Genomic DNA, 55,945 nt, shown 5'->3' on the forward strand with positions numbered 1-55,945 from the left:
AGAAATTCGAATGTTCCGGCACCCACATAGCCGATCTCCCGGCAGGATGCGGCACAACGGGCACCGATTTCCGCGATCAGCCCACGATCGATCCCGGGAGCCGGCGCCTCTTCGACAACCTTCTGGTGCCGCCGTTGCATGGAGCAATCCCGGTCGCCGAGCCAGATGGCGTTGCCATGGCTATCAGCCAGGATCTGGATCTCGACATGCCGCGGCCTGGCAAGATACTTTTCCATGTAGATATCGGACTGACCGAAGAACCTGCCCGCTTCCTGACGGGTGAGCATGGCAGCTTCGATCAGTTCCGATGGGTTCGTGACGACGCGCATGCCGCGTCCGCCGCCGCCGCCGGCAGCCTTCATGATCACCGGGTAACCGATATCCTCAGCGATGGCCGCTATGACCGCCGGATCTTCCGGGAGGGTTGCGTCCGGTCCCGGCACACAGGGTACGCCGTGGGCGACCATGGCACGTTTCGCCGAAACCTTGTCGCCCATCATTCTCATGACGTCGGCGCTCGGTCCGATAAAAGTGAGCCCCGCCGCGGCGACCGCCTCTGCAAATTCGGCGCTTTCGGACAGGAAGCCATAACCCGGATGGATCATGTCGGCGCCGAGCGTCCTGGCGGCGGCCAGAAGGGCCGGGATGTTCAGATAGCTCTTCGCGGCAGCGGCAGGGCCGATGCAGATGGTCTCGTCAGCTGCCTTCAGATATGGCGCATCGCGGTCTGCTTCGGAATGTGCGCAGACGACACGCAGCCCCAGGTACCGGCAGGCGCGGATGATCCTGAGGGCAATTTCGCCGCGGTTCGCGACGAGGACGGTTTGAGGCGCGGCCGTCATGCCGACATCCTGAAAAGCGGTGTGCCCGGCTGGACCTGATCGCCATTGCCGATCAGGATCTCCTCCACCGTGCCGGCCGCCTTCGCGCCGACTGAAGTCATCACCTTCATGGCTTCAATCACATAGAGCGTCTGGCCAGGGGACACCGGATCGCTAACCTGTACGAAGGGGGCTGACCCGGGATCGGGCGTGAGATGGCACAGGCCCGACATTTCCGCCATGATCGTCAACGCGTCCTGCTCAGGCCCGGAAGCCGCCAGGGAGGACGAGGGCCGAGTTGCCGGGATTGCACCGACTGCCGACGGGACATTCTCATGCCGGACAATCTGGATCCTGACGCCGTTTTCGGTCAGGTCCAGCTCCTTCACACTCTGTGCTGACATCCATTCCATGATCGAGGTCAGATGTGCGGCATCGACGGTCATTGCGCGGCCTAATTCCTTGTTTTCTGTGCGTTGAGTGCAGCGCTGCTCCTGCCCGATTTTTAGCATGAGCAGAAATTGATGATGTCAGACTGGATTGGAATGACCGGCTTCCGATGCGTTGCATCGGGAACTGAAATCACGTCAGAGCGAACGGCTCTTATCGCGGTTTCCGGTGGTTCTTTATGATCGACGATCACGGCAGTGGGACACTTGCCGGAGATCAGGACATCATTGGGAGTATGCCGATGCCACATATCATCACCAAAATCGAACGTGCAAAACCGGAAGACTGCGCGGCGCTGGGAAAATTCGGCAGCGCGACCATTCATGAAGCACAGGGGCGTCTGGGGGCGCTCAACTCCCGGATCAAGCCGATCGACCGGTCCATGTCGGTCTGCGGTCCTGCTTTCACCGTCGTCAGCGCACCGCGCGACAACATCATGCTTCAACTGGCCATCCATTACGCTCAGCCCGGCGATGTGATCGTCGTTTCGGCCGGCGAATACGAAGAAGCCGGAAGTTTCGGTGATGTGCTCGGCAATGCCTGCGTTGCCAAGGGGATTGCGGGTGTGGTCACCGATACTGGTGTTCGTGATACGGCGGAACTCATCAAGCTGGGTCTGCCGGTTTTCTCGTTGAGCGTCAGCATCAAGGGGACCGTCAAGGAAACCCTCGGGCAGATCAACGGCAACATCATTATTGGCGGCGTAGAGGTTCGTCCGGGAGATGTGATCCGGGGCGATGCGGACGGTCTTGTCACCGTGTTGCGCGAGGATGCTGCCGAAGTGGCAAACAAATCGCAGGCCCGGGAAGATGCGGAGGCCGGCTTTATCGCGGCTTACAAGGCAGGGCGCACAATCATCGACGTCTGCAATCTGGAAAAGGTTCTTGCCGAAAAGGGTCTGACAACGGATCTTTGATCCGGCAAGCCTCTTGTTGACCGGAAAAGCCCCTGCTCCTCACGGAACAGGGGCTTTTCCTTGTCATGCGTTATCCCAGAAGCAAGTCGGGCAGGAAGGTGACGATCCCGGGAAACAGTGCCAGTAGGATGACAAATCCGATCATGATCAACAGGAAGGGAAACGTAACACGTGCGATGAATGCCGTACTGCGTCCCGTGATGTTCTGGATGATCGCGAAGTTGAAGGCAACCGGCGGCGTGATCTGAGCCATCTCGACAACGAGCACGATGAAGATGCCGAACCATACCTTGTCGAAACCGGCCGCTTCGACCAGCGGCAGCACGACCGGCAGGGTTGTTGCGATCATCGAGAAGCCTTCAAGGGCCGTTCCCAGTATCAGGTAAAGCACGATCAGGGCCAGGATCAGGACAATCGGCGACAGGTTCCACTCGGTGACCGTGCTGGCCACGGCTGCCGGAATTCCGAGAATCGAGGTTATGTTTCCGAGAACGGAAGCCCCCAGGATGATGACGCCCATCACGGAACAGGTCTGAACGGCCCCGAGCAGGATATCGCGCAGGCCACGCAAGGTCAGGGCCCCTTGCGACAGGGAGACGGCGAAAGCGCCGAGAACGCCAAGCGCGGCGGCCTCCGACGGCGTTGCCAGGCCGCCATACATGGAGCCCAGAACGCAGACAATCAGAAACAGCGCAGGCGCGAGGTCCTTGAGGGCGGCAATCCGATCCCGCAACGGCATGTGGCGCATCGCCCGTTCGCTCTCGGGCACCAGTTCCGGTTTCAGCGTTGTCCGGAGCATGATCCAGGCCCCGAAGACGGCGGACAGAAGCAGGCCGGGAATGAAACCGGCTGTAAACAGCCTGAGAACGGATTCATTCGCCAGCACCCCATACATGATCATGACCGTGGACGGCGGGATGAGAAAGCCTAGCGTGCCTGCGCCGGCCAGACTGCCAATGGCAATCTCCGGCGAATAGCCGCGCGCCAGCAGTTCTTTCAGCGTCATGCGTCCGACCACCTGCGTCGTTGCCGCAGACGACCCGGAAATCGCCGCGAAGATCGAGCAGCCGACCACATTCACATGAAGCAGACGCCCCGGAAGCAGTCCGGCCCACGGCGCGAGACCGGTGAACAGCGCTTCCGACAGTTTCGTCCTGAACAGGAATTCGCCCATCAGGATAAACAGGGGCAGGGCTACCAGATCCGGGGTTGTGAGGATGTTGAAGATATATTGCGGAAACAGCTTGTCGATCGGGATTCCGGTGAAGAACCACCCCAGGCCTATGGCGGTTGTCAGAAGGGCGATGCCTATCCATGCGCCAAGGGCCAGCGTACCAAACAAGAATGCAAACAGACTGGCGACAATGGCACCCATTCTGGTTCCTTCCTATAGAGGGAAAAGATGAATTCGAAGCGGCAAACGCGGCTACTCGATCGCGCTTGCGGCGCCCAGACTGCTCCGATTGACGGGGTGTCCGGCAAGGCATGTGACCAAACGGGCAACCATCTGAAAAGCCAGGACAGCCGCACCGATAGCCAGCACCAGCTGTGGAATCCAGAGAGGCGTGTAGCTGTCCTGAGACACTTCCCCATAGCTGTAGGTGCGGTAGCAAAACCGCGCGAGCCAAAGCGCGAGCGGCACCGTGACCGCAACGCCCAGCGCCGCCGACAAGCCTTCGAAAAAGCGTGTCATGCGACCACCCAGCGATGACATCAGCACTTCGACCCTCAGCTGCAACCCGGCACGAAGCGTCATGCCGGAGCCAAGCAGGAAAGAGGATCCCATCAGGTAAGCACTGTATTCCCAGCCTATCCCCGTGCTGGTTGGCACCGAAGGCATAAAGCCTGAAAAGAAGGCCAGGAAGATATCGAGCAGAACCAACAGTGTCAGCAACAAGATACAGATGCCTGCCGCCCACGCCGCCCCGAGCGACACCATGTCTGCGGCCCCTTGCAGGGCCGCAGCAGGTCCGCGCGGTTCCGAAAATTCGGTCGAGCGAGACGGTTCATTCATGTCAGTTTTTCCCGAGAGACGCGCGATAGGCCTCAACGATCGGGAGGGCTGCAGGAACGCGCTCGAAGAAGACATCCTGAACGGTTTTGGCGCGCTCAGCGATCTCTGCCTTCAGGTCGTCGGAGAGCGGAACGACAACCATTCCGTTTTCAGTCATGGTCTGGATGCTCGCCAGATCGCCCTCACGTGAAATGTCCCAGAAGCCCGGCTCCAGATCGGCAGCGACTTTCTCGATCGCGGCCCGGTCTTCGGCCGAAAGGCTGTTCCACGTGTCGAGATTGATCGTCACGGCGTTGGAACCCCAGGTGTGGTTGGTCGGGTAGATGTATTCCAGGAACTCCCAGAACTTGCCGTCAACGCCGGACGTTGCAGATGTGGCAACGCCTTTGACGCGCCCGGACGCCAGGGCGGGCAACAGTTCACCCCACGGAACGACCACACCGGCCATGCCGATCGACGTGATGATGTCGACTGTATTCTTGTCCGCACCCCGAACGATAATGCCACGGAAGCCTTCGATGTCATCCACCTTTTCGTTGAGATAGACATACTGCGCGGGCGAGGGAACCATATAAAGGATTTTCTGGTTGTTCTGCTCAGCGAGTTTTTCGAATTCCGGACGCAGGAAAGCATGGTAGTCGCGCAGCTCGTCCATGGAACTGACCAGGAACGGCACCCCTTCCGCGCCAAACAGCGGATTGATCCCAACCTGCTGACTGATGTTGATGTCAGCCATGTCGACCAGGCCGTCCCGGACTGCGCCGAGCTGGTCCGGGCCTTTGAAACCGAGCGAGCCGGATGCGCCGACGGTGATGACAACTTCTCCGTCGGTGGCTTCTTTGACAGCTTCTGCGAAGGTAATGGCGTTTTTCACCATGAAGTTGCTGTCGGGCAGAACGTCTGAAAGACGCAGCTGTGTCTCGGCAGCGGCAGGTTGGGCAATGCCTCCGGCCAGAATCGCCAAGGAAGCGGCGCCAAGGATCCAATTCGTGAATTTTTTCATGTGTTCAGTTCCCCTCTTTACGCCCCGGCTTATTGTCGCTACTCAGAATTATAATAAGCTGCGCAAGTCTGTTCCGATTGGACGTAACATCTGTTGCGCCCAGCAGCCTAGCCAGTCGCCCGGTGACGGCAAAAGAACACTTCGCTCTGATATGATAGCGTTTGCTTATGTATCTTCCCTTCCGGCGCTGATTGTTCGTAAGTTCAGCAAGAATAGTGTTTTGAATGCAGAAACTTCGCGGAGCATCGCTGCATCGTTAAAACCGGTTGGAAAGGACCGATTTCGTGGACATTAGACGGCTTCATGCCTTTGTGAAAATCGTTGATATCGGCAGCATCACCCGCGCATCGTCCATCTTGCATATCGCGCAACCGGCGTTGAGCCAGCAAATTGCAGCGCTGGAAGCCCAATTCGGCAAACCCTTGTTGTTGCGCTCCAAACGCGGCGTGACCCCGACAGAGGCGGGCAAGCTCCTGTATCGCCACAGCCAGCAGATCCTGAAGCAAATGGATCAGGCGCAGATCGATATCGGTAACAGCTCGGCAGACATTTCAGGGTTCGTGTCTGTTGCTCTTGCGCCCCTGAGCCTCGGGTCGCTCCTTGCGTCGCGCGTATTGCAGACCGTCCGGGCCCAGCATCCCGGCATTATCTTGCACATCAATGAAAACGTCGGGGCCGTGATCAGCGAGATGGTCATGATGGGCAAGGTCGATATCGCCCTGATCTATGATCCCGGTGAAACACCGGGCCTGGCTTTTGAACCCGTGCTGAGCGAAGAACTCTATTATATCGGAAAAAGAATGGAGGGAGAGGACAGCACCGAAATCGCCTTTTCCGATGCTGTCGCACAGCCACTGATCCTGCCAAGCCGTATGCATACGGTTCGCAAAGTCATCGACACAGCGCTCACGCGCGTGGGACTTTCGGCGTCCGTTGTTGCGGAAACCGAGTCCATCTCGTTGATGGTTGATGCCATTCAGAACGGAATCGCGAACTCGATTTTGCCGTTTTCCGCAGCAACCGCCATCAGGTCACAGGTTCAAGCCGCACACCTTTACAGGATAACCCAGCCAAACCTGAAAACACATATGTCGATGTGTATTTCCGGCCAGTTGCCAATGTCCGAGCCCGCTGACGCAGTGAACCGCATTCTGTCTGAGTTGGCTCATGAATTTGCACGGGAAATCGAGGGGCAGCACTGAGCTGTTGCTCCAGTGGCGGTCTGTTTCCTTGTCCCACAGATCGGCGAATACTGGTCTTCACCCAAAGACTTGCCCGAGTTACAAGCAAACGCCTCCCGGGCAATGAGGCGGAGTTCCCCCGCCAATCGAAGCAATGACTTCCTTCATCGTTTCCGCACTTTCCCAGCCAGGAAAACCGTCGCGGACAATTCTACCCCTTCCAAAGGGCATGTGGGGTGGCACTGCAGCCCCGGATCATATCCTGGCGACCTTTTGAAAACCAAGAATGGCGCTTCCAATCAGGCCAGGTTCTATCCTGCAGGCCGCTGGTACAACCAGTGGAGCCTTGAAACGGCGCAAGGTCTTTTTGCGCGTTTCGCGGTCGATCAGGTCAATCAGGGGCACCGCATTTGAGAGCCCTCCCCCAACCGGAACAACGGAAGCCCCCGTCGTATTGATCAGAAGCGCCAGGGGTCCTGACAAGATATCGACATAAACGTCAATTGTTTCCTGCGCCTTGGAGGCTCCGGCCTCAAACTCGGCGATGATTTGCTCACTTGTGAGATCTCGTCCATGCAGATGCTTGTCAATTCGCTCGAGCCCGCGCGCGCTGCAGGCAGCGTCAAGACAGCCCGTCTGACCACATCCGCAGGCAAATCTTGGAACGTCGCGGGACAGCGGCCCGGCGCGAGTTGCCGAAACAGGCCCATGCCCCCATTCCCCGGCATAGCCGCCGTCCTCGTTGATCAAATGTCCGCGCACCACCAGCCCGCCGCCAACCCCAGATCCCAGGATGATGCCGAAGACAACGTCATGGCCCCGGCCTATCCCGAAACCGGCTTCCGCCATGGCGAAACAGTCCGCATCATTGGCGATAACAACCGGCAGCGATAGTCTTGCGGCCAGTTCTGTTGCCAGATCGATGCCGTGAAGGCAGGGAATGTTAGCTACAATCATGCACCGGGTGTCAGGATCGACCACCCCGGCGATTGAGAGCGCCACCACTTTGGTCGGTTCCGGCGCTTCAGAAACGATCCTCGCCAAAACAGCGACAAAAGCCTCGAAGTCCGCGGTCGGGGTAGGCACCCTGGGCACCTGCGCAATGTCTCCGGGCGCACGTGCATACGCACCCTTGATTGCCGTGCCGCCGATATCGAAACAGACAATCATCCAGCGCCCCCCTGATGATCCAGCCACTGCCCACCAATGACGCTGGCAAGAATCTCCAGACCTGGCCCAAGAACCAGGAAGTTCGCCTGCGCATCCGGCAGGAGCAACCCAGCCCCTTCAAGCCCGGCCGCTTCGGCGGGATAGAGGCTTGCCATCCGCAGTGCCTCGTCAACCTGAAGGCCGATTTCAGTCATCATGAACCGCACACAGGTCAACATGTCGATGTCAGCGCCTGCCAGTGTTCCGTCTTCAAGGGTCAAACGCCCATTCTGGCGAAAGACTTCACGGCCATTGAGCCGGAAACTCTGTCCGTGCCAACCGATGGAAGACATTGCGTCGGTTACAAGAAATACCCTGCCCGGCCCCTGTTTGGCCTTCAGAGCAATTCGGATTGCAATCGGGTCAACATGATGCCCGTCCGCAATAAGACCACAGCTCAACTCACCAAACCCCAGAGCAGCGCCCACCAGCCCTGGCTCCCGGTGCCGCAAAGGGCTCATCGCGTTGAAGAGATGCGTGACCATTGAAGCCCCCGCCTCGACAAAAAGCCGGATCGTCTCAATGCCTGCATCGCTATGCCCCAGGCTGACAACAGCGCCAGCATCAACCAGCTGACGAACCTGCACCGGCGTCACGCTCTCAGGTGCGAGCGTAACAAGCAATTTCGGCAAGTCACGCGCGGCTTGCAAAAGCAAAGCCAGATCCTGATTGGTCATCGGCCGGATAAGCTCAGCGGCGTGAGTGCCCTTGCGCGCGATGGATAAGTGAGGTCCCTCAAGGTGCAGGCCCGCAAAGCCGGAGACGCCCTGTCTGGCCGCTTCAATTCCGGCCTTGATGCCACGTTCGGTGTTTTCCGGCGTATCTGTGATCAAAGTGACAAGCAGCGACGTGGTGCCAAAAGCGCGATGTGCCTCGCAAATGGTTTCAATTCCCGACACCGTCAGATCATTATTGAACAGCACCCCTCCACCGCCATTGACTTGGAGATCAACGAAACCCGGTACAATCCGGCTTCCCTCGGGCACGCGGCGCAGCATCGTCGCAGTATCTGGTTTGCTCTCGGAAAGAGCGCCGATCTTGCCCCGCGTGACCGTCAGGGTCTTGCCAGAATGCCAACGCTGGCCGTCAAATATCTGAGCGCCGGCAATCAGAAAATCGCTGGCAGGGTCATCGCTCAACTTCATAGCGTCTCAGTTACCTTCTGAAGCGCCGGCGGTGCATCCGGATCGAGGTTGCGCCGGAACGACAGGCTCTCAATCATTTTGTAGTACGGCACAATCTGTATAAGCGCATCAGTGAGCGGATGGCCTGTCGAAACACGCGGCAATTTCCGCGCCGTTCGCGCGTGCGGCGAGGTCACAAAGACATTGCCACCTTTTCCGGCCAGTTGGTCAGCAACATCGACCACTGACTGCTCGGCAGCATCGGCGGCTGCGAACACCAGAACCGGGAACCCACCGAAAACCAGCGAGACTGGTCCGTGCAGGACTTCAGCGGATGAGTAGGCCTCACCGTGGAGTTCACACGTTTCCTTGCACTTCAGTGCTGCTTCTCCTGCAATTGCAAGCGAAGGACCACGGCCCAGGAAATAGAGGGATTGCGCCGTTTCGAGCTGGTCCGTCAGGTCGCTCCAGTCCAATTCGAACGCCTTTCTGAATTGACCCGGCAGTCCTAGCAGCGCGCTCTTGAGCGCATCATCCTCGGTCCATTCGGCGACAATGGCCAGACCGGCCACGATCGCATTCACATACGACTTTGTTGCAGCTACAGCCAGTTCCGGACCGGCGGCCAGCGAGATGGCTGTTGCTGAAGCCTCAGCCAAAGGCGACGGGACTGTGTTCACCAGAGCGACCGAACTTGCGCCAGCATCTGTGACGGAGCGTGCCAAAGCGACGATATCCGGGCTTTTGCCGGATTGCGAAATGCTGATGGCTGCCGCCTTGCTCACTTTCAGTTGCCGCTGGTAGATGGACGCAAGCGATGGCCCCAGCGAGGCGACAGGAACGCCTGTCTGCAATTCAATGGCATATTTTAAAAAGCTGGCCGCGTGATCGGACGTGCCGCGTGCAATTGTGACGACAACCGAAGGATCGAGTTTCCGGAAGTTTGATCCGCAGGCAGTCAGTGCGGCAGAAGAGTGAGAGAATAACCGGTCGACCGCATCGGGGATCTCCCGGATCTCTTTGAACATGTTTGAACTTGTCATGACTTTCCCAGCGTTTGAATCATCAGGCAGGACCAATGATTTGCTCGGCGACAAGATCATAAAGGTCATTTCGATAAAGGGTTTTCGTCGATTCGATAGCCCGGCCGGACGCAAGATAGGCGATCCGATGAACAGCAAGGCCGGCAGAGCCTTCAGTCACACCCAGCAGCAGAGCCTCGTCAGGCGTCAGCAGTCTCGCCGAGATTCGCTGAACAGCGCGCACCGGACGGGCATTCAACTGCGCAAGGCGCGCATAAAGAGACACTCCCACGCTCTCGGGGTCCGGCAGAATATCCGATGGCAGAGTTGCATTTTCCAACGCCACCGGCGCACCGTCGGCAAGACGAAGGCGCTGCAACCGGGCCACTTTTTTGGTCCCTGTCAGGCCAAGGAGCATCATCTCATCCGAACTGGGCAAATAAAGGGAGCGGTCAAGCCATCTGGATGACGCCACCATACCGCGGCGGGCCATATCCTCGGAAAAGGACGTTGCACAGGACAGCGGCTGCTCCATGCGCTCCACCGGAGCCGCAACAAAAGTCCCGGAGCCATGACGGCGGACCAGTGCCCCTTCCTCGACAAGTGCATCGATGGCGCGGCGCACGGTCACACGGGAAACTCCGCAAACCTCTGAAATATCTCTCTCGGACGGCAGAGCATCGCCCTGCTTTAAGCGCCGGGTCTGAATGAAGGCTTCGAAAGCCAACTTCAGCCGCTTGTACAACGGGCCATCGAAACGGTCTTGAAATCCGCGAAGCCCAACAATGCCGCTCATACGCAACGCCCCTTTGCCAGAATGACTTGCCGCCCCGATCTCGGGATTTATCTCTGAGGCTCAATAAGATACCAAATAAATACCAAATCACGATTTGTCTAATTTTTTTTCAAAAAAACGAGGGCCGAATTTTTGAGCCCGATTAAGCCACTGTACTTATTATATTTTTTACAAAAGTCCATAATCGCAGCGTCAAATGCACTATTTATGGTATTGCATTGGTATCAAAAATTAGCTCTCATTCAACAAGAGCAAAGGCTCGCACAATCGGATGTGACACCATCTCTTGTTAAAGCTCAAATCCCGGTCTTTAAGTGAGAATATGAAATTTTTTTTCAAAATTAGCGTGATTTGACGGATATAGATTGACCATTTGTCTGATATCGCGCAGTTTGAGAAAATAGATTACGTAAATAAATTACATAATCAGAAGGCAGCTGGAATGAAGGTTGGCATAATCGGTCTGGGTTTCCGTCTTGGCTATCTTGGGTTCGTGTTCAATCAGATGGACCCGGATTTCGAAATTGTTGGCTACGTGGATCCTGCGCCGGCCGGCAAGCCGATGCTTGAGGAAAAAGGCATTTCGGCTGGAAATGCCTATGACACGCCTCAGGAGCTGATCGAGAACGAGGAGATGGATCTCCTGATGATCGGTTCTCCGAACCATATGCATCTCGATCACATCCGCATTGGCATTGAAGCCGGACTGAAGGTCTTCAGCGAAAAGCCAATCGTCATGACCGTCGAGCAGAGCCTTGAACTCGCCGCCCTTCTTCACCTTCATGGAAATGAACGTCTGCTGGTTGGCCTGGTTCTCCGGTATTCACCCCTGTACCAGGATTTGCGCAAGGCGCAGCAGGACGGCCTTCTGGGGGACGTGGTCTCCATTGAGGCATCCGAACACATTCAACCCTACCACGGTGCTTTCTTCATGCGCGACTGGCGTCGTTATGAAAGCTATGCCGGAAGCTTCATGCTTGAAAAATGCTGTCACGACCTGGACCTTTACAATGGCGTGGTGGGTGCTCGCCCCCGCTATGTCGCCAGCTTTGGCGGACGTAAGAGCTTCACTCCGCAAAACGCCCCAGGAAATGATGGGGTCAACGACCTCGAGGTCTACCACAGCAAGCCCAGTGGCTGGCTCGGCGCCGACAACGTCTTCGACAGCGATGGCGACATTGTCGATTATCAGACCGCAATCGTTGAGTATGACAACGGTGTTTCAGTGGCCTTCCATACAAACCTTAATGTGCCCGACGAGTTCCGCCGGTTTTGCGTCATCGGCGCCAAGGGCATGGCTGAAGGCGATTTTGTTCGCGGTTTCTTCAATGTTCACAGCGCCCGGAACAACGAGAAGGTCATCGCAAAGACATATCAAGCCCCCAGCGAGACCTCACATCACTACGGCGCGGATGAACAAATGGCCGAAGATGTGATCAAGCATGTCCGGCACGGAGCTCCTCTCCCGGTTTCAGCTCTGGACGCTCTTGAGGCCGGCATTCTGGCTCTGTCCATGGACGAGGCGCGCAGGACACGCACAGTCGTCGATTTGTCCCCCGTCTGGCGGCGCTATGACGACGCCCTGAACGGGATGACGTCCGGGCACATCCCGCTGAAGTCCGCATGAGGCTACGATGATGAACGCCAAGCGAAGTGCCGTCTTTTTTGCCTGGATGCTCCTGTTACCAGCAGCGCTCTATATTGCGTTCATCGTGATCTATCCTCTCATAGATACCGTCAATCTTTCTTTCACCAACGCGTCCTTGCGCAAGACCTATTCTTATGTCGGCTGGGCCAATTACGACAAGATCTTCAACGAGACCTTCGCGGCGGTCATCGTCCGAACCTTCATCTGGACGTTCTTCTCTGTCCTGCTCAAGATGATCATCGGCACCTGTGGCGCAATGTTGCTGAACGCAGCGGTTCCCGGGCGCTCCCTTTTCCGTCTGCTCACCATGCCGCCCTGGATTGTTCCCATGGCAATCGGCATCTTTATGTGGGGCTGGATGTACAATGGCCAGTTCGGCATGATCTCCGGACTGCTTCAGAACTTTGGCATCACCGACGGTCCAATCGCGTTCCTTGCCTACGGAAACACGGCCTTCTGGGCGACCATCATCACGGATGTGTGGATTGGCGTTCCCCTGGTCACGCTCTACATGCTGGCGGCAATCCAGGCCGTGCCGCAGGACCTCTATGAAGCCGCCTGGACAGATGGCGCGGGCCGCTTCTACCGGTTCCGGCGGATAACCTTTCCGCTTCTGATCCCCGCCATGATCACCATGTCGATGATCTCGCTGATTGCGACCTTCAACTCATTCGACATCATCTGGATCCTGACCCAGGGCGGACCGAGCGGCTCGACCACGACGATGATCATCGACACCTACAAGACAGGAATCGGGTCCTACAAATACGGCGCTGGTGCCGCGCGCGCGGTTCTGATCTGTCTCTTCCTGTCGCTGTTCTGCTTCTTCTACTTCAAGGCAATCAACCGGCTATCCACGGAGGCTGTGTGATGAGTAAACAGACCGCCATGATCAATCGCTACAAGTGGTACGAGGTCATCTCGATTTACGCGGCGATTGCGGTTTTCCTGTTCTTTGTTCTGGCGCCTTTCGTCGAAGGCTTCCTGGTCTCGTTGAAACCCTTGAGCCGCCTGTTCTCCTCGCCTTATCGCTTCTGGCCAGAGCACGGGTCCTTTGACGCCTATTTCACCATGTGGGACAGCGTTCCCAATTTCGGCCTCTACGTTTTCAACTCGATCTTCATCTCCACAGTCGTGACCGTGGTGGTACTGATACTGGTGGTTCCAGCCGCCTATGCCTTTGCGCGCTTCGAGTTTTCAGGGCGCGGCCCTCTGCTCGCCGCGTTTCTCGCGGTCAACATGTTCTCGGGCGCTGTTCTGCTCATCCCTCTGTTCCGGCTGATGCGCTCCTTGGGGATCCTCAACACCTACGCCGCAATGATCGTGCCTGGCGCAGCCTTCCTCATTCCCACCGCCATCTGGCTCTTGCGCACCTATATGATGCGGATCCCAAAAGAACTGGAGGAAGCTGCCTATGTGGATGGCGCCACGCGCCTTTACACCCTGCGGCGGATCATTCTCCCACTGGCCATGCCCGGCATCACGGTTGTCGCCATCACCACATTCATCGGCGCATATGCACAGCAGTTCATTTACGCGCTGACCTTCAATTCCAAGACGGAATTCATGCCTTTGCCGATCGGGCTTTTCGCCTATTTCGGCCGCCAGGAAGTGATCTGGAACGAACTCATGGCCGCCAGCTTTGTCGGTATTGCGCCTGCCTTGATCGTGATCTTCTTCCTGCAACGTTATCTCGTCAGCGGTCTTACCGCTGGCGCGGTGAAATAACAAAAAAATCAAAATCCACACCAGAGTATGGGGATACAAACTATGAAAATTGAAACTTTGAAATTCGGGGTTTGCGCTCTCGCTCTTGCTGGCGCGACCATTGCCGGTGCTCCGGGCGCACAGGCCGCGGATCAAGAAATCACCTGGATCTACTGCGGCGACAAGATCGACCCCATCCACGAAAAGTACATCGAGCAATGGGAAGCGGCCAACGAGGGCTGGACCATCGCACCGGAAGTCGTCGGCTGGGCGCAGTGCCAGGACAAGGCAACCACGCTGGCGGCGGCCGGCTCCCCGGTCGGCATGGCCTATGTCGGCTCGCGCACACTGAAACAGTTTGCTGAAAATGATCTCATCGTAGAAGTCCCAATGAGCGATGAAGAAAAAGCAAGCTACTATCCCAACATCGTCGACACGGTCACTTTCGACGGCACTCAGTGGGGCGTTCCGATCGCCTTCTCCACCAAGGCACTTTACTGGAACAAGGACCTCTTCGAACAGGCCGGTCTCGATCCGGAAGTTCCGCCAAAGACCTGGGAAGAAGAGATCGAGTTCTCAAAGATCATCACGGAAAAGACCGGTATCCCCGGATACGGCCTTCCCGCGAAGACCTTCGATAACACCATGCACCAGTTCCTGCACTGGGTGTACACAAACAACGGTCAAATCATCGACGCCGACGGCAACATCGTAATGGACAGTCCGGAAGTACTGGCTGCCCTTCAGGCCTATAAGGACATCACTCCCTATTCGGTTGAAGGACCAACCGCTTACGAACAGAACGAAATGCGCGCTATTTGGCTGGATGGCAAGGTCGCCATGATTCAGAACAGCTCGGGCGCTGCTTCACGTGCACAGGACACTGACCTGAACTGGGGAGTGACAACCCTGCCTCTCGGCCCATCTGCAAAAGGCCCCGGCACGCTGCTTATCACCGACAGCCTGGCAGTCTTCAAGGGAACCGGCGTGGAGGAAAAGGCAGTCGAGTTCGCCAAGTTCATTACATCTCCTGGCCCGCAGGGTGAGTATGAATTGCAAGGCGGCGCCGGACTGACACCGCTTCGGCCATCCGCACAGGTTGATGCATTCGTCGAAAAAGACCCTTACTGGAAGCCGTTCATCGACGGAATTTCCAATGCGGGTCCCGAGCCCCTGTTCACTGACTACAAGGGCTTGCAGGATGTCATGATCGAGATGGTTCAATCCGTCGTCACTGACAAGGCAGAACCCAAGGCCGCTCTTGAAAAGGCAACCGCCGATCTTGAGCAGTATAAGTAAGTCGCGTTGACACGCCGCCGCAGCTCAATGCAGCCGCGGTGGCGTGTTTCGTCCACGCCAGATCCCATTGCCGAAGTGGCAATGACGAAAAGAGGTCAGTCTTGGGACAACTCCATCTCAACAAGGTCACCAAGTCCTTCGGGGAAATTGACGTAATCAATGGGGTGACACTCGACGTGAAAGACGGTGAATTCGTCGTTTTCGTCGGCCCTTCCGGATGTGGAAAATCCACGCTGTTGCGCATCATCGCTGGCCTGGAGGACGCTACCGAGGGCGGGATCGTTATCGACGGCGTGAAGGTCAATGATCTGGCACCAGTCAAACGCGGCATCGCGATGGTGTTTCAATCCTACGCACTCTATCCACACATGTCCGTTTTCGAGAACATCGCGTTTCCGCTGCGCGTGGAAAAGATGCCGGAAGCCGATCTGAAGAAGAAGGTCGAGAGCGTTGCTGCCGTCCTGAAACTCGACCAAAGGCTGCAGCAAAGGCCGGGTTCCCTGTCAGGCGGCCAACGCCAGCGCGTCGCCATCGGCCGTGCGATCGTACGCGAACCGAAGATATTCCTGTTCGACGAGCCTCTGTCGAACCTCGACGCGGCTCTGCGCGCCGACATGCGCATCGAGCTGACAAAATTGCATCATGATCTTGCAGCCACCATGATCTACGTCACCCACGACCAGATCGAAGCCATGACCATGGCAGATCGTATCGTCGTGCTGAACGGCGGATATATCTCTCAGGTCGGCAAACCACTTGAGCTCTATCACAAGCCACAGAACAAGTTCGTTGCGAGCTTTATCGGCAATCCGAAAATGAACTTTCTGCCGGCGACTTGCATCGCAGCCAAACCGGAAGGCGTGACCGTTGTGTGTGAAGGTCAGACTGTGACGATTCCGGTCGAACCGCGTGACGGTCTGACAGGAGAAAAACTGACCCTCGGCATCCGCCCCGAACACATAACCTTGGGCGCGGGTGACGTGAAATTCGACATCGTCCCCTCGGTTGTCGAACGGCTCGGCGTCAACACAATTGTATATGCGTCCGCGTCCGGCGATGCGCCCTTCAGCGCTGCCTTTGCGGGTGCAGCCGCGGTTACCGTCGACACACCGGCGACCATCAGCTTCAACGCTGCCGATTGCCATCTCTTCGACGATAAGGGCGAGGCTCTCGAGCGGCGCACCGACCTTCATGAAATCGATCTGGAAGCTCTGAACGCAGTATAGAGCACCGACCCGTCAAGGCTGGGCGCCCTTCAAGAGAGCGTTCAGCAGTTCTTCTGCGCTCACGAAGTCCCGCGCCAGTTCCATGACACGGGACGTTCCATGACAAGTGAAGATTGCGTTTTACCAGACGTGGCCGCGAGCTGCGACGGGCTCCACGCGCGTGACCCTACCACCCTTGTGAAACACCATATGGTCAACCAGATTGGAGACCACGCACGTGTGGTTCGGAATGATCCGGATCCTGTCTCCCACTTGCGGCCGCTGGTCTGGATCGCATTTCGAAAGATCCAGAACGCCATGCTCTTCGGACAGGCCCGTGATCGTGGCATCCGGATAGTCCACGACGTAGCCGAAATCATCGAAGCCCAGCAAATCCGACGTGAGCGCCTTTGATCCTGCATCGATGACCGCCCGCGTCTGTGTCGGACGTGAGACAACTGTCGTCAGGATTTCCATAGCGCAGTCGTTCAGGCCGCAATGCCCGGCCCTTGCCATGGCCCGGTCGTTATAGACATAGGTTCCTGCCCGGTATTCGGTTGCCGAGGGCACCAGATGCGCATTGAACAGGCTGGGTGTCCCGCCACTGCTGACAATGCCGCAGGCAATGCCGCGTGCTTTCAGAAGCGCGATGGACCCACTCAGGAATGCTTCTGTCTCCGCTTCGCCATCCGCCCCCGGATAAGTCACAAGCCCGCCGAACGTCAGTCCGGCGCAGTCAGAGATCAACACGGCGAGGTCTGCCGCTTCGGCCGGCGATTGAACGCCACAGCGCCCGCCGCCGGTGTCGCATTCCACCAGAACCTTCAGAGCCTTGTCCCTGCCGCCAAACACGCCGGACAATCCGGACACTGTCGTCGTGCTGTCGGCAACAACTTTCAGGTCACCGATGCGCTCGTTCAGAACTGCCAGTTCTTCCAGTTTCTCCGCGCCCAGAATGTTGAAGGTGATCAGAATGTCCTGGAAACCGGCGTCAGCGAAGACATCGGCTTCGCTGACCTTCTGACAATTGAGACCCTGGGCACCCGCTGCCACCTGACGCTTGGCAATCGCCGGGATCTTGTGGGTTTTGATATGCGGGCGGAACGTCTTTCCGATCTTGTCCATATAGGACTGGACACGGGTAATATTGTTTTCCAGCCGATCTTCGTCGATCACGGGAATGGGCGTGGAAAGCTCGGAAATGGGCCCACCGACCAGCGGCGCGCCAGGAGCAAGCTTATGCGTTTTCTTATCCATGAGGCTTCTTCATCATTGGCCAGATATCCTCGCGAGCATACCTGTAGAGCGTGTCGGCAGGAGAGTTCGGGTAGGGGGTGCCCGCCGAACAATAAAGGATTTGCGAGGCAATCTTGCTGAAAGACGCCTGGAAGTGGTTGGTTGATTTGATAACCAGGATCTTCCTTTGCGCCGGATCTATGCCCATAACGGAAAACAATGACGGATCAAAGCTCTGGGCTCTTACAGAATTCAGGATGATGTCTATGCCATTCAGGCAGATATGAGCTGCGTCGCCAAAGGGGGCGTAACTTTCCCCAAAGCGCATCTCGGCATTCCGCACCAGCTTTACGATTGTTACCCGGCCATCCACCGGGCTGCCAGTTCCAGGCGCCGACTTCGCACCGAACCGCAGGGAGATCTCCGCCCCCTCACCCGCCGCCATGCAGATCTGAACCGCAATCGGGTCCCAGATGGTACCAAAGGCAACCCCGACGCAGCCCCTGTCGATAAACTCAGAGAGAAGCACAGTCGCATCCCCGGCGGTTCCACCGCCCGGATTATCCCACATGTCAGCGATAACCGTCGGTCCGTCTGCAGCAGCCATGGCCCGTGTGACAGCTTCATCAACCGAAAGCTGCTTCATCATGTGACGGCCCCGGTTGGCAAACAGTTCAAGGCCGAGCGAGCGGGCCAGCCGGTCCCCCTTTTCGGCCTTGCTGTTGGTCACCACGATCATCTTTGTACCCATTTCCGGCACATCGCCCGCCATGAAGCCATGGATCACAGACAAGGACAGGACATCGTTATCGTTGGCCTCGATGGAGTGAAGCTTGTCGACGAACGAGCGCATCGGTTCCCGCGACGTCGGAAAAACGTCAATCATCCGGCAGTCAAATACAGACATGGTCGGCTTGACCCGCCCCTCCAGCGTATCGACAGCAATCCGCCAGAGATCCTCAGCCCGATCAACGAAATCCGTATGCGGAAACTCCTTGAAAACAACGAAGAAATCGGCCGCCGCGACACGCTTTTCAGTCAGATGGCTATGCGGATCCAGTTCCGCACAAACCAGCACATCCGGACCTACCATGTCCCGGATTCGGGCCAGGAGATCGCCTTCCGGATCCTGATAGCCATCAGCGACCATTGCCCCATGAAGACCAAGAACCACGCCGTCAACGGGCAATGCCGCACGAAGCTGCTCGAGGATTTCGTCGCGCAGACTTTCATAGGCCTGACGGTTGACCAGCCCGGCCGGGTCCGCCCAGGCAGCCGTGCCCTCAACCAGGGACCAGCCCTTTTCCGCGCACACCCTGCGTCCAACCGTGAGTGGCGCGGAACACAAGGTGGGCGTCGCTGGATGTTCGCCGGGCTTTGCATACAGAGATGCCTCGAACCCGCGCCGATCAATGCAGATTGGGGAAAAGGTGTTTGTTTCCGTCGCCAGAACTGCGGTAAAGAGCTTCAAGGGAAGTGGTCCTGATGTGGAGACCGTGACGGGCCTCAGGCTTCAGCAAATGGGTAAGGCAGATAGCCTGTGAAGCCGGAAATTCTCCAGCGGCCATTTTGCGCCCTGCAATAATAAAGTGTCTGCCATCGCATAACGTCGAAGTTGCCATCGGAACGCATGATTCCGCCATCGAACTTTTTGCGCACAAGGGCCACGTCTCCCTTGATGTCGATTTCTTCCAGGCGCGTTGCTGTGTGAATTGCCGAGCGAACGTCTTCGGCGAACTCAACTTCCGCGAACTCGCGCGCCTGACGCAGCCATTCATCGCGGTAGTGCTCAATGGTGGGAAACGCCAGCGACCACTCATCCGGGTCGCGCGCCTTGTTGCCGCTGATCCCCAGAAATCCCAAAGCAATGAAATCATCTTCCACCATGGACCAGTCGGCTGTCAGGAAAGCCTCGATATCTCGGCTGACCAGCATCTCCCAGATTGATCTGCGTGCTTCGTCCTGCTCCGGAAAGGGATTGAGAAATGGGTCCCGCATCACGTCCTCTATCTAAATAATTTTCATTTTTCGTGATTTTTCCTAGTCAATTTCCTAACAATATGGTTCCATGTCAATCTGATAAGAAAATTATTTCCATAACAGAGTGTATCAAGCAGCATGAGCATCAAGAGATACGGAGCCGAGAAATCCGGCGCAGGTGGTCAGAACCTTCCCTTTGCCCGCGCAGTGGAAGCTGACGGCTGGCTGCATGTTTCCGGCCAGGTCGCCATGGAAGACGGCGAGGTCATCGAAGGCGGCATCATCCCACAGGCCCACAAGGCAATTCAGAACCTGCTTAGTATTCTGGAAGAGGCCAATTATACAACCGCGGATGTTGTGCGCTGCGGGATTTGGCTGGATGATCCGCGTGACTTCTGGACCTTCAACAAAATCTATCAGAGCTATTTCGGCGATGCCCCGCCAGCCCGCGCATGTGTGCAGTCTTCGATGATGGTCGATTGCAAGATCGAAATCGACTGCATAGCCTACAAGTCAAAGACTTGATAAGGCAGACAGGGCACGCAAAGCATGGACATACTGGCGCGGATACAGAATGAGCAGGGGCAATTTTCGCAGTCTGAAAAGCGCATTGCGGACATTCTCCTCAACGATTTCGATTTCGCCGTGAATGCGTCCATCGTGGAACTGGCGGAGCGGGCCGAGGTCTCACCTCCGACGGTCACCCGCTTTTGCCGCAGGCTCAACTGCCAGAACTATGCGGATTTCAAGGTTCAGCTCGCAAAGACCATGTTTGTGGGCGCGCGCTATCTGAACCCCGGCACCAAGAGCACAGAACCGGCGGATGTGGCCGAGGACATCATTACCAAGGCCCAGAACGCCCTGTTCTTGTTTCATCGCGCCTTCGACGCCGCGGCTGCGCAGTCAGTCGCCGATATCCTGTCGAAATCGGCAATGATCTACGCCTTTGGCTCAGGCGGCAATTCGTCAATGATTGCGCATGAGTTTCAAAATCGCCTGTTTCGCCTCGGCCTGCGGATATCCTCATCGACCGATCATCACATGCAAATGATGCAAGCGGCCGCGGCACGGCCAGAAGATTCCGTGATCGGTTCGTCGTTCTCCGGCCGCAACATGGAACTTGTCCGCGCCTTCACCATGGCGCGGGAGGCGGGAGCGACAACGATTGCCCTGACACAGGCAGACAGCCCTGTCGCCAAGGCTGCCGATCATGTCCTGGCCATTGATCTGCCGGAAGGCAACAACATCTTCCGGCCGACATCCACCCGCTTCGTATATCTCGCACTTGTCGACATCCTAGCCAATCTGGCCGCCTACCAGAACCGGGCTCAGTCGACAGTTACCCTTCGCCATATCAAACACCAACTGGTTGCCTATCGCGACGAAGACGACAAGCAGCTCCTTGGAGACTGACCGCATCCGCGGTTCCTGTCTCTCCAAAATCTAGGACACGACATGACTGGAACCGTAGCAGTTGTGACCGGCGCTGCCGGTGACATTGGCCTGGCCATAGCCCAGCGCCTGTCTGACAACCATGACAAAATCATACTGGCCGACATCGACGCAGAGGCCGTCGCCAAACTGTGTGACGGCCGAAATGAACGCTTCGTACCCGCAACGTGCGATGTGACAAATGAAGCGGATTGCGCCGAGCTGGCCACTTTTGCCGCATGTCACGGATCTGTAAACGCATTGATCAACAATGCCGGAGCCGCACGCGCCGCCAGCCTCGGTGAGACGACCGCGGAGATAAACCGGCAGGACATCGCTCTCAATCTTGAAGCCGCTTTTCTCACCTTCAAGGCCTTTGAGACCGCGCTGAAGAAAAGCCGGGGCAGCATCGTCAACATCGCCTCGGTCAATGGCCTAGCCGTTTTCGGCCACCCGGCTTACAGCGCCGCCAAGGCGGGACTGATCCACCTGACAAAACTGATCGCAGTCGAGTATGGCAAATACGGCATCCGCTGCAACGCCATTGCACCGGGAACAGTCAAGACCCAGGCCTGGGAAGCGCGAGCGGCGGCCAATCCGAATGTATTCGAAGATGCCAAGCGCTGGTACCCGCTGCAGCGCGTTGTGGATCCGACTGATGTTGCAAATGCCGTCGCATTTCTGTCCGGCAATGAAGCCTCGGCCATTACGGGAGTGTGCCTGGCGGTCGACTGCGGCCTCCTGGCCGGGCAGGCCGAACTCGCGCGCACATTCAGCCAGTCTGACAACTACTAGGGCGTGAACTCAAAAATGAGGACGAAATGGCATGGGAAATGGCTTCAGCCAGTCTCGTCAGCGTGCTTGACCGGGCACGAAGCCCGCTCATCGCACGCTTCCTAAAGAGAGTTCGCCATCTCGTCTTCATTTATGAGTTCACGCCCTGAATCAAACGACGACCAGAGGACATACGCCATGGTTACCCCCCCTTTCGTGCTCGAAAACAGCTGGCATCCGATTGAAGGTGATCCTGCCGGCGGCTTTACCTTTGTTCTGCACAATATGTCCGGAGCCGAGATCAGTGACTTCCGTGTGATCTACACGAGCATGACCCGGGTCACCGACAAAGCTATTTTTCACAACGCGGTCTTTCATCGGCGCAATGCAAATTTTCATGAATTTGGTCCACCGGAAGGCTTTAAGCTGGGCTCCGGCGCTTCCTGGGCCTTCAAGGTAAACGGCTTGCACCGGTCTGCCAAACACCGCAGCGATGGCGCGAAATCCGCCTATGTGACCCTGTCCGATGGGACTCACAAACCCTGCGCGATTGGCGACCTGATGCTGGAAGGTCGGCATAGCGAGCCAGCTCCCAAGCTGCTGCCGGATGGCAAGATGAGCGAGCCTTTCTTCCTGCAACCCTGGCCGAAAGGCGCGAGCCTGGGAAAAGGAGGCGACTATCCCGTCGCCCTTTTCCTCACGTCAGCCACAAATGACGAGAAGTCATCCGTCCAGAAGGTGCAGTCACTCTATCAACGCCTGTTCGAAGCAGCGCATGTTCCATTTGCCCTCAGCCCTGTTCATGAGGGTCGAGAATTGGTGTTGCAGCAAACAAACACCCTTGCGAGCGAAGAATACAGGCTGACCTTTTCTGAAACGCAAGTGCTCCTTGCCTACACTGCGGAGAGCGGCCTTCAATACGGGTTGACGACACTTGCCCAGCTGCTGCACGGGGCAAGACAAGACCCGGAAACGTTTTCCTTCCCGTTATCCGGCACGATTGACGACGCTCCGCGATATGACTGGCGCGGCTGCCATCTGGATGTCTCCCGTCAATTCTATCCAACCACCGACGTCATCCGACTGATCGACATCCTCGCCTGGTTCAAGATGAACATTTTCCATTGGCATCTGACCGATGACGAAGCCTGGCGCCTGGAGATCAAGGCCTATCCGGAACTGACCACACTCGGCGCGACCCGCGGTCCTGACGAGCTTCTGTTGCCGCAGCTGGGCAACGGCGCCGAAAGGGTCAGCGGCTTCTATTCCCAGGACGAAGTGAAAGCTGTTGTCGCCCACGCAGCGCACCTTGGTCTCGAGGTTGTTCCCGAGGTCGATATTCCAGGCCATTGCACGGCAGTGCTCGCCGTCTTCAGCGACCTGTCTGACGGACAGGAAGCGCCGGACAGCTACCATTCGGTCCAGGGCTTCCCCAACAACGCCCTCAACCCGGCCATTGGGGCAACCTACGAGTTCGTCGCCACGATTTTCGACGAAATGGTGTCTCTCTTCCCGTCCCGTTATGTCCACATCGGCGGCGATGAGGTCGCGGACGGCTCCTGGCTAGCCTCCCCCAAAGCCAAGAAGCTCATGGAACAAGAAGGGCTTGAAGGCACCTTTGGTCTGCAGTCCTATTTCATGAAGCGGATTCAGCAGATGCTTCTGGAACGCGGCAAGTGCCTGGCCGGCTGGGATGAAGTATCACATGGGGGAGGTGTCAGCGCCGAAGGCACTCTGCTGATGGCATGGCGGAACCCGCAGGTCGGCATAGACCTTGCCGGCAAAGGCTATGACGTCGTTATGACACCAGGGCAAGCCTATTACCTGGATATGGTGCAGGACGATGCCTGGCAGGAACCCGGTGCGAGCTGGGCCGGCACCGTTCCGCCTGAACACTCCTATCATTACGAGGCCGAAGGTGATTTCCCGGACGACTTGCGTCCGCGCATGAAGGGTGTTCAGGCCTGTATCTGGTCTGAGAATTTCCTTTCACGCGATTATTTCAACCACCTCGTGTTCCCCCGGCTTTGCGCGGTTGCCGAGGCTGCCTGGACTCCGAGAAATGCCAAGGACTGGCTGCGTTTCGCCGCCATCGCGCCCTATGCACCCAAACTGTGAAGGACTGGACTCATGCGCATTGCCGTTGGCGGAATTCATACCGAGTGCAGCACGTACTCTCCGGTCCTGATGCAGCCTGAGGACTTCTTCGTGCTGCGGGGAAACGATCTCACAACATCCGGGTATTTCTCGTTTCTACCCCGGACCGGTGTCAAGCTTTGCCCCCTCCTCCACGCCCGTGCTGTACCGGGCGGACCTCTGGCACAGGCAACCTACGAGAGTTTCAAGGCGGAATTCATCGACCGGCTGAAGGCAACCTTGCCGGTCGACGGGGTCTACCTCGCCATGCACGGTGCCATGAATGTCGAGGGGATGGACGATGCAGAAGGTGATTGGATTGCCGCTGTTCGTGATGTCGTTGGCCCGGACCTTCCCATAGCCGCAAGCTATGATCTCCACGGCAATGTCAGCCAGAAGATCGTCGACCAACTCGATATTTTCGCCGGGTATCGCACCGCGCCGCATATTGACGTTCGCGAAACCATGGTGCGGGCCTATTCCATGCTGGTGGATTGCCTGACCAGCGGAGAGCGGCCTGGCGTTGCCTGGGTTCCCGTTCCTGTTTTGCTCCCGGGAGAGAAAACCTCGACAGAAGATCCGCCGGCTGCCGGCCTTTATGAAGCCCTCCCCGGCTACGACAACGCGGACGGCATCCTGGATGCCAATTTGATGGTTGGCTATGTTTGGGCTGACGAGCCCCGTGCCACAGCCTGCGCAGTTGTCACCGGAACGGACAAGATGGCTGCTGCGCAAGCAGCCGAAGCAATCGCGAAGTCCTATTGGGAAGCCCGTGCCGACTTCAGATTTGGTCCTGTGGCCGGATCGCTCGCAGAGATGATGGCCTTGGTGGAAAGCTCTCAGACCCAGCCGGTGATACTTGCCGATTCCGGCGACAACCCGACCGGCGGCGGCGTCGGAGACCGGGCAGATGTTCTGGGCGAACTGCTGCGGCGCGGCTTTGAGGGCGCTCTTCTGGCGGGCATTACCGACGCACCGAGCGTCCAGAAGTGCTTCAAGGCAGAAATCGGAGCAACGTTAAGACTTGTAATCGGTGGGGCCCTCGATCCATCAAGCCGGCCGGTCGAGGTGACCGCCCGGTTACTCACACTGGACGACCAGCCGGGCAGCTTGCAGGACGAGCGTCAGGCGGTTCTGGAGATCGGCGGCAATACGGTTGTTCTGGCCGCACGCCGCCGCCCCTATCACAATATCGCCGACTTCACGCGCCTCGGCCTTGATCCCCACTCGGCACGCCTCGTCGTGGTCAAATCAGGCTATCTCTCACCCGAGCTTGCGCCTATCGCCACACCCAATCTCATGGCGCTCACAGATGGTGTGGTCAACCAGGACATAGAGCGCTTGCCCAACCGGCGCAGGCAAGGCCCCAGCTATCCTTTTGACAAGGGCTTTGCCTTCACGCCCACGGCCCGCTTTTCAGCCCGCTGGAAAGACTGAGCCCCCCAGGCCGCTGGTGACATCGGCGACAAATGTGTTGGTTTTATCCATGTTCTCAATGTACGCGGCGGCCTTTCGTCATATCCCTATCCGGGTCAACGCAACTGCCATCTTTTTCTTCGGCTCCGCCGGAGCCGCAACGGCCCCATTCCAGTCCGTCATCGCCATTCAGGAATTCGGACTGACCGACGCGGCCTACTCGGCCGTGATCTTGTTCGCCGCCATCCTCAACGTAGTGGCAAGCGTGGCGATCGGAATCTATTCCGATCGTCTGGGCGACTATCGCCTTGCCCTTCTTGTGGTCAGCTGTTTCGGCATTGCCGGGTCGGGTCTGATATACTTTGGTGCGAACACGTTGAGCTTTCTCATCGGCCTGCTGGCCTTGTTCCCGGTCTTCGGTGCTCTGAACTCCCTGATCTTCGCGAATGTGCGCGCCTATTCAGTGACCTTGCCCAACAATGAACAGCCGGGCATCAATGCCGCCGTTCGCGCCATGATTTCCTTGTCCTGGGTTCTGGTTCCGGGCCTCGTCGGCATGGTACTGGCGAATTCCGGCAGCATGCTTCCAGCCTATCTCTTCGCAATGGCCGCCAGTATTGTCTGCTATTGCCTGTTTCAGTTTGCCTTGCCCTCGGCGCCGGTGGTCTCCGACCAGATGAAACCAAAGGTGCCGTTCCTGGCATCATTAGGCCGGATCGCCCGCCCAAGTGTCGTGATCCGTCTACTCGCTATTTCACTCATCACCTCCATGCTGCATGTGAATGCTGCCGTCCTGCCGCTTGTGACAACAGACATCGCTGGCGGCAGCCTGACCGATGTCGGTGTGATCATCGGCATCGTCGCGGCGCTGGAAATCGTCTTCATTTTATTCTGGGGCCGCATGGAACCGAAATATGGGTCAGTTCAGACAATCGGAGCAGGTTCAGTTCTATATGCTGCCTATCTGGTTCTGCTGGGGCAGTCTTCCTCCCCCATGCACATCTATGCGCTCTGCTTTATCAGCGGTTTGGGTGCCGCAGCGATCATCAGCCTGCCGATCACCTACCTGCAGGAACTCATCCCTGATCTCGCAGGCCTTGGCAGCTCGCTGATTTCGGTCAACCTGTTCGTCAGTGCCGGTTTCAGCGCAATGTTCTTCGCGCTTGGCACCTATGTGTCGGATTATGCGGGAACGTCCATTTTGGGTGGGCTGGCAGGCCTCGTGGGTGTTGCTCTCGTTTATGGTCTTGACGGTCGGCGTGCCGCCGCAAAAAATTAGGGATCGACATGTCACACGATAGCCAGACCTTCCACCCAACTGTAAGCCGGCCGCCAAACCCCGTTATTCTCGAAGTATGCGTTGATACGGTAGATGGCTTGATCGCGGCCGTGGAGGGAGGCGCGGACCGGATAGAACTCTGCTCGGCACTCTCTATCGGCGGGCTGACGCCTTCCATTGGTTTCATGCAGAAAGCCGCATCCCTGGACGTTCCGGTGTATCCTCTGATCCGCCCAAGACTCGGCGGGTTCAACTATTCCGTGGCAGAAGTGGACACGATCAAACGTGACATAGACAAAGCCAACGACTGCGGCCTTCCCGGGATAGTGATTGGAGCCAGCACCAGGGACGGGCAACTGGACGCAACAGTTCTCGCGGACCTCATCAGCCATGCTCGCCCAATGGATGTAACACTGCACCGGGCCTTCGATCTGGTTCCCGACCAACAGGATGCGCTCGAGACGGCGATTGAACTGGGCTTCTCCCGGATCTTGACCTCGGGCGGCGAGAAAACAGCGATGGAGGGCCTGGAAGCAATTTCAGCGCTTGTTCATGCCGCGAAAAACCGGATCGCCATCATGCCTGGCAGCGGAATTCAGCCCTCCAATGTCGCACGGTTCCTGAAGACGTTGCCGATTGCTGAAATCCACGCCTCCTGCGCATCTCTCCAGAAGACAGAAGCCGGAAGGCTGCTGGAGCTTGGCTTTCTCTCCGGTCCGCCAAAGCAGACAGATGCAGATGTCGTTCGGGAGATGAAAGCAGAAATCTCGAAGATCTCGCGGGCCACATGACACTCCCCCCACCTCGCCCCTGTCTGTCGCTTTCAGCTTCATGAAGGCTGCAGGCGACAGACAGGGGCGAGGTTTGGGGGGGGCGAGGTTGGGGGCGAGAGAAGACGTCAGGCAGTCACCGACGCACGGCCCTTGGCGGTCAGGGCATAGATGCCGCGCTCGACGCGTTCGAACCAGCCGTAGTGATCGTCGGCCATCATGCGGGTGGCGCGGGTGACGCCAGTGGCCTTGGCGACATCGGAACCGCGGCTGGGGCCGTTGGTGTGAAGATGTTCGGCGCAACGGATAGCGTCCTGGCGGTAGGCGGTGACCAGGGTCACCCGTGTCGAGCCGCCGGTGTTGGGATCGCCGACACGGCGGGAAAATTCACGCAGCAAGCGGCTCTTGCGGGTTTTGGACTTGCGCGGTGCATAGGGCGCCGGGTCGAGGGGAACCTCGACAAGCCCGTCGGCAAGGCGGACCACGATCACGCCGAGGCCCAGCCGCCGGGCGAGCTTGAGGTTGTTCTTCAGGGACGCCTGAAACCGCTTGCCCGGCCCCCGCGCGACCGCGACATAGACTGCATCGGTGATCGCCTGACGATCGACCGCCTGATGGAACAGGCTCAGGGTGAAGCCGGTCTTCAATTCGACGATCACCGGGTCTTCGCCCTCGCGGCAGGCGACAATATCGGCAGCGCCGACCTCAGCTTTCACCTCGTAGCCCTGCCCCTCGAGGAGGGTCTTGACCGGCAGGTAGAGTTCAGTTTCCAGAATGCGTGCCATGCAGGCATTTTAAGCTGCGGGCATGGGCCGGACAATCGATGAACGGGCGTGTCGCAGAGTTTTTCACGTTAATCACGCGTTGAGATTTGACGGTCGAAAGAGCGCTCCTGAAATTGGAGTTCCGCATCATGTTTCTCTCTGCCATCGTTGAAAACTGAAGCGCCAATCGAAGGATGACTTCAAAGGCAGACAGTTCGAGGCATGGCTGATCCTTCAGGCTGTGTCCTGGTACTTGCGGTATCCACTGAGCTATCGGGACCTGGAGGAAATGTTCCTGGAACGCGGTTTTCAAGTCGATCACAGCACTATCAACCGGTGGGTTCTGACCTACGCTTCCCTGAGGGAGAAACGGTTGCGGCGTTTCCGCAAACCGCATTGTGGCACGGTCCGCATCGATGGCCGGAGGCCGGCGGGTTCCGCTCATTCAACGCAGCCAGAAAGACCATCGCCGGCTTTGAAGCCATGCTGTGGCTCAGGAGGGGCTTCGACTTTACCGGTCCATGGAGTGTCGGCGAACAAAACGATCTGCTGGCGGTGCTCTTCGGAATTGAAAAAGTCAACAAAGCCTGAAAGGCGCTCCCAGAACGGGAGAGATCTGTCCGACTGCGAAACTTGCGACAAGCCAAGAAGAAGCGGTTCGAACGTGCGCGCCAAAACGACTCTCGGTTCTTTGTGAAGATTGACGGCAGGCCGGGGCTTGAACACCCGGCAGGTGGCTCATGAATTCGCGTCCCGGTGGATTGGTCAGAGTTTGTTGAACAGGAGACCGTAGTCGGGTCGAGGTTCCTTGATTTGTGCAAGTCGGAGCATATGCCAGGCCAGAGCCTGATTGCTGCTGATAATCGGCACACCGGTTTTCTGCTCAGTCTCCTTGAGAATGTCCAAGGTTCGCAGGTTTGTGCAGGAAACAACGATTGCATCGCAGGGGGCAGATGCAGCGACTCGTTCCGCCGCACGGATAATCGAAGCTTTGCTAATCCGTGCAACAGTTCGATCGTTGCCTTCTTCAAATGACCCAAATGCAACGATTTCAAATCCCGCATCCGTGAGCCGCTGGTGCATGCGTCTTGACACCTCGGGAACATACGGAGTGATGACGCCGAGCCGTTTCGCTTCCAGGTGACGTGCGGCCGCAATCACTGCAGCCAGAGGGTCGGTTACCTTGACGCCGGGGAAAACGCCCTGGATCGCGCGCGCGACATTCTCAGACCCAATCACCGTTGAGGCCGATGTGCATCCATAACCTATCACGTCAAAATCCAGAGAAGGTGGCAAGAGCCGCACCGAGGAGGGGAGATTGTTTTCCATTCTGGCAAGTGTGTCCGAACGGATCTCCGGGACCATTGGAATGCGGCTGTGGTAGAGAGCGACATCGTCAAGAGCCATCATCTTTGAAAACTCAGGTTCCAGCGTCTCGTCGGTCTCCAAGACGATCACACCCAACGTTGCGCGCGTTCCAATGCCGGCATCTGTCTCAAAGTCCAGTTTCATTGTGCATCCTCAGATCACTGGCAGGTCGCGAGACGTGCGCTCAGACAAGAGTTCCGCACCGCCCTGGCGCACCACGATGTTTTCTTCATGAACCATGATACGCCCATTCCCGTAGCTGAGAGACGGTTCCAGCGTCAGAACCATGTTTTCTTCGATCACTGTATGGTCAAAGGCGGCATGCGAAGGCCACTCGGTAAGTTGCATCCCCAAACCATGGCCGAGCCGACCGACATCGCCACCCTGATTATCCAGCTCTTCGATGACAGACTGCATGACCTGGAAGAGCTCCCGGCAGGTTGTGCCAACACGGGCGGCCGCTAGTCCAGCTTCCGTTGCGCGCCAAAGGACGTCGTAAGCGCGCCTTGAAGCATCGTCCGCTGCGCCGATAGCGTAATTGCGGTCGAAATCGCAGTAATATCCATCCCAGACGGCACCCGAATCCAGCATCAAGATGTCCCCTGTTGCCAGCGGTCGGCGCGAAGGTGGCGAGATCACGTCATGATACCCTCCCAGATCTGCGCCGCCTACGAGATAAGGTACATCATCGGCCCCCTGTGCCAGGCCTTCTCGCCGGAAGGCCCGGAAAACATCTTCCAGGGGCTGTCCCTCGAACACCAGGTCGGGAACCCTTGAAAAGGTCCGGGAACCAATGGCGCAGATATGGGCGATTTTCTCGATTTCCAGTTCGGACTTGATCATGCGCAGGCCGCGAACCAATCCGGTCGCATCTGCAATCGACAGGCCCGGAAGGCATTCTATCAACCGTTCATAATCACCCAACGGCATGCGCAGTGACGTTTCGTGACCTTTCATCACACCAATAGTCTTGCTCGCCTTTGCCAGCGGTTTGAGCAAGTCCGTAAGCAGGCTCAGACCGTCGTCTGCCGGACAAGGTGCACTCCAGGTGCGGATGTCGTCCAGCCAGGTCCGGCGCATCAGCTCCGCACCAATTTCGGGGATGATGGCTATCGGTTTGCCTGTGAGCGGCACAAAGACAAACCAGGGCCGGGTGGGACTTTGCCAGAACAAGGTATGAAAGCCGCTGAAATATCGGACTTCCGCCTCTGTCATCAAAAGCAATCCGTCGAGGCCTGAGGAGGCCATGCGTTCCTGTGCCCGTTCGGTGCGTGCCGCAAACTCCCTTTCGGGAAATCCACGCGAAGGATTGTCTGTCATTCAGCGACCTTTCTCGGAGGTAGCCGATCTTGCACCAGCCTGACCCAGAACGCCGCACCAATTGGCAGAAGCGCATCGTTGAAATCATAGTCTGCGGCGTGCAGGGGCTGGGCATTCGCGCCTGTTTCGCCATTTCCCATCAGAAGAAAGCAACCGGGAACAGTTGCACAGAAATGAGCGAAGTCTTCCGAGAAACTCATTGGTTGCCGTTCCTGCACCACTTCGCATCCAATCGCTTTTCCCGCGCGGTAGACCGCTTCGACCGGCCCCGGAGCGTTGATGGTTTCGACGAACTCGGTGATGCAATCAACTGTTACCGAAACCGCGTGCGCAGCAGCTACGCCCGCTGCTATCTGACGCATGAACCTTTCCACGGCAATGCGATCTTCCGGTGAACGGGCCCGATAGTCGCCCTTCAGAATGGCTTGCCCCGGCAAGACATTTCGCTGTCCATCCGTGATGAATTCGGTAACCGACACAACCGTCCCGGCTGCCGGGGGAAGCTTCCGGGCAACGATGGTCTGCAGGGCCAGCACAAGTTCCGATGCGACAGTGATTGCATCCACGCCTGCTTGGGGCATGGAGGCATGTCCACCACGGCCTTGCACCTTGATTTCAAACAGGGTTTCGCTGTTGCAGATAATACCTGTCCGGGTCGAGACCTGACCGGTCGGCGCACCTGGCAAATTGTGAATTGCATAGATTTCGTCTACCGGGAAGCGCGAAAGGACACCTTCATCGATCATCGCCTGAGCACCCAACCCGAGTTCCTCATTTGGTTGAAACAGAAAGACAACGGTGCCGTCAAAGTCTGGGTTTTTTGCCAGCCGCTCGGCGGCCCCCAGAAGCATTGTCATGTGGCCATCATGCCCGCAGGCATGCATGACACCGGGCGTCTCTGAGACATAGTCATGCGACGAAGCCTCTGTGATTGGCAGTGCATCCATATCCGCACGCAGGGCGATGGCCCGATTTCCCTGGCCGTTGCGCAGCACGCCGACAACACCAGCACCCTCATGAACGTCCAGCCCCAGAGCGCGCAATGCATCAGCAATTTCGTTCTTCGTTCTTTCTTCCTTAAAACCGAGCTCAGGGTTGCGGTGAAAATCCCGCCGTCGTTCCATCAAACGTTGTTCAAACGCATCCATTCGCAAATCTCCGCCACTCCTGGACCTGTCTACAGTGTCTTGAGAGAACAAAGGCGTAGATTTTCTTCGAGCTGGCGACGAATGTCATTGAATTTGACGTCTTTTGCGATCAATTTCAGAATATGGATGACAAGGATCTGGAGATATTGCGTCTTGTGCAGCGTGATGCCCGCCTGACTGCCGACACGATCAGTCAGGATGTGGGGCTCTCTCCCCCCGCCGTGCAAAAACGTTTAAAGAAACTGCGTGAGAGCGGTGTTATTGAACGGGATATCGCCGTTTTGAACCCATCGAAACTGGCGCGCGACATGACTATCATTGTCGATGTCATTCTGGAGCGGGAAAGTCGTCGGCACCTGGACGAGTTCAAGCGCAAGATGCGCAACGCAAATTGTGTTCAGCAATGTTACTACACGACAGGCGAGGCTGACTTCACGCTAATCCTCACTGTGCGCGATATCAAGGAATACGAATTGTTCACGCAGGAATTTTTCTTCGACGAATCCAACATCAGCCGCTTCAGAACTTCGGTCGTCATGGACAGGGTCAAGGTGTCGCTGGACGTCTTGTAACGCTGCATATCGTTCAAATCGGCAGGGTCAGACCAACCTTGGTTCGTTCCATGGTGACAGAAGTCCGGAACCGACGGACGTTTGAGTTTTCAAAAAACAGCCTGTGGGTGAGTTCCTCGAAATCCTGCATGTCGCGCGCGGTGCAAATCAGGATGAAATCCGCGTCTCCGGTCACATAGTAACATTGCTGCACCTGTGGTTCGGCACGCACCAATCTGCGAAACATGTCCAGCTGTTGCAGACTCTCCCGTTCCAGTTCCACCAGAACGATCAGTGTCATGTTGTAGTCCAGCCGTGCTGCATCCAGGATAGCAACTTCCTGCCGGATAATGCCGGATTCTTTCAGGCGCTTCTGTCTCCTTTGTACTGAAGGTATCGATAGTCCGCATTCCTCTGCCATTACATCCAGTCCGATCCTGCGGTCCTGCTGCATGAGCCTCAGGATTGTCTTGTTGGCGTCATCCAAATCATCATCCATGACTTTTTTCTCTTTCTTTTGCCGTATATATGAGAAATTTAATCGAGTTTAATCAGAAAATTGAAAAAATAAATAAAGCCGAAATGCTACATCATGGCGCATGAAACACGTAGATATTCTCGACTTTGCGCCGGATTTCAAACGGGCGGTTGCCTTCTTCAAGGAGCAGCAAAACTATGCCGTCTCACCTCTGAGGCGCCTGCAGGGCCCTGACGGGCAAACATTCTGGGCCAAGGATGAAACCGGCAGAATGGGGTTGGGTGCCTTCAAGGCGCTTGGTGCTCCATATGCGGTCGCCCGACTGTTGGGTGATACCTGGTTTGCCCATACCGGCGAGACGTTGACTCCCGATCGCCTGTTGGACGCAGACGTACGTGCCTTGGCCGCAACTCAGACATTTGCCTGTGCAAGTGCCGGCAATCACGGTTTGGGCGTTGCTGCCGGGGCTCAGGCGGTTGGTGCGAAATCGCGTATTCATCTGGCAAGGACTGTGCCTGCAAGCTTCGCAGAGCGGTTGAAAGGTCTCGGGGCGGAAGTTGTGTGGTCCGGGACTGTTTATGATGAAAGCGTCGCGGCCGCGATTGCCGATGCCAGTCAGACCGGAGCCACACTGCTCGCAGACGGTTCCTGGCCCGGATACACCGAGACTCCGAAATGGGTGATGGAAGGTTATTGCGTCATCGCCGAGGAATTGCGTGCTTCCTTTGAAACATTGGGTCATTGGCCCTCCCACGTCTATCTGCAAGCCGGAGTTGGCGGGCTTGCCGCCGCGATGGCCCACATGATCCGGCTGAACTGGACGGTTCAGCCAGAACTGATCGTTGTCGAGCCCGCGGCTGCAGCCTGTCTGAAAGCAAGTCATGAAGCAGGGACGGCAACCCGGTCGGACGGACCGGATTCCAACATGGGACGCCTGGACTGCAAGGAACCGTCAATCGTCGCGTGGCACGTGCTCGAACGCTGCAACGTGACCTATCAGACCCTCTCCGAAAAAGAGGGCGCAAGCGCGGCCGAGGCTGTGACGAAACTCGGCATAGCCACTACTCCATCAGGCGCTGCAGGGTTCGGTGCTTTGTGCACACAGCTCTCCGACAAAACAAACGGCAAGGATTTCTTGCCCCTTGTCATCATCTCAGAGGGGCTCGCTTGAGCGGGTCGGGAAAGGAAGAAGCATGCAGAAATTGATCAGGAAATTTGTCATTCCCGCGCTGTTCACCGTTGGTCTGGCATCAGGCGCCGTTGCGGAGACATGGAAGTTCGCGTCCGAGGAAGACAAGAACGACGTGCAGGACATCTTTGCCAAGACCTTTGCCGAAACGATCAAGGAAGAATCGGGCGGCGATATCAAGGTCAGGATCTTTTATTATGGCCAGCTGGGCACTGAAAATGACATCGTTGAATTGACCGCGAAGGGGGTCGTTCAGTTTGTTTCGGTGGGGACAGGACACCTGGGCTCCTATGTTCCGGAAGTGCAGGCACTCAGTGTCCCTTATGTTCTGGGCAGCGATGTTGACACCGTGCGCAAGGTTCTGACCGGCAGCGAGACAATCTACAACGATCTCAGCGACAGGTTCGAAAAGGTCAATCTGAAACTTTTGACCATGATCTCCGAAGGAGAGATGGCCTGGGGTGCCAACAAGGAAATTCGCAGCCCGGCAGATTTCGACGGACAAAAGATCCGCACCTTCACGTCAACGATCCCTGTGGAAACATACAAGGCCTTTGGCGCAACCCCGACGCCGCTTTCCTGGGGTGAAGTCTACGGTGCGCTGCAGCTCAAGACCGTCGATGGCATGGTCAATCCGATCTACTTCATCTACAACGCAAAATGGCATGAGGTTCAGGACTATCTCATGTTCCCGGGTCAGCAGCCTTACGTCAGCACCGTTTCCACCAACAGCGAGTGGTTCAATGGCCTCACTGCGGAGAAGCAGGCCATGGTGCACAAGGCCATTACTGCAGCGGAGCAGGCCGCCCATGATTATCAGCTGAAAATCAACAAGGAAAACATGGACAAGATCCTGGCGGATCGTCCTGACCTGAAGATTGTCGTTCTGACGGATGAAGAACGTGCGGTGTTCCGCGAGCTGAGCAATGGTCTGCATGAAACCTATTACACTGTCGTTGAAAACGCCTATGGCGAAGAGGAAAAGTCCGAAGCACGTGACCGTGCCCGGAAAATTCTCGAAAGCCTTGTCCGTGAAGTAAAGGACGCCTCCTAGGCGATTGCCAATACGTGGAAAGCGCGGGGTCCAACCCGCGCTTTTTGCCTTTGCACGCGGGGAGGACGCGGCTGAACCGTAAAATGGTCAGCAGACGGGAGACCACAATGAAAACGCTGCTGCAGACTGCGAACAGAGGGATCGAGTTCGCAGAAAAGTCGATCATCGTCTTTTCAATCTTGTTGATCATGTTGAACTCGACGGCCAATGCGATCGGCCGTTACGCCCTTGGGCAAAGTCTGTTTTTCTCTGAAGAATTGAATCAGTTTCTGATTGTCGGCGTGACATTCGTCGGGTTTGCATACGCAGTCCGCAGAGGACGGAACATCCGAATGACGGCTCTCTATGATGCTCTGTCCGACCGGACCAGGAAATTGCTGTTGACGCTGATATCGCTGACTACCGGTCTCTTGCTGATGTTCCTGACCTACAAGTCGGTTCTCTATGTTCAGGAGGTCAAGGACATCAACCGGTTATCTCCAGCGTTGCAGTTTCCGGTCTACATCATCTACGCGGTCATCCCGGTCGGGCTCGCCATGGCCAGCCTGCAATACCTGATCGCCTTTCTGATGAATATCACACAAAAGGGGACTTACCTGTCGCTGGACGTGCAGGACAGTGAAGCTGAAGATATCGGAGTCTGACATGGGCGATATACTGAGTTTCCTGAACAATATCGTGGCCGGTGAATTGGATATCTACGTCATTACATTCACGCTGGTCGTGACGATGATCGTCCTTTTGTTCCTCAGCTTTCCAATGGTCGTGCCGCTGGTTGTCGCCGCGCTGGTCGGGCTGGTGCATTTCTCACAAATCGACACCGGCGTCATCATTCAGCAGATCATCACCGGGATTTCACCGAACGCACTGATTGCCGTGCCGATGTTCATTCTGGCGGCCGATATCATGGCTCGCGGTCACACGGCGAACAATCTCCTTGGACTGATCGAAGCCTTTTTCGGGCATCGTCGGGGAGGCTTGCCCATCACCGCCTGTCTCAGCTGCACCCTGTTCGGATCCGTGTCCGGTTCCACACAGGCCACTGTGGTTTCGATCGGGCAGATCATGCGCCCCAAACTGCTGAAGGCGGGTTACAAGGACAGCTTCGTCATGGCGCTAATCATCAACGCCAGTGACATTGCTTTCCTGATTCCGCCCAGCATCGGGCTTATTCTTTACGGCACGCTCGCCAATACCAGCGTCAGTGAACTGTTCATCGCCGGCATCGGTCCCGGCATTGTGCTCGCGTTCCTCTTTTCGGCCTATTGTTACGTCTACAGCCTTTTTCAGGGCGAGGCGATTGCACTCGTCGAGCGAAAGTCGGCTCCCGAACGGATGATCGCGATCAAAAAAGCCCTACTGCCACTGGGGTTCCCTGCACTGATTGTCGGGGGTATCTATTCCGGCGCTGTCACTCCGACAGAGGCTGCCTCTTTTTCGGTTCTCTATGCATTGATCGTTGAATGTTTGATCTACCGCGAACTGAAGCTGAACGACGTATTGAATGCAGCGCTCAGTACTGGTCTGATCACGGCAGTCGTGTTCATTCTCGTCGGGGTTGGGCAGGCGTTTTCCTGGTATATTTCCTTCGAACAGATCCCGCAGGGGTTGTTGGAACCGCTCAATCTGGAAGGGGCTTCCGACAAGTACATTCTTGCCATCATTGCATTGAGCTTCTTTGTGGGATGCATGTTTGTCGACTCGCTGGTGGTGCTGGTCATTCTGACACCAATCTTCGTGCCGATCGTCGACGCGTCCGGTCTTGATCCGGTGCTCGTCGGCGTCATGGTGACTTTGCAAATGGCCATCGGTTCGGCGACGCCGCCTTTCGGATGTGACATCTTCACGGCGATAGCGATCTTCAACAAGCCTTACATGGAAGTGATCAAGGGAACACTCCCGTTCTTCGTCATCCTGTTTGTTATGGCCACCTTGCTGATTTTCTTCCCGGGCATTGCGTTGATCTTGCGGGATCTTGCATCCCTTTAGGGGTGAAACATCCAAAGGAGTAGATGATGGCAAGAAACTCGAAGCTGGTTTTTTGCCAGTCTGCAGGGGTGGCGGTCTGACTGGGGCGTGTCGCAAAGTTTTTCGCGTCAACCACGCCTTGAGATCTGACTGTTGAAAGAGCGCTCGTGAAATCGGATTTCCGCGTCATGATTCTCTCTGCCGTCGTTGAAAACTGAAGCGCCAATCGAAGGATGACTTCAAAGGCAGACAGTTCGAGGCATGGCTGATCCTTCAGGCTGTGTCCTGGTACTTGCGGTATCCGCTGAGCTATCGGGACCTGGAGGAAATGTTCCTGGAACGCGGTTTTCAAGTCGATCACAGCACTATCAACCGGTGGGTTCTGACCTACGCTTACCTGAGGGAGAAACGGTTGCGGCGGTTCCGCAAACCGCATTGTGGCTCGGTCCACATCGATGGCCGGAGGCCGGCGGGTTCCGCTCGTTCAACGCAGCCAGAGAATCCATCGACGGCTTCGAAGCCATCTGTGGCTCAAGAAGGGCTTTGGCTTTACCGGTCAGTTGAGCGTTCGTGAACAGAACGATCTGCTTGCGGTGTTCTTCGGAACTGAAAAAGTCAACGAAGCCTGAAAGTTGCCCCAAACGGGAGACGTCCGTCTGCCGACGAAACTTGCGACAAGCCCCTTTTGCATCCTTTAGCTTTCAGCGGGAACGAGAACTGAATTCGGGCAAGTGGGACCAGAACCGCTCCATAACAGCCGACCCTGTAGCCGTCTTTCTAAAAGCCAAAACGTTGAGGTCAACCGGTGCCTGGCCGATTTCCAGGCAGGTTAAGAGGCCTTGTTGAAGTTCGTGTTGGGCTGCGCTTTTAGGCAACCATCCAATGCCTTTACCGGAGAGTATCATGCGCTTCACGGCCTCCGACATAGAGTTTTCAAAGACAGTGTTGAAATCCACTCCTGCTGATCGCAATTGACGCAAAAGGTCTGATTGTACTTTCCCGAGAAAACATCCCGACGAATAGGCTACAAGCGGGAACGGCTCGCCTTGTCCGCGTTGCGGCAAAAACGGTGAGTGAACGCTATCGCAGGCACACACCAGAAGAAACGGGTCAATTGCGATTTTCTTGGAGATAAATTGGCCAGTCTGTAGCACCGGTGGCCCAAGTTGGTGCGAATAACACAATGCCACATCACAACGTCCAAGGGCCAAAGCTTCAACGCAGTCATAATAGTCGGTGGCGTTCATTCTCGAGACAAATGAGCCTGCTTCCTCTTCAACGTCGCGCAGCAAATCGGGAAATATGCTCAATGCGATTGTATGCAGGGCACTGAAACTCAATACCTCAATTCCGGTGTCTGCCTGTTGTCGGCATTCATCGCGAAGGCGATACATTTCCTTTATCAAGCCCCGGGACGCTTCAAGAAACACTTCGCCGGGTTTGGTCAATGAGACCGGGAAGCTGCTGCGATCGACCAGTTCGGCGCCAACCCAGTTCTCCAGGGCCTGGATGCGGCGGCTGAAAGCTGGTTGCGTAATGCTCCTTGCCGCTGCAGCAGTCGAAAAATTCCTGACTGCGGCCAACTCCACAAAGTCTTCCAGCCAACCCAGTTCCATCGAAAAACTCCAGCTTTCTGCGGCCTCAATAACCGCAAAGCAACCTTATGCAAATTTTGCATACCTTATCACGAAACGGCATTTCACTCAATTTTGCTTGTGTGCATCAATGCAGGTGAAAACAACAAAGATTGTTAAAAATAACGAGCTTCCGACATCAGAGGGACACTGACATGAAACCGCTGTTAAAACTATTCACAACGACTGCCGTCGCAACTGCGACAACTCTATCTGCACTCGCTTCGTCCTATGCCGCATCCTGCACGAATGACAGCTGGAACAAAATTCAGGACCGCGGCAAACTGGTCGTGGGCATCAAGGAAGACACAAAGCCTTGGGGATTCATTGACACTGATGGCAATCTTGTCGGCATGGAAGCCGACATGGCGCAGGAAGTCGCTGATATGCTCGGCGTCGAGCTGGAATTGGTAGGTGTTCAATCCTCAAACCGAATGCAGCTTCTGGAACAGGGCTATATCGACCTTATGATCGCCACCATGTCGGATCGCGATGACCGGCGTAAGATTGTGGGCGCTGTTCTGCCCAACTACTACACATCCGGTACAAACATACTTGCGCCCAAAGCGCTCGGGTTCAAGGATTGGTCTGAACTCGAGGGCAAGACGGTTTGCGGCAAGCAAGGCACTTTCTACAACAAGATTATTGAAGAAAGATACGGTGCGACTGTCGTTGCATTTACCGGAAATGCAGAAGCAAAACAGGCTTTGCGGAACAAGCGCTGCGTCGCCTGGGTGTTTGACGATTCATCAATCGCGGCAGATCTTGCTTCGGGTGAATACGAAGATTTTGAAATGCCGCTGCAGACCGAGGATGACAATCCGTGGGCCCTCGCGGTTCCTATCGGCGAACGCGATTGTATCTTTGGCCGCTTTATGGCCGGCATGCAGTATGAATGGCTTCGGACCGGTCACCTTCTCGAGCTTGAGAAGAAGTGGGGCATTCAGGAGAGCGCTTTCCTCGTGAAACAAAAAGACCGGTTCAAAGACTGGTTGGAAGACTGATTTCGTTCCATCTCGCGCTGATCTGCTCATCGGGCCGGGTCAGCGCGTGTTTTTCAACGTAGATGGAGACGAAAATGCTCGAGACGATTCCCGAGTTTTTCCGCAAACTGGCGGAGACCTATCCCAAGTGGAATTTCATCTTCTTTTATGACCCGGTTCAGTGGGAAAGGGTCCTGGGCGGTTTGCTGGTGACCGTACAGCTATCAATCGTTTGTGTGATATTCAGTGTGGTGATCGGCATTATAGGAGCCTGGGCACAGGGGTCGCCGTCTGCGGCAATACGCTGGATTGTTGCAGGCTATATCCAGTTTTTCCGCAACACGCCGCCAATGATCCAGCTTTTGTTCTTTTACTTCGCACTTGGCCAGTTCACGCCAACTGTGACGGGTGCAGATGGCTGGACGGAACAGCCTATCATTTCGAACGTTGGATGGGCGATCGTGTCGCTCTCGTTCTTCGCCGGAGCCTTTAACGTCGAGATTTTCAGGGCCGGTATTGAAGCCGTTCCCGATACGACAAAAGAAGCGGCCGAATCCCTCGGCATGACCCGTCTGCAAACCTATACGCAAGTCGTTCTTCCGCTTGCCCTGCGTGTCAGTCTTCCGTCCTTGAACAACAACCTCGTCAACCTGGTGAAGACGACGACGCAGGCCATCGCAATTGCGGTCCCTGAGCTTCTCTATGAAATGGTTTCTATCTGGAACGACTACAATTCAGCCCAAAACGCCGCGATGACCGTGCTCTTCTTCACCTACATAGGTCTTGTCGGCGTCCTGATTTTTGGCATGCATCGCTGGGAGCGGGCTCTTTTTATCCCTGGTTTTGGAGGTACAAAATGAGCGTCCTTCAAAAACATGGATCCCTTGTCTCGCAAAAAACAGACCTTCCGGTCCTGAAGGCGGTCAAGACGCGACCGATGGATGACCTCGGCCTGTCGCGCTGGATTTCCCGAATGCCGTTGTGGGTCATATTTGCCTTTTCGGCAGTCATCCTCCTCTGGCCAGGTTTGGCTTCTGCCCAAACGGCCTATTCGCTGGAAAAGGTCTGGGGCATTCTTCTGAAGTGGATGCCACTTCTTGTGTTCAAGGGGTTTGTCCTGAACATCGTCATCAGCTTCTTCACCATGCTGATTGGCACTGTAGCCGGCGTTTTTTTGGGGCTGGGCCAGGTATCGCAAGTTTATCCCGTGCGGATCATGTCCTGGATCATTGTACAAGTGTTCCGCAACTCGCCGTGGCTCGTTCTGTTGTTCATCGTCATGTTGTCGTTTCCATTCGAAATCTCATTCGGAGGCACGCACTTTACCGTGCCCGGCTGGTTCAAGGCGGTGATCGGTCTGGCTTTGCCGGTGATGGCCAACATCGCGGAGATTGTGCGTGGAGCCATTCGCTCGGTCCCGACCGGACAATGGGAAGCAGCGGAATCTCTGGCGTTCAGCCGCTCGCAAATCATGTGGCAAATCATTTTGCCCCAATGCATCAAGCGTATGATCCCGCCCTGGATGAACTGGTACGCGATCATGACGATGGCAACGCCGCTTGTGTCCTTGCTGGGCGTTTCCGAACTCGTGACCCTGTCACGTCAGGCCATGGAGGCAGAGGGAAACAATCCGTCGCTCCTGGTTCCATTCTACGGCTTCGCCTTGGTGATTTTCTTTGCCTATTGCTATCCGATCGCACGCCTGACGCTGCTGCTTGAAAAGCGCTTCACTATAAAACTCTGAAGGGGACAGAAATGACCAATACACAATGGGATGAAGGTCAGCCGATTGTTTCCATAAAAAACGTTCGCAAGTCCTTCGGCGATCTTGAGGTTCTCAAGGGTGTTTCATTCGATGTACAAAAAGGCGAGGTGATCTGCATCATCGGACCGTCCGGCTCGGGAAAATCGACATTGATCCGGTGCATCAACGCGCTTGCCGACATCCAGGGCGGATCCATCCAGGTCGAGGGCCAGGAAGTTCATGATGACGATCTCGACAAGCTGGAACTGCGCAAGAAAGTCGGGATGGTGTTCCAGCAATACAATCTCTTCCCGCATAAGACCGCGCTTCAGAATATCATGATGGCACCGATCAAGGTGCTGAAACAACCGAAGGCCGAAGTTGAAAAACGGGCGCTTGCGCTGCTCAAGAAGGTTCGTATGGAAGGAAAGGAAAACTCCTATCCAGGCGAATTGTCAGGCGGCCAGCAGCAGCGTGTCGCCATCGCCCGCTCGCTTGCCATGCAGCCGGACGTGATGCTGTTCGATGAAGTCACGGCAGCGTTAGACCCTGAAACCGTCAAAGAGGTTCTTGTCACCATCAAGGATCTCGCAGCCGATGGCATGACATGCATCCTGGTGACGCACGAGATGGGTTTTGCCCGCGAAGTCGCGGACCACATCTATTTCACCGACAACGGCGTGATTGTCGAGCACGGTCCACCGACAACCTTCTTCGACCATGCACAGGACGAGCGGACAAAAGCTTTTCTGGGCCAAATTCTCTAGCGAAATCCAAGATGATTCAAACACCTTATCTCCTCTTCCTTGGAGACGCACCTGACCCTCTTGCTGCAAAAGTTGCGCAGGGAATCAAGGATTGGCGGCCGGAGCATTGCGTTGGTCAGCTGAGACTGGAAGGCAGCAAGGCCGATCTCCATCTGCCTGATCAGACCCTTGAGGAAGCCATTGCCAAGGGCGCCAAGACCTTGGTGATCGGTGTCGCCAATCGGGGCGGTTCCATCTCGCCGGACTGGATGCCGACCTTGATGGCTGCGCTCGAAGCAGGCCTGGATCTGGCTTCGGGCCTGCACAATCTGCTGCGCGACAATACCGACCTTGTCAGGCAGGCAGAAAAACATGGCCGCCGGCTACATGATGTCCGCGTTCCGTCGCAAACCTACGGAATCGCAAACGGAAAAAAGCGATCCGGAAAGCGGGTTCTGGCCGTTGGGACCGATTGCTCGGTCGGCAAGATGTATACGGCCCTTTGCCTTGAAAAGGCCATGCGCGCCAAAGGCATGGACGCAACTTTCCGCGCCACGGGACAAACCGGCATTCTGATTACTGGAGACGGTGTGCCGCTTGACGCGGTCGTGGCCGATTTCATGGCAGGTGCGATTGAAGACATCACACCGGACAATACGGAAGATCATTGGGACATCATCGAAGGCCAGGGAAGCCTCTTCCACATTTCCTATTCCGGCGTCACCTTGGCGCTCATTCATGGTGGGCAGCCCGACGCATTGATCTTGTGCGACGAACCTGGGCGTGCGCATATGCGCGGTCTGCCAGAGTATAAATTGCCCAGTCTGGAAGCGGTGCGAGACAGCGCCCTGCAGCTTGCGCAGATCGCCAACCCCGCCTGCAAGGTCGTGGGTGTCTCGTTGAACACATCCGCACTATCGCCCGATGAGGCGGCGGCCATCTGCCGGCAAACGGAAGACCGGATCGGGCTGCCGACAGTCGATCCGTTCAGACACGGTGCGGACTGCCTTGCAGCCGCGTTGGCGAACATATGACGATGTTTTCCCTGAGAGTCCGGACAGAAGAATTCCCCGTGGCCGGGCGTTTTGCAATTTCGCGCGGCAGCCGAAGCGAAATTCATGTCGTTCTCGTTGAAATCACAGGAGAAGGATATGTCGGCCGCGGGGAATGCGTTCCTTACGCGCGTTACGATGAAACGGTCGAAGGCGTGATTGAGACAATCCTGTCCGTTGAATCTGTTCTCAAAACCGGGATCAGCCGGGAAACGCTCCAGAACCTCCTCCCCTCTGGTGCTGCAAGGAATGCACTGGATTGTGCCCTTTGGGATTGGGAAGCGAAAGCAGCCGGAAAACGTGTTTGGGACATCGCCGGAAGCCCGGAACTCCTGCCCGTAACAACGGCCTATACGCTGTCCTTCGCCCCGCCGGAAGAAATGGCGGCACATGCCTCGAAAAACGCGCACAGGCCCTTGCTGAAAGTCAAACTCGGCGCGGCAAATGATTTGCCTCGAATAGAGGCCGTCCGAGCGGCTGCCCCTCATTCGACCATCATTGTAGACGCCAACGAAGGCTGGACGGCTGACGATTATGAGGCGTTGGCGCCCCAGCTTGTTGCCCACAATGTTGCCCTTGTTGAGCAGCCCTTCCCGGCCGGGAAGGACGACGTATTAAAGGATGTCGAGCGTGTCCTGCCTGTCTGTGCGGATGAGAGCTGTCATGACAGAGCCAGCCTGGAAAGGCTTCGCGGAAAATACGACTTCATCAATATCAAGCTCGACAAGACGGGTGGTCTGACCGAGGCAATCGCCTTGAAAAAAGAGGCGCTCGCAGCCGGTTTCGGGATCATGGTCGGCTGCATGCTGGGGACATCGCTCGCCATGGCGCCCGCGCTTCTGCTGGCACAGGACGCCAAATTCGTCGATCTGGACGGGCCTCTTCTACTTTCAAGCGACCGGCCGAACGCCCTGACATTCAAAGGTTCTCTCATTGAACCACCAACCCAAAACCTCTGGGGTTAAACCATGCGCACAGTTTATGTGAACGGAGACTTTCGTCCGGAAAACGAAGCGATGATCTCGATTTTTGACCGCGGTTTTCTGTTTGCTGATGCAGTATACGAAGTGACGACGGTCCTGGAAGGAAAGCTTGTCGATTTTTACGGCCATATGGCACGCCTGCGCAAATCGCTGTCCGAACTGCAGATTTCCCTGTCTTTGTCAGAGGCCGACCTTCTCGATATTCATCGGAAACTGGTGTCAAAAAACAACATCACGGAAGGCCTTGTTTACCTGCAGGTGTCTCGCGGTCCGGCCGATCGGGACTTCGTCATCGCAGAAGATGCCGAAACACCGGGCGTTGTCCTGTTCACCCAGGAAAAGAAACTGGTCGACAACGCGCTGGCGCAGCGGGGTCAGAAAATCCTGACCGTTGAGGATCAAAGGTGGCGGCGTTGCGACATCAAAACGGTCCAGCTTCTTTATTCCTCGCTTGTGAAAACCGAGGCCCATCGAAAAGGCGCTGATGACGTCTGGATGGTGCTTGATGGCGAGGTGACGGAAGGCTCGTCCAACAACGCCTATATCGTTACGGAAGACAACACCATCGTAACCCGGGCGTTGTCCAACGACATTCTGCACGGCATTACCCGACAAGCGGTCTTGCAATGCGCTCGAGAACTGCAGTTGAAAGTGGAGGAGCGCAGTTTCACAGTGGACGAGGTCAAGGCGGCAAAAGAAGCATTTTCGACCTCCGCGACCGGTTTCGTTAATCCGGTTGTTGAAATCGACAGCGATGTCATCGGCAAGGGAACGCCCGGTGAGGTCGCCTCAAGACTGCGGCAAGTCTATCTAAAGGCCAGCCTCGCCGCGGCAGTATAGAGCTGTATATGCCTGGGAAACACCGCTGAGGCTGAATATGAGTTACTGGATTTGGTCTGGTTGCCTGACAATTGCCTGACCGGTATCCTCGTCCTGCACGAGATCGCCTGATGCTGGTCTGCGGGCACGACACACGCAACCGTGAAGCATCTTCGGCAGGGTCGCCTCGGAATCGCCTGCATGCACACTATATCTTGTGAATGCGAGGCTCGCCCGTGCGGACGCCTCAAACTGTTCGACAGGAGAGACCTGATGACCACCGATTTCATCTCCCGCCGCACGCTTCTGGCCGCAAGTGGTGTTGTGGGTGTTTCTGCCCTTGTTGCCGGCACATCCCGATTGATTGTACCAGCGGAGGCCAAGGGCCTCGCGCCGACGCGGTCCATGCGCGGCGGGTCGAACAATTATCTTCCCGGCGCCCCCATCGTGAAGCGGATCGGCGGCGGCGGGTTCCGGATGACCGGCACTGTACGCCGCGCGGGCGACGGTGCCCCGCTTGCCGGGCAACGCATCCAGATCTGGGCCCATACCACCGAAGGCCACGAGCGCGACAAACGCAGCCACGGGGCGACGCTGACAGACGCCAACGGCGTCTTTTACATGGACATGCCGCAGATCGTTCCAGCCTTCGGCCAGCCACATGGGCATCTTGCCTATGACGGCGGCGATTTCGAAACCGTGTTCCTGCGCCCGGTGATGTCGAGCGCGAAGGACACTGTCCTCGAGGCCCATTTCGTGCTTCAGCCTGCCTGAGCCGGCGGGAATGCCGACAGCCAGGCGCCGGGCCCGTGCGTTCCTGATATGGGCCGCGCTTGCTGCAGTGCTCCTCGTCCCGTTGGTCGCGGCGGTGGCGAGCCCGCTGCTGCAATGGCGCCAGCCGGTCTATATCGCCGCCGGATTCGCCGGGATTATCGCGATGTCCCTGCTGCTGCTTCAGCCTCTTCTGGCGGGCGGATATCTACCGGACCTTGCTGGCCCGCGCGGACGGCGTATCCACCGCTGGACCGGCGGCCTGCTGGTGGCGGTGGTGATTGTCCATGTCGCCGGCCTTTGGATCACCAGCCCGCCGGACGTGATCGACGCGCTTTCGTTCCGCTCTCCGACACCGTTCTCCGTCTGGGGGGTGATCGCCATGTGGGCGGTCTTCGCCGCCGCGATGCTCGCCATTTTCCGCCGCCGCCTGCGCCCGCGTGTCTGGCGGCGCGCTCACACCGGTCTTGCGTTGCTCATCATCACTGGCAGCGTGGTGCACGCGCTGTTGATCGAAGGCACCATGGAGACGCTGTCCAAGGCCGGGCTGTGCTTGCTGGCGGCGGCAGCGACGGTGATCGTGGCGGCGGATCTCGGAGGCTGGGCGCGGAGACAGCGCCCGCGACCCACAGATCCCTCAGAGCGCGGCCAGTAGCGCCTCGAGGTCCACCAGTTGCAGCCCGGGCGCCTCTTCCCAGGGTAGCTTGAAGACCCGCTAGTCTTTTTTCGGGATTGGAGCGTCCGGACCGTCATAGACGAACAGCAGCCCGTCGGCCCGTCCCTTGGTGTCCGTGATAATTGCGGGAGAGATTTTCCGGCTTCTGAAAGCCGCGCTCAACACTTCCGCCTCCGTGAGCGAGAGCGCTGCCATCAGGTGTAGGACAGTCCGCTTGCCGCTGTCCCTCCCTGCGCCCATCTCACTTCGCAGGTGATTTTCAAGGGCACGTCTTTGACGAATTTGCTGATAGAGAAACCGCCCATAAGCAGTCGTTGCCACGACGGCGGTCAGGATCGCCGCCCAATTCGCCACGATGCCGAGACCCTCGTTATACGCCATCCCGCAACCTCCCTGTTGAGCGCAAGTGTCTTCGATGCGCAGACGCCAGCATAAGGCGAGTCCCGGCACGGCCCTGGCGAAAAAGAGCGCGGCGAACGACAGCTGATCGATCGGACACGCTGCGGGCACCCGCCTGCGCCCGCGCGTCGCTCTGGCGTTTCCCCAAGTTTTCGGCCTTCCTTGTTCGGACCGGTGTTCACCGAATTCGTGAACGGGCGGGAACCGGATTGCCCTAGCGTTAACAACCCGTTTACCATAATGATGTTTTTTCAAATTCAGGTAGCGTATTCGATTTATCCCTTGTCAGGTCCCCGAGGCCGCCCTTGTTGTGCCAGAGACTGCTCATGAACCCGGAGCTGCGAGGCGCTGAGGAAAGGACATTCAATTGGTGTCACATGTGAGCCGCCGCAGCTTGATTGCCGGCATCCCGCTGCTGCTTCTGGCCGCCTGTGAGGGCCGCAACAGACCGCCGATCTCGGCCGGGCTGACGACGCTGGCGGATGGAACGCCGGATTACGCAACGGCCTATGCGCCGATCACCGACGGCGGCTTTTCGCTGCCGGCCATCCAGTATCAGAAGTTCGATCCCAAATATCTGCGCCAGGTGGTGTTTTATCCCTCTCGGCATCCGGCCGGGACGATCATCGTCAATCCACAGCAGAAGTTCCTCTATTTGATCCAACCCGGAGGCCGGGCGATCCGCTACGGCATCGGCGTCGGACGGGCCGGGTTTTCCTGGAACGGCGAAGCGGAAATCCGGTTCAAGCGGGAATGGCCGAAGTGGTTTCCGCCCGACGAGATGATCGAACGCGACCCGAGCCTTGCCAAATACGATGACGGCCAGGAGGGCGGCCCAAGCAATCCGATCGGCGCCCGGGGGCTGTATCTGTGGCAGGGAAACAAGGACACGCTGTACCGGATCCACAGCACCAACCAGCCCTCCAGCATCGGCACCAACGCCTCCAGCGGCTGCATCCGCATGTGGCACCAGGACGTCATCGACCTTTATGACCGCGTCGATATCGGTGCGACGGTGATCGTGCTCGGGTAGACGTTTTTCTGTTGACCGCGGACTCCCTCCTCGCGCTGTCCCGGACTTGATCCGGGACCTTGTCCACACCCGGCCCACGCAGGCCCCGGATCAAGTCCGGGGCGGCGGAGAGCAAGGCTTCGGCAGAGCGGTTTGCTGCCACCCCACCGGAAGAATGCGCCGGATTCCTCCCATCCCAGCCTTCGAGCCTTCGAGCCTTCGAGCCTTCGAGCCTTCGAGCCTTCGAGCCTTCGAGCCTTCGAGCCTTCGAGCCTTCGAGCCTTCGAGCCTTCGAGCCTTCGAGCCTTCGAGCCTTCGAGCCTTCGAGCCTTCGAGCCTTCGAGCCTTCGAGCCTTCGAGCCTAACAACTCCCATTGCCACACCGCGTCAATTGGGTTAAATCCTCATTTGTAATGTTATAACATTATGCTTCTTCGACGCGAAGTGTTCTCCCAAACACCCTGGAAAGGTTCACAACCATGCGAATGCTGATCGGCATGCTGGCTCTCACGCTGGCGATCGGAACGATGCTGCCCGCAACGGCGCAGACCCAGAAAAGCCCCTAGGCAGACGAAACCGCGGCCCACGATCACAGCCACGACAAGGAGGTTTACAAAGGCTACTTCGAGGATAAGCAGATCCAGCCCCGCGAGTTGTCCGACTGGGAGGGCGATTGGCAGTCCGTCTACCCCTACCTGCAAGACGGCACCCTGGATCCGGTCATGCAGCACAAGGCGGAGCATGGCGGCAAGACCGCGCAGGAATACCGCGCCTATTACGAGACCGGCTACCGGACCGACGTCAACCGTATCGTCATCGACGGCAATGAAGTCACCTACCACAAGAGCGGCGAAAGCGTTGCGGGACAATACGCATCCGACGGTTTCGAGATCCTGACCTACAAGAAGGGCAACCGCGGGGTGCGTTTCATCTTCCGCAAGACCGGCGGCGACGAGGCCGCTCCGGACTTCATCCAGTTCAGCGATCACCGTATCGCCCCGGCAAGGGCCGAACACTACCACCTTTACTGGGGTGACGACCGCGCCGCCCTGCTGGAAGAGGTCACAAACTGGCCGACCTATTATCCCGCCGCGCTCAGCGGGCAGCAGATCATCGACGAGATGACGGCTCACTGATCGAAAACCATCCGGTGCGCCGATGGCGCACCGGTCCCGGACTCTCCTTGAGCAACATCAACGCCCCTGCGCGCTCCGCCGATTATGCTTCCTGACGACTTTTTCCAGAACGCAAGGAGTTTCGAGCATGGCCATTTCAGACTGGACCGCATTCGTAGACCAGACCGACGCCCGCATGGCGGAAGTGCGCAAGGGAGCGCCGGATCTCGCCAAGGGCTTCGGCGCGCTGGCGGCGGCGGCAACGAAACCGGGAGTGCTCGACGCCAAGACAAAGGAGCTGATCGCGCTCGCCATCGGCATCACCGCGCGCTGCGACGGATGTCTGGCCTATCACGCCCGCGCCGCCGCCCGGCACGGCGCCAGCCGTGAGGAGATCCTCGAGGTGATCGGTGTCTCGATCTATATGGGCGGCGGCCCGTCGATGATTTACGGCGCCGAAGCGCTGGCCGCTTTCGACGGGCTTGCGGCGGTGACCGGCGGCTGACATTGCGGGCCGAACTCTGAAGTCGCCCGGATCTGTTTATCCCGCGTGGCGTCGGTGATCAGCGACTGCGCCTCGCGCGGCGGCTTGCATCGCCGTTCGAAAACATGCTGCTGCGCACCAGCCCGCGATGACAGCAGCAGGACTGCCAGGACGCCACCACTCCGCACGAAGGAAGAATACCGGTTCCCGGCGCAGCAAGTGCTCGGATGTGTTCAGACCGCTGATCTCCTCATTCGGCGTCCGGCAAGAAACAGTCTTTGCGTCGCTCCTCAGGACAGTTTCCGCGTCGTTCCGCGCTCGACCAGCGTCACGCCGCAGGTGCGGATCTGCGGTGGTGTGTCCGGTTCTTCCAGGCGCTGCATCAGAATATCCAGCGTCGCCTCGCACAGGTCCCGGCGGCTCTGGAAGACGGTAGTCAGATCGTAGGCCTTCCAGGAAGCCTGCGGAATATTGTCGTAGCCGATCATCTGAATATCCTCCGGGACCCTCAGTCCGTGCTCATGGCGCAGACCGTCGAGCACACCGAGGGCGAGGTAGTCGGCGGTGCAAAAAATGCCGTCGATGCCGCCGCGCACGCGGTGCACGGCGGCGGATGCGCCTAGCCCGCCCTCATAGGACTGGGTGCCGCAGGCAATCCGGGTCACGGAAACGCCTCTGGCTTTCCCCGCCTCTTCGAAAGCCAGCACCCGGCCCTTGATCGAATAGGAGGAATGTTCCGGGGTGACGACGGCAAGTCTCTCGCAGCCGCACTCCAGAAGGTGCTCCAGCGCCATTCGGCCGCCGGCATCGAAATCGGTCACCACCCTGTCGACCGGCGCGCCCGGATCGCGCTTGTTGACCACCACCAGCGGAACCCCGTTCTGAAGGCATTCCCGGCAGATTTCCTCAGAAGGCGTGTCGGACGTGACGATGACGCCGGCAACGCTGTATTGCAGCAGCGAACCGATCAGCTCCGCGACATCGGTGGAAGGTTCGCCCCTGAGCAGGATGGGCCGGAAACCGAGCTCCAGCAGACCTTGTGTCAGAAGATCGATCTGTTCGGCGCGAAACGGATTGTCCAGATCGGCGGCGACAACGCCAACGAGGTCGGACTTCTGCTTGTGCAGCGACCTGGCCAGAACGTTGACCCGGTAGCCGAGCTGGCGGGCCGCCGCCATTACCTTGTCGCGGGTTTCCTTCGAAACGCTGGCGCCATCGGTGAATGTGCGCGAAACGGCGGAGCGCGACACACCGGCCAACCGGGCGACGTCGAAGGAATTGATCTGTTTCCTAGGCCCTGAGGCGTCTGACATCCATTCTTCCGTCATTTTCCTTGCCGGCAAGCAGGCGCGCCAACAGGAAAGGTTCGTTCACGTTGACAAGATCCGGGTCGAGCGCGAGCAGGCGCTCCATCTCGATGGGATCGCTGCCCATATAGGCCACCATGGCCTTCTTTCCGGCCTTGCGCACTGTTTCAAGATCCGAGCTGTTGGCATTTCCCCGGTTGAATTCGATGATATCGGCATCGAAGGCGGCAAGACAGGCGTCGAGGGTTTGAAAATCCTCCGGCCGGGCCATCAATCTGGCCTCGGGAAAACTCTTCCTGATCTGCTGCAGCCAGTCCTCATTGGCGGACCAGAAAAACACATCCTCGGCCGCCATCCGATCCAGAACCATACGCGCAGTCTTCACGGGATCGGCCTGCTTGAGCTCGACATAGAGCTTGCCACCTGCCGCAAAAGCCAGGTTGAGGATCTCGGCAAGCCGGGGCACCCGCTCATTCCTGTAAAACGGATCGAACCAGATTCCGGCGTCAAGGGGCGTCAGTTGCGCAAGCGTTTTTCCGGCAAGGTCACCCGCGCCGGACGTCGTGCGCTGCAAAAGCGGGTCGTGATGAACCACCGGTTCACCGTCCGACGTTTCCCGGACGTCGATTTCGACAAAGTCGAAACCGGCGGCCCAGGCGGCCCGCGCCGCACTTCTTGTATTTTCAGGGGCGATGCCGCAGGCGCCGCGATGGCAGACGATCTCCGGGCGCCGCCGGCCTTCGGATTTATACCGCGTGACCATTTCCGGCTGGTCAGAGCAGATACCCAGGATGGGCATCTTCACCAGCGCCTCGACGACATCGACGCGCTCCTCATGCCAGGTGACCACCGGAAGGCCCCGTTCGCGAGCCCTGGTGAAAAAGGCATCGTCCAGCAACCTGTCCGGCCGGTCCCCCGCCCGTTCCCAGCAGGGATGCACAATCTGCGCCCCGCATGCGTCCGCGATCGCAAAAGGGTCCCTGCCGAGCCCGACAAGGATGGACACCGGATAGGCACAGCCGGCGGTGAGCAGTTCGGCGCAATAGTCCGGCGTGTTCGCTCCGACGATCGCCCGCGCGATGCGGTTGTCCAGAAGGATATCGACGGCGCGCGAGGCGGCCTCCCCCTCCTTGGCGTCCAGATAGATGCCCGCGCCCGACCGCGCCGCCAGGGCGGCGATATCCGCAAACAGCGGGGCGGGGCGTCCGGCGGCCGCCGTCAGCTCCACCAGGGCTTCGGCGGTTACATCGCCTATGCGCAGGTCCCTGCCGCACATGTTTTTCAGGTCAGCATCATGAAAGGCCACCGGTACGCCGTCGGCCGTCAGCCGGACATCGACCTCCCACATGTCGGCGCCGAGTTCCTGCGCCACTTCAAAGGCACGCAGCGTGTTTTCGAACGCATAGGCGCTCGCGCCGCGATGGGCGATTGCCAACGGCGGGCGGTGCGCGTCGTGAATCCAGGTCCCGTCCGGGCGAAACTGCGTCATGATGATGCCCTCAAAGCCGGTTGCCGTCTGGACCGAAGGCCAGGACCCTGTCCTGCTCAATCCCCCAGGAGACTTCCTGACCCAGTCTGAATCCGGCGTTCTGGGACTGAATGGAGCGCAGAACGGCACCGTTTTCCAGCATCACATCGTATAGCTCCTCCCGGCCCTGGGTTTCGACAAAGCTGACCTTGCCCGGGACCTTGAGCGGGTTACCCGGCTGGAAGAATTCCGGCCGGACGCCGAAGCGCATCGGCGCGCCCTCGCCGGGAATTTCAATCCCGGAAGGCACCGGCAGGGTGACCTGTGAATTCGCCAGCCTGAACTCCCCATCGGCCACGGTTCCGTCCAGAAAGGCGATTGGCGGATTGCCGAGGAACCCGGCGACAAAGTCGGACGAGGGATTTTCGTACATGTCTTTCGGCGTGGACAGCTGCACGATCTGTCCCTTGTCCATGAGGGCGATGCGGTCGCACATGGACATGGCCTCCACCTGGTCATGGGTCACCAGCACGGCGGTGATGCCGGTGGCAAGCTGGATGCGCCGGATTTCGGAGCGCATCTCCAGGCGCAGCTTGGCATCAAGGTTCGCCAGCGGCTCGTCCAGAAGCAGAATGTCCGGCTTGCGGATCAGCGCCCTGGCCAGGGCGACCCGTTGCTGCTGACCGCCGGAAAGCTGCATCGGGCGCCGCTGCAGCAATTCACCGATATGCACCAGACCGGCGATCTCCTGCACTTTCCGGTCGACCTCGGCCTTGCTCTCCTTGCGCACCTTCAACGGGAAGGCGATGTTCTCGTAGACGTTCATGTGCGGATAAAGCGCGTAGTTCTGGAACACCACGCCGACATTGCGTTTCTGCGAGGAGACTTCCGTGACATCGGTATCGCCGAACATCAGACGGCCGGCGTTCATCCGGTGAATGCCGCAGATGGCGAACAGCGTCGTCGACTTGCCGCAGCCAGACGGCCCCAGCAGGGCGAGCATTTCGCCATCCCCGATTTCCAGCGACATGTCCTCGATGACAGTGGTGTCGCCGAAGGATTTGGTGAAGTTTTCGATTGAAATTCGCATCAGCCCTTCGTGCCTCCGCCATAAATGTTCATGAGTTGCTTGTTGAAGATCAGGTAGATGATGATCACCGGCAGCGCGTAGAAGACGCCGACGGACTTGAACATGTTGAAGTCCGGTTTCATGTCGTCGAAGATCAGGTTCGAGAGATAGGTGGACAGCACCTGCGCGCTGCCGCTCGGGGCAAGCACCTGGGGCAGAATGAACTCGCTCCAGGCGGACAGGAACACGAACACGGAAAGGGCCGCCACACCTGGCTGGACCTGCGGCAGCACCAGCTTCCACCACACGGTGAAGCGGCTGGCGCCGTCCTGCAGGCCGGCCATCTCTATTTCCCAGGGCACGTTGTCGAAAAAGCCCTTCATGATCCAGATGCCGAGCGGCAATTCCAGCGCGGCCTTGACCAGAATGACGCCGATCAGCGTGTTATAAAGACCGATCATCTGCAGGATCAGGAAGATCGAGATGATCAGCGTGATGGTCGGAAAGGCGTGCAGCGTCAGGATACCGCCCAAAAAGAAGCGCTTGAACGGCAGGTTGAGACGCGACAGCGCATAGCCGGCGGTGACGGAGGCCGACACATTTATCAGCGTCGTGCAGGTGGCGAAAATGAAGGTGTTGAGGGTCACCGTCCAGATACTGACACGGCCTGTCTCCGGTTCCTCCCACAGGAAGCGCCAATGGTGAAGCGTGAACCGGTCCGGGATCAGCGATCCGGCGGTCGTATCCGTGACCGTGTCGACAAACAGGTACACATACATGATCACCAGCGGCATCGAGATCACGGTCAGGATCAGGTACAGGGGCCAGGAACGGAAATTCGAGGACGTCATGGCGGCCCTCCTCACTGTTCGATCCGTGGCTTGGCCACGAGATCGTTGAAGTTGAAAATGCGCAGGTAGACGAGCGATGCCAGAATGCCGACGATCACCAGCATCAGCGCCATGGCGGCACCCAGGCCGTACTGAAGATTGCCCGCGTAATTGTCGAGCGCGGTATGAAACGCCATCAGCGACCAGACTTCCGTCGCGCCGCCGGGTCCGCCGTCGGTGGACAGCAGGATGTATTCGAAACTCGTCAGCAGCGAGAGGGTCGAATAGGCGCAGATGAACATGATCGGCCAGCGCAACTGCGGCAGGATGATGTAGCAGATCTGCTGCCAGCGCGACGCGCCATCGACCTCGCTGGCGTGGAGCATCGATTGCGGGATGGACTTGATCGCACTGCCGAACAGGATCATGCCGAGCGAAGCACCGACAATGCCGTTGATCAGCACGATGAACACCCAGGCGTTGACGCCGGTGTCCAGCATCCAGTTTCTCGGCGGCACGCCGAAATTGGCGAACAGGGAGGACAGAAACCCCGTGTCCCAGGCAAGCCACTTCCACATGAGCACGAAAATCACGTTTGGCAGGATGCGCGGCAGAAACCAGATGGCGCGGAAACTGGTCGCCGAGGAGGACGGCAGATAGAAGGTTGTGATCGCCAGAAACAGGCCCAAACCGACGGAGGCCGCGAGCGTCAGCACCACATACAACACGGTGTTGCCTGCAACGCGCCAGACGTAGGGGATCTGCGCCATCAGCGCGAAGTTGTCGGATGTCCAAGTCCAGCCTGTATAGATGGTTTTTGTCAGCAGCTCCTGCTGATCCGGGGTCATCTCGATTCCGTTATCCGTAACCGCGCCCACAAGTCCGCCAGCCGTTTCGAAACGGATGTTGAGGACGGAGCGCTTGAAGAGGTTCGCGGCTTTCTTGATGTCGCGTGTCGATCTCGGCCGGGATTTCAGCTTGCGGAAGGCCCGTTCCAGATCGCGGCGGCTGGAAAACCGCTCACCGAGCATCTGCGAGCCCACCTCGTTGGCAAATTGCTCGCCATAGGCGGCGGCCGCCGCGGTGATGCCGGCATCGTCAACGACGAAGGATTCCTTGCCGAGCGTTTCGACGAAGCTCTCCTGCGCCCCCGCATCGGCCAGCTTTCTCAGCGATGCCGCGTTGATTTCATACGCGCCGCCGCTGATGCCGGTCGCCGTACTCATGTTTGTGAAGGAGAACATCACGGTCAGAAGGACCGGGATCAGGAAAAGCATAAGAATGATCGCAAGGGCCGGCGAAAGAAAGCCGAGGCCCAGCAGATGTGCGCGCCGCATAAGGAAACTCCTGAAGCTCCCGGGCGGCGGAGCGCATGACGCCGCCACCCGGTTTCCGGTGTCAGATCGAACGTCTGATCAGCGAATGATCACTTCGTCGCCCAGAGTCGCCTTCATTTCGGCTTCGACTTCGGCCACGGCCTCTGCCGGGGTCCTGGTGCCGGTCCAGGCGGTTTCCAGACCCTTGAACATGATCTGGGAGAACTGGCCGTAACCGGTGTGGTTCGGCTGCGCGTTGGCCTGGCCGAGCAGACGCTCG

At 57.6% G+C, this 55,945-nt stretch carries 55 protein-coding genes and 3 pseudogenes (2 of these 58 only partly in view); 33 read left to right on the forward strand and 25 right to left on the reverse strand.

The features are described 5' to 3' along the window. Positions 1-842, reverse strand: the 5' portion of a protein-coding gene (gene accC / locus OA90_RS11980) for an acetyl-CoA carboxylase biotin carboxylase subunit (RefSeq protein WP_068411355.1). Its footprint begins 529 nt before the window's first position; 842 of the gene's 1,371 nt are visible here — the first part of the coding sequence; it begins with the start codon at positions 840-842; its stop codon lies off the left edge, out of view. Continuing rightward, positions 839-1,267: a biotin/lipoyl-containing protein gene (locus OA90_RS11985; protein WP_068411357.1), complete on the reverse strand. Its 429-nt coding sequence runs from the start codon at positions 1,265-1,267 to the stop codon at positions 839-841. The genes accC and OA90_RS11985 overlap by 4 nt, the downstream gene beginning before the upstream one ends. Positions 1,268-1,512: 245 nt before the next feature. Between OA90_RS11985 and OA90_RS11990 the strand changes: the two genes are divergently transcribed. Continuing rightward, on the forward strand, positions 1,513-2,187 hold the full coding sequence (locus OA90_RS11990; protein ID WP_068411602.1) for a 4-carboxy-4-hydroxy-2-oxoadipate aldolase/oxaloacetate decarboxylase: 675 nt from the start codon (positions 1,513-1,515) through the stop codon (positions 2,185-2,187). A 70-nt stretch (positions 2,188-2,257) separates the two neighbouring features. Here the strand turns inward: OA90_RS11990 and OA90_RS11995 are convergent, their stop codons facing one another. Genes OA90_RS11995 through OA90_RS12005 form a run of 3 tightly spaced genes read right to left on the reverse strand, consistent with a single transcriptional unit; the run spans position 2,258 to position 5,204 of the window. Then, entirely contained in the window at positions 2,258-3,562 is a 1,305-nt protein-coding gene (locus OA90_RS11995; RefSeq protein ID WP_068411359.1) for a TRAP transporter large permease subunit, read from the reverse strand. A gap of 51 nt (positions 3,563-3,613) precedes the next feature. Next, positions 3,614-4,201 carry a TRAP transporter small permease gene (locus tag OA90_RS12000; RefSeq protein ID WP_068411361.1) on the reverse strand — a complete coding sequence of 196 codons (588 nt, stop codon included), beginning with the start codon at positions 4,199-4,201 and terminating at the stop codon, positions 3,614-3,616. A 1-nt stretch (position 4,202) separates the two neighbouring features. Continuing rightward, positions 4,203-5,204, reverse strand: coding sequence for a TRAP transporter substrate-binding protein (locus tag OA90_RS12005; protein ID WP_068411363.1), 1,002 nt, complete (start codon positions 5,202-5,204; stop codon positions 4,203-4,205). Between the two features lie 284 nt (positions 5,205-5,488). Between OA90_RS12005 and OA90_RS12010 the strand changes: the two genes are divergently transcribed. Beyond that, positions 5,489-6,406, forward strand: a complete 918-nt coding sequence (locus OA90_RS12010) for a LysR substrate-binding domain-containing protein (protein WP_068411606.1) — start codon at positions 5,489-5,491, stop codon at positions 6,404-6,406. 234 nt (positions 6,407-6,640) lie between these two features. Here the strand turns inward: OA90_RS12010 and OA90_RS12015 are convergent, their stop codons facing one another. Genes OA90_RS12015 through OA90_RS12030 form a run of 4 tightly spaced genes read right to left on the reverse strand, consistent with a single transcriptional unit; the run spans position 6,641 to position 10,536 of the window. Next, on the reverse strand, positions 6,641-7,555 hold the full coding sequence (locus OA90_RS12015; protein WP_068411366.1) for an ROK family protein: 915 nt from the start codon (positions 7,553-7,555) through the stop codon (positions 6,641-6,643). Then, positions 7,552-8,733, reverse strand: a complete 1,182-nt coding sequence (nagA, locus tag OA90_RS12020; RefSeq protein WP_244274603.1) for an N-acetylglucosamine-6-phosphate deacetylase — start codon at positions 8,731-8,733, stop codon at positions 7,552-7,554. Before nagA ends, OA90_RS12015 begins: the two co-directional genes overlap by 4 nt. Positions 8,734-8,735: 2 nt before the next feature. Further along, positions 8,736-9,761 carry an SIS domain-containing protein gene (locus OA90_RS12025; RefSeq protein WP_068411372.1) on the reverse strand — a complete coding sequence of 342 codons (1,026 nt, stop codon included), beginning with the start codon at positions 9,759-9,761 and terminating at the stop codon, positions 8,736-8,738. A gap of 22 nt (positions 9,762-9,783) precedes the next feature. Then, positions 9,784-10,536, reverse strand: coding sequence for a GntR family transcriptional regulator (locus tag OA90_RS12030; protein ID WP_068411375.1), 753 nt, complete (start codon positions 10,534-10,536; stop codon positions 9,784-9,786). Positions 10,537-10,978: 442 nt separating this feature from the next. Here OA90_RS12030 and OA90_RS12035 point away from each other — a divergent pair, with 442 nt between their 5' ends. The 5 genes from OA90_RS12035 to ugpC all read left to right on the forward strand — a co-directional run bounded on the left by OA90_RS12035 (position 10,979) and on the right by ugpC (position 16,416). Continuing rightward, entirely contained in the window at positions 10,979-12,163 is a 1,185-nt protein-coding gene (locus OA90_RS12035; protein ID WP_068411378.1) for a Gfo/Idh/MocA family oxidoreductase, read from the forward strand. Positions 12,164-12,173: 10 nt separating this feature from the next. After that, complete coding sequence (locus OA90_RS12040; protein ID WP_068411608.1) at positions 12,174-13,055, forward strand: sugar ABC transporter permease; 882 nt, start codon at positions 12,174-12,176, stop codon at positions 13,053-13,055. Beyond that, positions 13,055-13,912: a carbohydrate ABC transporter permease gene (locus tag OA90_RS12045; RefSeq protein WP_068411381.1), complete on the forward strand. Its 858-nt coding sequence runs from the start codon at positions 13,055-13,057 to the stop codon at positions 13,910-13,912. Before OA90_RS12040 ends, OA90_RS12045 begins: the two co-directional genes overlap by 1 nt. Before the next feature lie 42 nt (positions 13,913-13,954). Beyond that, positions 13,955-15,190, forward strand: a complete 1,236-nt coding sequence (locus OA90_RS12050; protein WP_068411384.1) for an extracellular solute-binding protein — start codon at positions 13,955-13,957, stop codon at positions 15,188-15,190. A gap of 101 nt (positions 15,191-15,291) precedes the next feature. Beyond that, positions 15,292-16,416: a sn-glycerol-3-phosphate ABC transporter ATP-binding protein UgpC gene (ugpC, locus tag OA90_RS12055; protein ID WP_068411389.1), complete on the forward strand. Its 1,125-nt coding sequence runs from the start codon at positions 15,292-15,294 to the stop codon at positions 16,414-16,416. Positions 16,417-16,536: 120 nt separating this feature from the next. On the opposite strand, the gene OA90_RS12060 is transcribed toward ugpC, so the two are convergent. The 3 genes from OA90_RS12060 to OA90_RS12070 are packed head-to-tail and all read right to left on the reverse strand — an operon-like array spanning position 16,537 to position 19,629. Next, positions 16,537-17,652 carry a D-TA family PLP-dependent enzyme gene (locus tag OA90_RS12060; RefSeq protein WP_068411392.1) on the reverse strand — a complete coding sequence of 372 codons (1,116 nt, stop codon included), beginning with the start codon at positions 17,650-17,652 and terminating at the stop codon, positions 16,537-16,539. After that, a complete protein-coding gene (locus OA90_RS12065; protein ID WP_068411400.1) occupies positions 17,645-19,102 on the reverse strand; it encodes a M81 family metallopeptidase in 1,458 nt (485 codons plus the stop codon). The genes OA90_RS12060 and OA90_RS12065 overlap by 8 nt, the downstream gene beginning before the upstream one ends. Before the next feature lie 35 nt (positions 19,103-19,137). Beyond that, positions 19,138-19,629: a hypothetical protein gene (locus OA90_RS12070; RefSeq protein WP_068411403.1), complete on the reverse strand. Its 492-nt coding sequence runs from the start codon at positions 19,627-19,629 to the stop codon at positions 19,138-19,140. Between the two features lie 120 nt (positions 19,630-19,749). Here OA90_RS12070 and OA90_RS12075 point away from each other — a divergent pair, with 120 nt between their 5' ends. The 7 genes from OA90_RS12075 to OA90_RS12105 all read left to right on the forward strand — a co-directional run bounded on the left by OA90_RS12075 (position 19,750) and on the right by OA90_RS12105 (position 27,438). Further along, positions 19,750-20,136, forward strand: a complete 387-nt coding sequence (locus tag OA90_RS12075) for a RidA family protein (RefSeq protein ID WP_068411406.1) — start codon at positions 19,750-19,752, stop codon at positions 20,134-20,136. A gap of 24 nt (positions 20,137-20,160) precedes the next feature. Continuing rightward, positions 20,161-21,024 carry a MurR/RpiR family transcriptional regulator gene (locus OA90_RS12080; RefSeq protein ID WP_068411410.1) on the forward strand — a complete coding sequence of 288 codons (864 nt, stop codon included), beginning with the start codon at positions 20,161-20,163 and terminating at the stop codon, positions 21,022-21,024. A 42-nt stretch (positions 21,025-21,066) separates the two neighbouring features. Then, a complete protein-coding gene (locus OA90_RS12085; protein ID WP_068411413.1) occupies positions 21,067-21,837 on the forward strand; it encodes an SDR family oxidoreductase in 771 nt (256 codons plus the stop codon). 177 nt (positions 21,838-22,014) lie between these two features. After that, positions 22,015-23,934 carry a family 20 glycosylhydrolase gene (locus OA90_RS12090; RefSeq protein ID WP_068411417.1) on the forward strand — a complete coding sequence of 640 codons (1,920 nt, stop codon included), beginning with the start codon at positions 22,015-22,017 and terminating at the stop codon, positions 23,932-23,934. Between the two features lie 12 nt (positions 23,935-23,946). Beyond that, positions 23,947-25,389, forward strand: coding sequence for a M81 family metallopeptidase (locus tag OA90_RS12095; RefSeq protein ID WP_068411422.1), 1,443 nt, complete (start codon positions 23,947-23,949; stop codon positions 25,387-25,389). A gap of 49 nt (positions 25,390-25,438) precedes the next feature. Next, positions 25,439-26,647 (forward strand): MFS transporter, encoded by a 1,209-nt coding sequence (locus tag OA90_RS12100; protein ID WP_068411425.1) that lies wholly within the window; start codon positions 25,439-25,441, stop codon positions 26,645-26,647. 8 nt (positions 26,648-26,655) lie between these two features. Beyond that, positions 26,656-27,438, forward strand: coding sequence for a copper homeostasis protein CutC (locus OA90_RS12105; protein ID WP_068411427.1), 783 nt, complete (start codon positions 26,656-26,658; stop codon positions 27,436-27,438). A gap of 107 nt (positions 27,439-27,545) precedes the next feature. Here the strand turns inward: OA90_RS12105 and OA90_RS12110 are convergent, their stop codons facing one another. Next, the gene (locus tag OA90_RS12110; protein WP_068411430.1) at positions 27,546-28,202 is read right to left on the reverse strand and encodes a DUF2161 family putative PD-(D/E)XK-type phosphodiesterase; all 657 of its coding nucleotides are present in this window, start codon (positions 28,200-28,202) and stop codon (positions 27,546-27,548) included. Between the two features lie 128 nt (positions 28,203-28,330). Here OA90_RS12110 and OA90_RS12115 point away from each other — a divergent pair. Continuing rightward, positions 28,331-28,772: pseudogene (locus tag OA90_RS12115) on the forward strand (hypothetical protein). A gap of 174 nt (positions 28,773-28,946) precedes the next feature. Here OA90_RS12115 and OA90_RS12120 read toward each other — a convergent pair. The 3 genes from OA90_RS12120 to OA90_RS12130 are packed head-to-tail and all read right to left on the reverse strand — an operon-like array spanning position 28,947 to position 32,017. Then, positions 28,947-29,693 carry an aspartate/glutamate racemase family protein gene (locus OA90_RS12120; protein ID WP_068411432.1) on the reverse strand — a complete coding sequence of 249 codons (747 nt, stop codon included), beginning with the start codon at positions 29,691-29,693 and terminating at the stop codon, positions 28,947-28,949. 9 nt (positions 29,694-29,702) lie between these two features. Further along, positions 29,703-30,869: a Xaa-Pro peptidase family protein gene (locus OA90_RS12125; protein WP_068411435.1), complete on the reverse strand. Its 1,167-nt coding sequence runs from the start codon at positions 30,867-30,869 to the stop codon at positions 29,703-29,705. After that, the gene (locus tag OA90_RS12130) at positions 30,866-32,017 is read right to left on the reverse strand and encodes an amidohydrolase (RefSeq protein WP_068411438.1); all 1,152 of its coding nucleotides are present in this window, start codon (positions 32,015-32,017) and stop codon (positions 30,866-30,868) included. Before OA90_RS12130 ends, OA90_RS12125 begins: the two co-directional genes overlap by 4 nt. Positions 32,018-32,139: 122 nt before the next feature. On the opposite strand from OA90_RS12130, the gene OA90_RS12135 reads away from it, so the two are divergent. Continuing rightward, entirely contained in the window at positions 32,140-32,589 is a 450-nt protein-coding gene (locus OA90_RS12135) for an Lrp/AsnC family transcriptional regulator (protein ID WP_068411441.1), read from the forward strand. 13 nt (positions 32,590-32,602) lie between these two features. Here OA90_RS12135 and OA90_RS12140 read toward each other — a convergent pair whose 3' ends face one another. Continuing rightward, entirely contained in the window at positions 32,603-33,067 is a 465-nt protein-coding gene (locus tag OA90_RS12140) for an Lrp/AsnC family transcriptional regulator (RefSeq protein ID WP_068411444.1), read from the reverse strand. A 100-nt stretch (positions 33,068-33,167) separates the two neighbouring features. Here OA90_RS12140 and OA90_RS12145 point away from each other — a divergent pair, with 100 nt between their 5' ends. From OA90_RS12145 to OA90_RS12165, 5 genes and pseudogenes are all read left to right on the forward strand, one after another. Then, positions 33,168-34,217, forward strand: a complete 1,050-nt coding sequence (locus tag OA90_RS12145; protein WP_068411447.1) for a pyridoxal-phosphate dependent enzyme — start codon at positions 33,168-33,170, stop codon at positions 34,215-34,217. Positions 34,218-34,239: 22 nt separating this feature from the next. Further along, on the forward strand, positions 34,240-35,289 hold the full coding sequence (gene dctP, locus OA90_RS12150; RefSeq protein WP_068411450.1) for a TRAP transporter substrate-binding protein DctP: 1,050 nt from the start codon (positions 34,240-34,242) through the stop codon (positions 35,287-35,289). 107 nt (positions 35,290-35,396) lie between these two features. Continuing rightward, on the forward strand, positions 35,397-35,933 hold the full coding sequence (locus OA90_RS12155; RefSeq protein WP_068411453.1) for a TRAP transporter small permease: 537 nt from the start codon (positions 35,397-35,399) through the stop codon (positions 35,931-35,933). Position 35,934: 1 nt separating this feature from the next. Further along, positions 35,935-37,278 (forward strand): TRAP transporter large permease, encoded by a 1,344-nt coding sequence (locus OA90_RS12160; RefSeq protein WP_068411455.1) that lies wholly within the window; start codon positions 35,935-35,937, stop codon positions 37,276-37,278. Positions 37,279-37,445: 167 nt separating this feature from the next. After that, positions 37,446-37,886: pseudogene (locus tag OA90_RS12165) on the forward strand (hypothetical protein). Positions 37,887-37,958: 72 nt separating this feature from the next. On the opposite strand, the gene OA90_RS12170 reads toward OA90_RS12165, so the two are convergent. After that, positions 37,959-38,873: a LysR substrate-binding domain-containing protein gene (locus OA90_RS12170; protein ID WP_068411458.1), complete on the reverse strand. Its 915-nt coding sequence runs from the start codon at positions 38,871-38,873 to the stop codon at positions 37,959-37,961. A 173-nt stretch (positions 38,874-39,046) separates the two neighbouring features. On the opposite strand from OA90_RS12170, the gene OA90_RS12175 reads away from it, so the two are divergent. The 9 genes from OA90_RS12175 (at position 39,047) to OA90_RS12215 (ending at position 46,644) form a co-directional block, all read left to right on the forward strand. Then, positions 39,047-39,895, forward strand: coding sequence for a transporter substrate-binding domain-containing protein (locus OA90_RS12175; protein ID WP_068411461.1), 849 nt, complete (start codon positions 39,047-39,049; stop codon positions 39,893-39,895). A gap of 74 nt (positions 39,896-39,969) precedes the next feature. Further along, positions 39,970-40,734 carry an amino acid ABC transporter permease gene (locus OA90_RS12180; protein ID WP_068411463.1) on the forward strand — a complete coding sequence of 255 codons (765 nt, stop codon included), beginning with the start codon at positions 39,970-39,972 and terminating at the stop codon, positions 40,732-40,734. After that, a complete protein-coding gene (locus tag OA90_RS12185) occupies positions 40,731-41,618 on the forward strand; it encodes an amino acid ABC transporter permease (protein ID WP_068411466.1) in 888 nt (295 codons plus the stop codon). The genes OA90_RS12180 and OA90_RS12185 overlap by 4 nt, the downstream gene beginning before the upstream one ends. A gap of 11 nt (positions 41,619-41,629) precedes the next feature. Next, positions 41,630-42,385, forward strand: coding sequence for an amino acid ABC transporter ATP-binding protein (locus OA90_RS12190; RefSeq protein ID WP_068411470.1), 756 nt, complete (start codon positions 41,630-41,632; stop codon positions 42,383-42,385). 11 nt (positions 42,386-42,396) lie between these two features. Continuing rightward, the gene (dgcN, locus tag OA90_RS12195; RefSeq protein WP_068411473.1) at positions 42,397-43,398 is read left to right on the forward strand and encodes an N-acetyltransferase DgcN; all 1,002 of its coding nucleotides are present in this window, start codon (positions 42,397-42,399) and stop codon (positions 43,396-43,398) included. Then, on the forward strand, positions 43,395-44,381 hold the full coding sequence (gene dgcA, locus OA90_RS12200) for an N-acetyl-D-Glu racemase DgcA (protein ID WP_082837001.1): 987 nt from the start codon (positions 43,395-43,397) through the stop codon (positions 44,379-44,381). Before dgcN ends, dgcA begins: the two co-directional genes overlap by 4 nt. A 3-nt stretch (positions 44,382-44,384) precedes the next feature. Continuing rightward, a complete protein-coding gene (locus tag OA90_RS12205; RefSeq protein WP_068411476.1) occupies positions 44,385-45,239 on the forward strand; it encodes a D-amino-acid transaminase in 855 nt (284 codons plus the stop codon). 252 nt (positions 45,240-45,491) lie between these two features. Beyond that, entirely contained in the window at positions 45,492-45,992 is a 501-nt protein-coding gene (locus OA90_RS12210) for a twin-arginine translocation pathway signal (protein WP_068411479.1), read from the forward strand. A gap of 10 nt (positions 45,993-46,002) precedes the next feature. Then, positions 46,003-46,644 carry a ferric reductase-like transmembrane domain-containing protein gene (locus OA90_RS12215; protein ID WP_068411484.1) on the forward strand — a complete coding sequence of 214 codons (642 nt, stop codon included), beginning with the start codon at positions 46,003-46,005 and terminating at the stop codon, positions 46,642-46,644. Positions 46,645-46,704: 60 nt separating this feature from the next. Here OA90_RS12215 and OA90_RS12220 read toward each other — a convergent pair whose 3' ends face one another. After that, positions 46,705-47,046 (reverse strand): hypothetical protein, encoded by a 342-nt coding sequence (locus tag OA90_RS12220; RefSeq protein WP_068411613.1) that lies wholly within the window; start codon positions 47,044-47,046, stop codon positions 46,705-46,707. Positions 47,047-47,443: 397 nt separating this feature from the next. Between OA90_RS12220 and OA90_RS12225 the strand changes: the two genes are divergently transcribed. The 3 genes and pseudogenes from OA90_RS12225 to OA90_RS12235 all read left to right on the forward strand — a co-directional run bounded on the left by OA90_RS12225 (position 47,444) and on the right by OA90_RS12235 (position 49,696). After that, positions 47,444-48,097: a L,D-transpeptidase gene (locus OA90_RS12225; RefSeq protein ID WP_244274607.1), complete on the forward strand. Its 654-nt coding sequence runs from the start codon at positions 47,444-47,446 to the stop codon at positions 48,095-48,097. 578 nt (positions 48,098-48,675) lie between these two features. After that, positions 48,676-49,212 (forward strand): annotated as a pseudogene (locus OA90_RS12230) (metal-binding protein ZinT); the annotation flags it as partial. Positions 49,213-49,339: 127 nt separating this feature from the next. Beyond that, entirely contained in the window at positions 49,340-49,696 is a 357-nt protein-coding gene (locus tag OA90_RS12235; RefSeq protein WP_068411490.1) for a carboxymuconolactone decarboxylase family protein, read from the forward strand. 269 nt (positions 49,697-49,965) lie between these two features. Here the strand turns inward: OA90_RS12235 and OA90_RS12240 are convergent, their stop codons facing one another. The 6 genes from OA90_RS12240 to OA90_RS12265 all read right to left on the reverse strand — a co-directional run. Continuing rightward, on the reverse strand, positions 49,966-50,988 hold the full coding sequence (locus tag OA90_RS12240) for a LacI family DNA-binding transcriptional regulator (RefSeq protein WP_068411493.1): 1,023 nt from the start codon (positions 50,986-50,988) through the stop codon (positions 49,966-49,968). Beyond that, positions 50,966-52,471 (reverse strand): glycerophosphodiester phosphodiesterase family protein, encoded by a 1,506-nt coding sequence (locus OA90_RS12245; protein WP_156510470.1) that lies wholly within the window; start codon positions 52,469-52,471, stop codon positions 50,966-50,968. The genes OA90_RS12240 and OA90_RS12245 overlap by 23 nt, the downstream gene beginning before the upstream one ends. A 10-nt stretch (positions 52,472-52,481) precedes the next feature. After that, the gene (locus OA90_RS12250; RefSeq protein ID WP_068411498.1) at positions 52,482-53,540 is read right to left on the reverse strand and encodes an ABC transporter ATP-binding protein; all 1,059 of its coding nucleotides are present in this window, start codon (positions 53,538-53,540) and stop codon (positions 52,482-52,484) included. After that, positions 53,540-54,370 (reverse strand): carbohydrate ABC transporter permease, encoded by an 831-nt coding sequence (locus OA90_RS12255; protein ID WP_068411501.1) that lies wholly within the window; start codon positions 54,368-54,370, stop codon positions 53,540-53,542. The genes OA90_RS12250 and OA90_RS12255 overlap by 1 nt, the downstream gene beginning before the upstream one ends. Positions 54,371-54,381: 11 nt before the next feature. Further along, complete coding sequence (locus OA90_RS12260; RefSeq protein ID WP_068411504.1) at positions 54,382-55,686, reverse strand: sugar ABC transporter permease; 1,305 nt, start codon at positions 55,684-55,686, stop codon at positions 54,382-54,384. Between the two features lie 78 nt (positions 55,687-55,764). Continuing rightward, positions 55,765-55,945: the 3' portion of an extracellular solute-binding protein gene (locus OA90_RS12265; RefSeq protein WP_068411507.1), read on the reverse strand. Its footprint extends 1,190 nt past the window's final position; only the last 181 of its 1,371 coding nucleotides appear in the window; the start codon falls outside the window, past its right edge — the gene reads right to left on this strand; its stop codon occupies positions 55,765-55,767.

This window comes from Labrenzia sp. OB1 (assembly GCF_001624695.1).
GTDB lineage: Bacteria > Pseudomonadota > Alphaproteobacteria > Rhizobiales > Stappiaceae > Roseibium.

Excerpts from the sequence above, each read along its gene's own strand:
- OA90_RS11985 (WP_068411357.1), bottom strand. The coding sequence starts at position 1,267 with ATGACCGTCGATGCCGCACATCTGACCTCGATCATGGAATGGATGTCA.
- OA90_RS11990 (WP_068411602.1), top strand. The coding sequence starts at position 1,513 with ATGCCACATATCATCACCAAAATCGAACGTGCAAAACCGGAAGACTGC.
- OA90_RS11995 (WP_068411359.1), bottom strand. The coding sequence starts at position 3,562 with ATGGGTGCCATTGTCGCCAGTCTGTTTGCATTCTTGTTTGGTACGCTG.
- OA90_RS12000 (WP_068411361.1), bottom strand. The coding sequence starts at position 4,201 with ATGAATGAACCGTCTCGCTCGACCGAATTTTCGGAACCGCGCGGACCT.
- OA90_RS12005 (WP_068411363.1), bottom strand. The coding sequence starts at position 5,204 with ATGAAAAAATTCACGAATTGGATCCTTGGCGCCGCTTCCTTGGCGATT.
- OA90_RS12015 (WP_068411366.1), bottom strand. The coding sequence starts at position 7,555 with ATGATTGTCTGTTTCGATATCGGCGGCACGGCAATCAAGGGTGCGTAT.
- OA90_RS12025 (WP_068411372.1), bottom strand. The coding sequence starts at position 9,761 with ATGACAAGTTCAAACATGTTCAAAGAGATCCGGGAGATCCCCGATGCG.
- OA90_RS12030 (WP_068411375.1), bottom strand. The coding sequence starts at position 10,536 with ATGAGCGGCATTGTTGGGCTTCGCGGATTTCAAGACCGTTTCGATGGC.
- OA90_RS12035 (WP_068411378.1), top strand. The coding sequence starts at position 10,979 with ATGAAGGTTGGCATAATCGGTCTGGGTTTCCGTCTTGGCTATCTTGGG.
- OA90_RS12040 (WP_068411608.1), top strand. The coding sequence starts at position 12,174 with ATGAACGCCAAGCGAAGTGCCGTCTTTTTTGCCTGGATGCTCCTGTTA.
- OA90_RS12045 (WP_068411381.1), top strand. The coding sequence starts at position 13,055 with ATGAGTAAACAGACCGCCATGATCAATCGCTACAAGTGGTACGAGGTC.
- OA90_RS12050 (WP_068411384.1), top strand. The coding sequence starts at position 13,955 with ATGAAAATTGAAACTTTGAAATTCGGGGTTTGCGCTCTCGCTCTTGCT.
- OA90_RS12060 (WP_068411392.1), bottom strand. The coding sequence starts at position 17,652 with ATGGATAAGAAAACGCATAAGCTTGCTCCTGGCGCGCCGCTGGTCGGT.
- OA90_RS12070 (WP_068411403.1), bottom strand. The coding sequence starts at position 19,629 with ATGCGGGACCCATTTCTCAATCCCTTTCCGGAGCAGGACGAAGCACGC.
- OA90_RS12075 (WP_068411406.1), top strand. The coding sequence starts at position 19,750 with ATGAGCATCAAGAGATACGGAGCCGAGAAATCCGGCGCAGGTGGTCAG.
- OA90_RS12080 (WP_068411410.1), top strand. The coding sequence starts at position 20,161 with ATGGACATACTGGCGCGGATACAGAATGAGCAGGGGCAATTTTCGCAG.
- OA90_RS12085 (WP_068411413.1), top strand. The coding sequence starts at position 21,067 with ATGACTGGAACCGTAGCAGTTGTGACCGGCGCTGCCGGTGACATTGGC.
- OA90_RS12090 (WP_068411417.1), top strand. The coding sequence starts at position 22,015 with ATGGTTACCCCCCCTTTCGTGCTCGAAAACAGCTGGCATCCGATTGAA.
- OA90_RS12095 (WP_068411422.1), top strand. The coding sequence starts at position 23,947 with ATGCGCATTGCCGTTGGCGGAATTCATACCGAGTGCAGCACGTACTCT.
- OA90_RS12100 (WP_068411425.1), top strand. The coding sequence starts at position 25,439 with ATGTTCTCAATGTACGCGGCGGCCTTTCGTCATATCCCTATCCGGGTC.
- OA90_RS12105 (WP_068411427.1), top strand. The coding sequence starts at position 26,656 with ATGTCACACGATAGCCAGACCTTCCACCCAACTGTAAGCCGGCCGCCA.
- OA90_RS12110 (WP_068411430.1), bottom strand. The coding sequence starts at position 28,202 with ATGGCACGCATTCTGGAAACTGAACTCTACCTGCCGGTCAAGACCCTC.
- OA90_RS12120 (WP_068411432.1), bottom strand. The coding sequence starts at position 29,693 with ATGAAACTGGACTTTGAGACAGATGCCGGCATTGGAACGCGCGCAACG.
- OA90_RS12125 (WP_068411435.1), bottom strand. The coding sequence starts at position 30,869 with ATGACAGACAATCCTTCGCGTGGATTTCCCGAAAGGGAGTTTGCGGCA.
- OA90_RS12130 (WP_068411438.1), bottom strand. The coding sequence starts at position 32,017 with ATGGATGCGTTTGAACAACGTTTGATGGAACGACGGCGGGATTTTCAC.
- OA90_RS12135 (WP_068411441.1), top strand. The coding sequence starts at position 32,140 with ATGGATGACAAGGATCTGGAGATATTGCGTCTTGTGCAGCGTGATGCC.
- OA90_RS12140 (WP_068411444.1), bottom strand. The coding sequence starts at position 33,067 with ATGGATGATGATTTGGATGACGCCAACAAGACAATCCTGAGGCTCATG.
- OA90_RS12145 (WP_068411447.1), top strand. The coding sequence starts at position 33,168 with ATGAAACACGTAGATATTCTCGACTTTGCGCCGGATTTCAAACGGGCG.
- dctP (WP_068411450.1), top strand. The coding sequence starts at position 34,240 with ATGCAGAAATTGATCAGGAAATTTGTCATTCCCGCGCTGTTCACCGTT.
- OA90_RS12155 (WP_068411453.1), top strand. The coding sequence starts at position 35,397 with ATGAAAACGCTGCTGCAGACTGCGAACAGAGGGATCGAGTTCGCAGAA.
- OA90_RS12160 (WP_068411455.1), top strand. The coding sequence starts at position 35,935 with ATGGGCGATATACTGAGTTTCCTGAACAATATCGTGGCCGGTGAATTG.
- OA90_RS12170 (WP_068411458.1), bottom strand. The coding sequence starts at position 38,873 with ATGGAACTGGGTTGGCTGGAAGACTTTGTGGAGTTGGCCGCAGTCAGG.
- OA90_RS12175 (WP_068411461.1), top strand. The coding sequence starts at position 39,047 with ATGAAACCGCTGTTAAAACTATTCACAACGACTGCCGTCGCAACTGCG.
- OA90_RS12180 (WP_068411463.1), top strand. The coding sequence starts at position 39,970 with ATGCTCGAGACGATTCCCGAGTTTTTCCGCAAACTGGCGGAGACCTAT.
- OA90_RS12185 (WP_068411466.1), top strand. The coding sequence starts at position 40,731 with ATGAGCGTCCTTCAAAAACATGGATCCCTTGTCTCGCAAAAAACAGAC.
- OA90_RS12190 (WP_068411470.1), top strand. The coding sequence starts at position 41,630 with ATGACCAATACACAATGGGATGAAGGTCAGCCGATTGTTTCCATAAAA.
- dgcN (WP_068411473.1), top strand. The coding sequence starts at position 42,397 with ATGATTCAAACACCTTATCTCCTCTTCCTTGGAGACGCACCTGACCCT.
- dgcA (WP_082837001.1), top strand. The coding sequence starts at position 43,395 with ATGACGATGTTTTCCCTGAGAGTCCGGACAGAAGAATTCCCCGTGGCC.
- OA90_RS12205 (WP_068411476.1), top strand. The coding sequence starts at position 44,385 with ATGCGCACAGTTTATGTGAACGGAGACTTTCGTCCGGAAAACGAAGCG.
- OA90_RS12210 (WP_068411479.1), top strand. The coding sequence starts at position 45,492 with ATGACCACCGATTTCATCTCCCGCCGCACGCTTCTGGCCGCAAGTGGT.
- OA90_RS12215 (WP_068411484.1), top strand. The coding sequence starts at position 46,003 with ATGCCGACAGCCAGGCGCCGGGCCCGTGCGTTCCTGATATGGGCCGCG.
- OA90_RS12220 (WP_068411613.1), bottom strand. The coding sequence starts at position 47,046 with ATGGCGTATAACGAGGGTCTCGGCATCGTGGCGAATTGGGCGGCGATC.
- OA90_RS12235 (WP_068411490.1), top strand. The coding sequence starts at position 49,340 with ATGGCCATTTCAGACTGGACCGCATTCGTAGACCAGACCGACGCCCGC.
- OA90_RS12240 (WP_068411493.1), bottom strand. The coding sequence starts at position 50,988 with ATGTCAGACGCCTCAGGGCCTAGGAAACAGATCAATTCCTTCGACGTC.
- OA90_RS12245 (WP_156510470.1), bottom strand. The coding sequence starts at position 52,471 with ATGACGCAGTTTCGCCCGGACGGGACCTGGATTCACGACGCGCACCGC.
- OA90_RS12250 (WP_068411498.1), bottom strand. The coding sequence starts at position 53,540 with ATGCGAATTTCAATCGAAAACTTCACCAAATCCTTCGGCGACACCACT.
- OA90_RS12255 (WP_068411501.1), bottom strand. The coding sequence starts at position 54,370 with ATGACGTCCTCGAATTTCCGTTCCTGGCCCCTGTACCTGATCCTGACC.
- OA90_RS12260 (WP_068411504.1), bottom strand. The coding sequence starts at position 55,686 with ATGCGGCGCGCACATCTGCTGGGCCTCGGCTTTCTTTCGCCGGCCCTT.